A 57,671-nucleotide genomic window follows, 5' to 3' on the forward strand; every position below is an offset into this window, starting at 1 on the left:
ATAAGGCAAGCATCCCCGCGAACGACGCGGGCCGCGCGGGATTTCGCGCTCATTATTTATGACGAACGGAATCCAATTTCGCGCTCAAACATTACGACGAACGTCGATGGCGATATCTGTTGCTTAAAATTCGCTAAGCTACATTTATCGAGTTAAATGTAGCTTAGCTCGCGAGGCAACGCCGGATATCGGCGGTATGATGCGGATTATTCCTATTACGCGTAGACGTGTGTTTTGAAGTGCTGTGGGGAGGGATGATGGCGAAACCGGTTGTGTATACCGACTTTGATGGGGTGCTGAATGCTTTTCCGGATGACAAGGTGTTGCGTCGCGGAGGGCAGGCGCATCTGGATTGGCTGAAGGACGGCGACCCGCGCAAAACGCTGTACGACGTGGGTAATGCGTTCCTTCTGGATCGAACAAGACGAGTGCCGACTCCTATGGGCAAGTTTCGGGTTCGCTGGTCGGATGAGCTGACCGATGCGCTGCACGCAATGGCCTCGGAGGGGAATATCGAGCTGAATTGGCTGTCGACGTGGCAGCCGTTCACGGCTGCACTGAATGAAACCTTGGGTTGGGATCCGGAAATCGTCGACACGGTGACTTGGTATGACCCGGTTTCCGGTCAGGGACGTCTCACTGGCAAACGCGGAACGGTGTTTCGCCGAGTTGAGGCTGAACGCCAGTCCGATGGTCCCGCGCCAATCGTCTGGATCGATGATGAAGAATGCTATGACAGTGTGGCGATGCAGTTGGAATCGTTAAACCCGACGGCACCGGTGTTGATGGTCCGTCCCGATGACCGTATCGGCATCTCACGCAGGCAATGGCGGTTGATTGAGCGCTTTGTCGATGATCCGGCGTCATTCGATCCGGTCACACTCGATGAGGAGCCGACGCTGCACAACCGTTCCGGACACATCGGCTTCTAGAACGTCAGGCGCATTTGGTGCCAGGTTACGTTGCCGTGGGTGGAGTCGGAGACGCCTTCGTCGAGGAAGCCGAATTGGGCGTAGAAGCCGATGAGGGGTTCCTTGCAGGTGAGAACCAGTCCGCGGCGGCCGGCAGCGCTGGCGTCGGCGATGACCTGGCGCATCACGGTGCCGGCGTGGCCCTGATGCTGGTATTGGGGCGCGGTGTCCACGCCGAAGATCATCTGCCATGCGCCATGCGGATCATGCAGCGTCGCATCCTCATACATGTCGTCAGTCAGGTCGGGGCTGTCCGTGGCGAATCCGTTGATGAATGAGATGATGTCTCCGCCCTGCCCATCCTCCGTCAGCAGCCAGAAAAAGTCGGGGTAAACTTCCAGTCGGGCGTGAAGTCCTTCTTTGGTCGCGGCTTCGGCGGCGGGGAAGCAAGCCATCTCCACGGCGGCGATGGCATCAAGGTCGGCAAGCGAGGCATGACGAATCGTAGGCATGGTCCCAATTATGGGACGGGATATCGTCATCCAGCGCTAGATCGCCAGCCATGGCACGGACATGATGATCGTCGCGAAGGTCAGCAGACTGGCGAACAGCTCGATCAGTCCGGGAACAATCGGTTTGAGCGTGCGTTTGTTGGCGATCAGCGGCAGCGCCACAGCGCGGGCCAGCAACACCAGCGCGGTGCCGCCGAGCGCGGGGGATAACACGAAACCGCCGATGACCATCCCCACATGCCATGTGATCGACGCGACGAGATACGGCACACTGCCGCGCTCGCGAATCATCGTTTTGACGAACAGCACCGACCCGAACTGCGTCACGGCGAACAGAAGCGCTGCAAGAACGCCGATGCGCGGGAACGGTGGATACACGTTCGTAAGATACTGCTCCAGCGGCGCTCCCTCGGACATCGGCATCACACCGGCCACGACATCCGCACCGAACGACGCGGTGACCACGGCCATCGCGCACGCGGCGACGATCGCCACCCCATTGCCCCACAAAGTCCGCTCCTGCCTACGCCATGCGGCCAGCATCGACAGCGCGAGCAGTACCACATACAGCGGCGCCCATATCAGCACGTGCGGATGCATCACCACGAATGGCACGCCCAGCACCACCAGCACCGCGCCATACACCAACGCCGGCAGACGGTAGCGTTTGCGGAACCGCGACTTCACCCACCGGGCGGCGGTGAACTGCGTGCAATAGCACAGCAGCCACAAGCCCAAAAGCCACAGATTCGTGGGATTGGCGCCGGTGAGCGCGATTCCCGCGATGGCGGGCAGCAGCGCCATCGCCCAAGCGCCGGGCTGGTCGGGAATCCATAGGCGGACGGATGTGCGGTGGGAAGCGGCAGATTGAGACATGATTGCCATCATAGAGGAGCGGGCGCGCAAAGACCAGAGCTTGGGATGAGATGCCTCGACTACGCTCGGCATGACGATGAGGTGCGCTCGGCATGACGGTGGGCACGGCGGGAGCGCGGCGGCGGGACTACCAGATCGTTGGTCGTACGGCGCCGATTCGTTCCAGGAATTTTGCCACATCGCGCATCTCATCCATGCAGATACCGTGCGCCACACCGGGATAGACGTGCTCGTCCAGCGTGCCGTGCCCGCCCCAGAAGTCGGACATGGCCGCGACCTCGTCGCCTGAGAAAATCGGGTCGAGCGCGCCGCGCCCGTAGAATACCGGCGGTTTCGACTCGGCCAAGGTTTCGTCGCCCGGCAGCGCGCCCGGCGCGAGCCATCCGGAGAAGGCGACCGCGGCCATATAGCGCGACGGATTCAGCCTCAGCATGTGCGCCGCCAGCAGTCCGCCCTGCGAGAAGCCCATCATCACTACCTTGCGGTCGGCGGGGATATGCTCGGCGACCCACCGATCCACCGCCTCGGCCGCCTGCAAGGCCTGACGGTCGAGCGACTCGCCCTCCGGCGCGCCCTCATGCGCCCACTCGCCAAACCACGTGTATCCCATGCCGTACGCGATCGGCGCGCGCAACGACGCATAATCCGCGCCCCGCGCGCAGTAGTTCAGCAGATCGGGCAGATCCCGCTCGTCGGCACCCCACCCGTGCAGCACGACGAACACAGGGGTTTGGACGGAATCATGCAGTGAGGTGATCGCGGTGGTGACTTCCATAATGCCTCTTTCGTTCGGGGAACGGACGTCTCATACTGTGGGCAGTGTTTACCACCAATCTAGCGGTATTTCAGTAGCCTGAGATTACACGGTTGCGTCGCCATACGTGGGGCCGAAACGTCGTGGACCATGTCGTACGGCGTGGTGGTGGAGTCCCGCTCCTCACGTCGCCATACGCGGGGACTGAGGAGCCGTGGGCCAGCCGCATTCGTGCGGCACGCAGTCCGGCATCCGCACGCGGCATGCTGGGGCGCGGCATGCCGGGCGCGACAGGAACGCGGCGCAAACGCGGTTGCACGGTCTATAAGCAACGCCTATAGCCACGCCGCCGCAAACCCTGCGTGCGCCACGTACTATGACTTTCGCGTATGCGGGCATATGCCTGCTTCGCATAGGGCATAACGCGCAGGCGTGTGTCACAATAAAGCGACTTGCCACGGCGGGCGAACACGGGCGGGCGAGCACACACACGCCGGAACGGCCGCCCGTCACACGGGCGGGGCCCCGCGCCAAGCCGGTCGCCGCGCCGATACGCAAGACGGCCGAACGTGACGCCACACGGACCAACGAGAGATAGAGACCAGGAAAGGAGCCAACGCCCATGTTCGATTGGACATTCGTCGAGCGTTACGCGCCCTTCTTCGTCTCCGGCACCCTGATGACGCTGTTCATCTCCGTATTCGGCATCCTGCTCGCCATCGCGGTCGGCCTGGTCTGCGCCGGCATCGACACCGCGCGCATCCCGGTCGCGCGCCAGATCGTGCGCGTCTACATCGAGCTCAGCCGCAACACCCCGCTGCTGGTGCAGCTCTACTTCCTCTACTTCGGCCTGCCGAAACTGGGCATCGTCTGGTCCGCCGAAACCTGCGCCATCGTGGGGCTCGGTTTCCTCGGCGGCTCCTATATGGCCGAAGCCATCCGCGGCGGCCTCGAAGCCGTGCCCGACGTGCAGCGCGAGACCGCGTATGTGCTGGGCCTGAACCCCATGCAGTCGCTCACCCGCGTGGTGCTGCCGCAAGCCGTCTCCACCGCCGTACCGGGCGTGGTCGCCAACGTGATCTTCCTCATCAAGGAATCCTCCGTCGTCTCCGCCATCGCGCTCGCCGATGTGATGTATATGGCCAAAGACCTGATCGGCATGTACTACAGCACCTACGAATCGCTGTTCATGCTCGTCGTGGCCTACCTGGTCATCCTGCTTCCGATTTCGCTGTTCGGCACCTGGCTCGAAAGGAGGTTCGACTATGCAAAGCGCTGAGATCCTCCTGCAGCCGGGTGTGTTCCCGCGACTGCTGCAAGGCCTGTGGGTCACCGTGTGGATCGCGGGCGTCTCCGTGGGCGCGTCCGTTCCCGTCGGCCTGCTGGTCGGCTGGCTGATGACGCTGCGCAATCCGCTCGTGCGCGCCGTCATGCGCGTGTACCTCGATTTCATCCGCATCATGCCGCAGCTCGCCCTGCTGTTCCTCGCCTACTACGGTTTCGCCCGCTGGTTCGACTGGAATCTCGACGCGACCGGCGCCTGCGTGCTCGTGTTCGTGCTGTGGGGCGGCGCCGAGCTGGGCGACCTCGTGCGCGGCGCGCTCACCTCGATTCCCAAGGCGCAGTACGAGTCCGCGTATGTGTTGGGATTGAGCCCGTGGCAGACCTTCGTTCGCGTGATTCTGCCGCAGGCCGTGCGTCGCATGCTGCCCGCGTCGGTGAACCTCGCCACCCGCATCGTCAAAACCACGTCTTTGGCCGTGCTGCTCGGCGTGGTGGAGGTCATCAAGGTGGGTCAGCAGATCATCGACGTGAACCGCTTCCAATACCCCGACGGCACGCTGTGGGTGTATGGCGCGATCTTCTTCATGTATTTCATCGTGTGCTGGCCGCTGTCGATCGTGGCCCGCAGGCTCGAAAAGAGGTGGGCCAATGGCTGACGCAACCAAGACCAACGCGACCGCGATCCAGTCGGACGCCGGTGCCGAGGCTCCGGCCGCGCTGACCCTGACCGGTCTGACCAAGCAGTACGCCAACGCCGACCATCCGGTGCTCGACGGCATCTCGCTCAGCGTGCCGAAAGGACAGGTGCTGGTGGTCGTCGGCCCGTCCGGATCGGGCAAATCGACCCTGCTGCGCACCATCGCCGGGCTCGAGCCGATCCAAGGCGGCACCATCGCGCTGGACGATCAGATCATCGAAACCGGCAAACCCGGCAGCGAGAAATCCGGACGCTCCGACCGCGGCAGCGAACTGCGCACGCGCATCGGCATGGTGTTCCAAAGCTACGACCTGTTCCCGAACAAAACCGTGCTCGGCAACCTCACCCTCGCCCCGACCATCGTGCTCAAACGCGACAAGGCCGAGGTGGAAGCCGAAGCCGTGCGGTTGCTCGAACGCGTCGGACTGGCCGACCGTAAGGACGCATGGCCCCACGAACTGTCCGGCGGACAGCGCCAGCGCGTGGCCATCTGTCGCGCGTTGATCCTGCATCCGGAAGTGCTGCTCTTCGACGAGGTGACCGCCGCGCTCGACCCGGAGATGGTGCGCGAGGTGCTCGACGTGATCCTCGACCTTGCGAAGCAGGGGCAGACCATGCTGATCGTCACGCACGAGATGCGGTTCGCCCGCGCCATCGCCGACCACGTCGTGCTGCTGGAGGACGGAGCGATCGTCGAACAATCCGACGATCCGGAGTGTTTCTTCACCCAGCCGCGAACCGAGCGGGCACGGCAGTTCCTGCGCACCTTCGAATTCGAACGCGCGGAACACTGACCGGCCGCCCGGCCCGGCGGTAACGGGTGCACAACAATCGCGACACAATCGCACGTCATACTTGTCGGAAGAGACGCCCCAAGCGTCGCCTCCGCATACCTACTTACCCCTCAACAACCACACCCAAGAGAAGGAGATGCCATGAACGCATCATTGACCAAACCATTCAAAGCCCTGCTCGCCGCCTCGGCCGCGCTGATCATGGCGGGCTCGCTCGCCGCCTGCGGTCCGTCCGCCGGCACGCCGAGCGACAGCGCCTCCGACGACGCTTCGGCCACGACCTCCGCGACCGCGCGCACGCTTGACGAGATCAAGGAGTCCGGCGTGCTCAAGATCGCCGTGTTCTCCGACAAGGCGCCGTTCGGCTACGTGGATGCCGACGGCAACTACGCCGGATATGACGTGGTGTTCGCCGAACGTCTCGCCGAAGACCTCGGCGTCGAACCCGAATACACCTCCGTGGACGCCGCCGCCCGCGTGGACGTGCTGACCTCCAACAAGGTGGACGTGGTGCTCGCCAACTTCACCGTCACCGACGAGCGCGCCGAGAAGGTCGACTTCGCCGACCCGTACATGAAGGTCTCGCTCGGCATCGTCTCGCCCGAATCCGCCGTGATCTCGGACGTGAGCGAGCTGGACGGCAAAACCCTGATCGTGGTCAAGGGCACCACCGCCGAAACCTACTTCGAGGAGAACTATCCGAACGTGACCCTGCAGAAGTACGACCAGTACGCCGACGCCTACAACGCGCTGCTCGACGGCCGCGGCGACGCCTTCTCCACCGACAACACCGAGGTGCTCGCCTGGGCCAAGTCCAATGAGGGCTTCACCGTGGGCGTGACCAGCCTGGGCGACGTGGACACCATCGCGCCCGCCGTGCAGAAGGGCAACACGGAGCTGCTCGACTTCATCAACGACGAGATCGCCTCGCTCGCCGATGAGAACTTCTTCCACAACGACTATGAGGAGACCCTCCAGCCGGTCTACGGCGACGAGGTGGATCCCGACGACATCGTCGTGGAGGGCGGCCAGGTCTGATTGGCCCCTTCGCACGGGCCTCTTTCTTGAGTGTTTCCGTGCGACCCTAGTTTAGGGTGCGAAACGCACATGAAAAGCATATGAAATGGCGTGATTCCTTGGAATCACGCCATTTTGTTATGTGAGGCCATGTGTGGTTTTCGGGTGGATGGAGTGAGGTTCCGTGCGAAAAGGTCGCACGAAGCGTCGGGTGTCGGTCGTCCGTGCGACCACCGCTTGAACCCTCCATAAGCAACCCATATAGCCACGCCGGCCTGCACGCCGAAATTCGTTGTTATGGTGAAACCACTCTCGCGCGGAAGGGGTCTGCGCGAACAATCACCAACAAAGGGGGTGCCATGGCACGTTTCAACACACAGCTGGTTCATGGACTGCCGGTGAACGACAACACCACCGGAGCCGTCAATCCGCCGATCTACAACTCCACGACCTACGCTTTCGAATCGGTCGACGCCATGCCCCGCTATGATTACGCGCGCAGCGGCAACCCCACACGCGACTTCCTCGAACGCCAGATCGCCCAACTCGAGCACGGCACACGAGGATTCGCCTTCGCCTCCGGCCTGGCCGCCATCCACGCCGTGCTATCCATCTTCGCTCCCGGCGATCGCATCGTCGTGGGGCGCAACATCTACGGCGGCACCTATTCGCTGTTCCACGAGTATTTCACCCGATGGGGGCTGATCGTCGACCAGGTGGACACCCGCGACGCCGAAGCGCTGGAACGCGCGGTCGCCGGAGATCCGACGAACGGAGTCACGCCCGCGAAGGCCGTGTATTTCGAGGTGCTCACCAATCCGCTGCTTGAGATCAACGATGTGCGGCGGATCGCCGACATCGCCCACCATTACGACGCGCTGGCGATCGTCGACAACACATTCGTGACCCCGTACCTGCAGAAGCCGCTCGATTTGGGCGCGGACGTGGTCATCCATTCCGCCACCAAATATCTGGCCGGCCATTCCGACGTGAACGCCGGCTTGGCAGTGGTCAACAACGAAGCGCTCGGCAACCGACTGTACTTCGCGCTCAACCGGCTGGGCGGCGTGCTCGCACCCGCGGAATGCGACGCCGTGCGCCGCGGCATCCAGACCCTCGCGCTGCGTATGGAACGCCAGCAGGAGAATGCGCTCGCCATCGCCGAATATCTGCTGGCCCACCCGCTGGTGAGTGCGGTGCATTACCCGGGACTGCCGTCCGATGATGGGCGAGACCTCGCCGATTACGGGCTCCGCGGCGCGGGTGGGGTGTTGAGCTTCGAAGTTGTAGATGGCGTCGATCCCGGCGACGTGCTCGACAACCTCACCGTATTCCGTCTCGCCGTCAGCCTCGGCGCGGTGGAAAGCCTCGCCGAATACCCCGCGCGCATGACGCATTTCGAACTGCCCCGCGAGGAACGTCTCAAAGTCGGCATCACCGACGAGCTGATCCGTCTGGCCGTGGGCATCGAGGACAAACGCGACCTGATCGAGGATCTGGACCAGGCGTTCGCCATCGCCAACGAGCGACTGGTCGCGCGGCACGAGGGCAAGGGAGCGGAAGTGCCCGTCCCGCTCTACGAGGATATGCTCGTCTGACCGGACGTTCCTGACTGGCCCCTGACCGGACGTTCCTGATCGGACGTTCTTAATCGGACATCTCTAACCGGTCGACCTCGACCCGGCCGGCATGCCATTGGCGTATGCCGAGACAATGACGAGACAACGCCGAGACGAACGGATGCGCCCGAACATCCCCAACCGTGAGCATCCGTTATACCTATAAGCTATCGAAGGCTGTAAAACGTTGAAATTCCAACGTTTTTCTACAAATTTACAGTTTGGTCAACCATAGCCCCACACACTATGGTTGCAATGGACGGCCGTGATGCCGACATGTGAATCACATGCGCTTCGCATCACGGATCTTGGGGAGATTCGCGCATACGCCAGCCGTCGCCACCACAACACAAAGAAGGGAAATCATCGTGACATCTCACGGCATCGTGAAAACCATCATCACACCGCTGGCGGCCACATGCGCCTTGGCTTTGGCTCTGGGCGGCTGCAGCTCGGCCTCCACGGCGGCGAACGCGACGGCGTCCGAATCCAGCGGCGAGGCGCTGAGCAGCCTCACCGTGGCATCCGCCTCGGAAGTGAGCACGCTGAGCGTGAACCAAGAGGCCGGCAGCGCCAACTACCAGCTCGCCGCCCTCTACCAGGAAGGCCTCACCGGCGTGGACGAGAACGGCGAAGTGATTCCCGCGCTCGCCGAAAAGTGGGAATCCGACGACAACACGGTATGGGTGTTCACCCTGCGCCAAGGCGTCAAACTGCACGATGGCAGCACCCTGACCGCCGATGACGTGCTGGATTCCATCAATGTGGCCCGCGACCCGCAGCAGTCTCCGGGACTGTCCGTGTACTGGCCGGATTACGTCAGCAGCGTCGAGAAAACCGCGGACGACCAGATCACCATCACCTTGACCGGTCCGCATGCGGATTTCCCGACGCAGGTGTCCAACGTCGCCGGCCTGTTCGTCACCTCGAAGCAGTTCCATGACGAAGCGGGCGACGATTACGGCTCTGCCAAGAGCCTCATCGTGGGCACCGGCCCGTATCAGGTCACCGAATTCGATCCGTCCAGCCACGTCACGCTGGAGAAGTTCGCGGACTACTGGGGCGAGAACGACGGGCCCGACACCGTGCGGGTCGATTTCATCACCGAGGACTCCACCCGCCAGCTCGCCTTCCAAGACGGACAGGTGGACGCCTCCTTCAACGTTCCCGTGACCAGCGTGGACCAGTGGCAGACCAATGGCGCCACCGTCACCCCGTATCCGGACCGCTCCTATTACGGTCTGACCTTCGACCAGAGCGTCGAGCCGTTCGACGACCCCCATGTGCGCGCGGCCGTGGCCCATGCGTTGGATAAGGAGGGCGTGGTCGAAGGCATCCTCAAAGGGTATGGCGAAGTGGCTACCGGTATCGATTCTCCGGAACAGCTCGCCGGATGGACCGACAACGACGTGGACAAGGCCCGCGCCGCCGTCACGGACCTCGGCACCTCCGACTACGACCTCGACGCCGCGCGTGACGAACTGAGCCAGTCGTCGCATCCGGATGGCTTCGAAACCACACTGACCTATCCGACGGGATACCCCGCGGTGGGGCAGGCGTCGCTGGCGCTCGCCGAAAGCCTTGAGGAGATCGGCGTGACGCTTGAGGTCAAGGAGATTCCGCTCGAGCAGTGGCTGAGCGAGGTCGGCAACGGCGAACAGGGTGTGGCCTGGATGATCTACAATCCCACCACCCCGCAGCCCAACGAAATCACCTCCTGGCTGTTGGCGGCCGGCGGCACCGGCACCAATCCGGCCAATTGGGATGATGCGGATGTGGCGGCGCAAACCGACCAGGTGGGCTCGCTCGACAGCAACGCGGATAAGCTCGAATTGGTGCTTGACGCCACCCGCACCGCACTCGAGCAGAACATCTACGCCCCGGCATGGTGGGGTGAGGCCGCGGTCGCCACCAGGCAGGGCGTGTCGCTTAACGACGTGGGCACCTATTGGCTGGGCACCAATTGGGCCGCCGATTTCGTCACGCAGTGAGGCATCGTGAACTGGTTGACGTTTCTCGCCAAACGACTGGGCAATCTCATCCTGCTGTTGGTCGTGCTGTCCATGGTGACGTTTGGCCTGCTGTACTTGACCGGCAGCGATCCGGCGCGCGCTCTGGCCGGCGCGAAAAACGTGAGCGCGCAACAGCTTGAGGCAATCCGTGCTCAGTACCATCTGGACGAACCGGTATGGCAGCAGTATCTGCGTTGGCTGGGCGACATGCTGCGCGGAGACCTTGGCGTGTCCATCCGCACGCATCTGCCGGTCTCCCAGATGATCGGCCAACGCATCGGCGTGACCCTCGCCCTTGCGGTGATGGCGCTGGCCATTGCGCTGGCCATCGGCCTGCCATTGGGTGTGGTCGCGGCGAAGCGCAGCGGCCGCTGGCCGGACCGGCTGATCACGGTGCTGGCGGTGGTGGGGCTGGCCGCACCCAGCTTCGCGGTGGGGCTGTTGCTGCTGTATGTGCTGTCGGTCAGACTCGGCTGGTTCCCGATCTACGGGTTGGGAGACGGCACCGTGGCGGATACGATACGCCACCTGCTGCTGCCCTCGATCACCCTGTCCGTGGGTCTTGTGGCTTCGGTTGAAAAGATAGCGCGGGCCGCTCTGGTCAAGCAGGTCGATTCCGATTACACGCTGTTCGCCCGTTCGCGCGGGGTCGGCGCCGTCCGCGTGACGTTGGGGCAGCTACGCAACGCGTCGCTGCCGATCGTCACCTCGTCCGGATTGCTGATCGCCACGCTGGTGTCCGGGACGGTGATCGTCGAAACGGTGTTTTCGGTCGGCGGTGTGGGCACGCTGCTGCAGGAATCGGTGACGTTCAAGGATATCCCCACGGTGCAGGCGATCACGCTGATTCTCGCCGCCGTGATCTGCACGATTACGGCGATCGTGGACGCGTGCGCGACTCTTCTGGATCCCAGATTGCGTGGGCGCATGGGCGACCACGCCAGACAGCCAGGACTTCGTTCCCAACTGAAGCGGAAAGCGACGGTGACGACATGACGGTGACGAGCATTCCTACCGGCCTCGATAGGCGAGGGCGTATCGGACGTTGGCTGCGCCGCGGCTACCGGCATGTGAACCCGGGCGATGACGCGACCCGTGCGGTCGTTTCGTGTTCGAGCGACGTGACATCCTATGAGACGAAGCCCAACCGGCGTGTTTCGATCTGGCGTCGGGCGATACGTGAGCTGCCGCTTGTGTTGTCGTTCGCGGTGTTGGCGCTTGTGGCGCTGCTCAGCGTCGTTCCGGCGCTCAGCAGCGGCGCGTTGGACCAGGACATCATGCTCTCCTCCGCCGCGCCGGGTGTCGAAGGGCATGTGTGGGGCACCGACGCTTTGGGCCGGGATGTGTTCAAACTGACTTTGGCCGGTGCCCGCACGGCCATTGCGGGACCTGTGGTCATCGCCTGCGGCGCCATGGCGTTGGGGCTGTTTTTCGGACTGCTTGCGGCATGGTGCGGCGGTTGGGTGGACTGGGTGATCTCCCGTACGGTCGAATTGATGCTGTCCATGCCCACGCTGCTGTTGGCCATTGTGGTCGCCGGCGTGATCGGCGGCGGGTATTGGACGAATGTGATGGTGTTCATCCTGTTGTTCGCTCCGTATGAGATTCGTCTGGTGCGTTCCGGCGCGCTGTCTCATATCCATGACGCATTTCTTGATGCGGCCCGCCTGCTGCAGTTGGGCTCCGCGCGTATCCTGATCCGTCATCTCTTTCCGGTGATTCGTCCGCTGGTCGGCGCCGCGCTGTTTCTGGACATGAGCAACGCTCTGGTTTCGCTTTCGTCGCTGTCGTTCCTCGGCCTCGGCGTCTCGCCGCAATCCAACGACTGGGGTCGCCAGCTGTCGGACGCCCGGAACCTGCTGTTCAACAATCCCGCCGCGGCCATCGCGCCCGGAGTGGCCATCATATTGGTTTCGGTGGCGTTGAATGTGGTGGGCGACTGGATTACCGAACGATTCGGACGAGGGGAGCGCTGAGATGTGCGAAAACGAACGGACGGTCGCACTTGAGGTGCGCAATCTGAACGTGAGCATCGGAGGGGTGCCGGTGGTGCGTGGCGTCGATATGGATGTGCCGCAGGATGCCACGGTGGCCGTGGTCGGCGCGTCCGGCTCTGGCAAATCCATCACCGTCAAGGCGGTATCGGGCCTTCTTCCGGCATCCGCCGTCGTCAGTGGCGAATGCAAGCTGTTCGGCGAGCCGATTGAACTTTCCGGCTCTCAGAAGGCATGGCGCGGCGTGCGTGGACGCACGGTGGTGTGGCTGCCGCAGGATTCCTTCTCCTCGCTCGATCCGTTGAAGCGCTGCGGGCCACAGGTTATGGACGGTTCGCGCTTGCCGAGGAACGAGCGTAGACGGCAGGCCGAACGCTTGCTGGCCGACGTCGGTCTTGGTCGTGAGGTGTTCGACGCGTACCCTCACGAACTATCCGGCGGCATGAGGCAGCGCGTGGCCATCGCGGCGGCTCTGGCCGCCCAGCCGCGGATGATGATCGCCGATGAGCCGACCACCGCGCTTGACGCGCAGACGCAGGGCGAGGTGTTGGATCTGCTGGAATCCTTGCGCGCACGGCATCATATGACCTTGCTGCTGATCACCCATGATCTCGCCCTCGCCGCCGAACACGCGGATCGACTCGTCGTCTTCCACGACGGGCGCGTCGTGGAGGCGGGCGAACGCGACCGGATCCTCCACCATCCGCAATCCGAGTACACCCGCGAGTTGTTGGAGGCTCGCGCCCGACTGCGCAACGACGCCGCCGCGCCCGCGACCGGCGATGCGCTGCGCGTCGACCATGTGAGCAAATGGTACGCGGGGAAAGCCGAACCGGCGGCGCGTGACGTCAGCATCACCGTACGTCGCGGGGAGATCGTCGGACTGGTCGGCGAATCGGGTTCCGGCAAATCCACCATAGCGCGGTGCGTGGTGGGTTTGGAAAGCCCTGATAAGGGCGCGGTGCGGTTCATCGATGGCGACGGCGATGAGCGGGCGTGGTCGAGGGAACGCGCGCAACTGGTGTTCCAGAACCCGTACGAATCGTTGAATCCCACAATGACGGTGCGCGCCACTTTGGCGGAGGCGTTGCGCGTCTCGCACAAAAACGCCGGAGATGACGCCGTGCGCGCGCTGGCGAAACAGGTGGGTGTGGAGGCGCATCTGCTGGATCGCAAGCCGGGCACTCTGTCGGGCGGGCAATGCCAGCGCGTCGCCATCGCGCGGGCCCTGGCACCGGATCCGACGGTGCTGGTCGCCGACGAGGCGGTCACGGCGCTTGACGCCAATATCCAGACGCATGTGTTGGAGACGCTGCTGGAACTGCGGAAACGACTGGGATTATCGATATTGTTCATCTCCCATGATCTGAACACCATCAGACGGGTGTCGGACCGCGTGTATGTGATGCGCGGCGGCGTCGTTCTCGAATCCGGCACCACCGATGAGGTGATGGAATATCCCCAGGCCGACTACACCCGCGCCCTCATCGCCGCCATGCCCCGCGGATTGGACGATGCCTCACGGAGCACAACCGGGCGCGACGAGACGGGAGACGCGCGATGAGCGGCGTGCGATACGCATCGGAATATATACCTCAGGGATGTGATTGCGTTCAGGTGGATGGCATAGCGGTGCCGGAGCCGACGCGGCAGGCCTTGGCCCGCGCCCAGGGCGCATTGCGGCGCACCGTGTACGCGGCGGCGGACGAACAAGGCAGGGTAGCCGCGCTGCTGGAATACCATCGGCCCCATACCGCGTCATGCACGCTGTCGGCGTTGTCTGGGGACGGCGAATTGGCGGCGGGACTATTGGACTTCGCCGAACGCAAGTCGCATGCTTCGGGGAGCGTTGACGTGCGGCACGATGCCAGCGCGGATATCGGCGAGCATCGGCATCGGCAAGCCTACGCGCGGCATTACCGACAGACCACGGAATTCACCTGCGGGCCGGTGGCGGTGCTCAACGCGCTGCATCGCCGAGGCGTCGTTCCCGGCATCGACAGGGAGGCGGAATTGCGTGTATGGCGGGAGGCGACGCTGGTGCTGGCCTGTGATCCCTATGGGCTCGCCGTGGCGGCGTCCAGACGCGGCATAACGCCGGTCGCCGAGGTTTCGACGGACGATCCGGTGCTTGACCCCTCGGACCGCATCGGCATCATCGACCCGTTGCTGGCCGTCGACGCCCAACGCGATTTCCAACGACAGGCGCACGAGGCGGGCATCACGGTGAACGTCCGGCCGTTCAACGCCCAAGACATCGCCCGATATGTGAGGCAGGGCCATATCGTCGTCGTGCTGATCGACGAGCAACCCATGCATGGCGAGCATTGCCCGCACTGGGTGACGGTGACCGGATGGCGTGAGGACGAAGCCGGCGACGTGCTGCTGATCGACGATCCCTGGACCGACGAGGCGTATGGGGAGACCGCCGTGGACGGCTACCAGCTGGCCGTCCGCCTGGCGGATGCCGATACGATGATCCGCTACGGCAAGCAGCCCAAGCAGGCGATGCTGGTGTTCTGAACCACAGCCCATCCGGCTCGCACTCGCGTCGGTGTCGCCATATGTGTACAGCGGCTCTATGAAGTTTGACGGCATGAAGCGCGTTGCTACGATGACGTATCAGGAGGGCCGGCGACGATTGCCGATCCGAATCGCAAAAGAAGGAGTCCTAGTATGAGCGCAGCGGCTGCAGGTGTCGTTATGGGATGGATGGTCGGCATCATCATCGCGGTATTGATTGTGGTGCTGCTGTTCGCGGCGATTTTCATCGTGCCGCAACAGCAGGCGTACATCATCGAACGATTCGGCAAACTGCATAAGGTGCAGTTCGCCGGCATCCATGTCCGCATTCCGTTCGTGGACCGCATCGCCATGAAGACGAATATGCGCGTCAACCAGCTCAACGTGCAGCTGGAGACCAAAACACTCGACAACGTGTTCGTCACCGTCGTGGCGTCCACACAGTTCCGCGTCAACGCGCAGAACGTGGCCACCGCATACTACGAACTGCGCGATCCGGCCGGCCAGCTGCGCTCCTATATGGAAGACGCGCTGCGTTCCGCCATTCCCGCGCTCACCCTCGACGACGCCTTCGCCCGCAAGGACGATGTGGCCTCCGACGTGCAGAAAACCGTAGGACAGGAGATGGCACGCTTCGGCTTCACCGTGGTGAAAACCCTGATCACCACCATCGACCCCAGCCAGCAAGTCAAGAACGCGATGGACTCCATCAACGCCGCCCAGCGCGAGAAGGAGGCCACCCGCCAGCGCGCCGAGGCCCAGCGCATCCAGATCGAAACGCAGGCCGCCGCCGAAGCGGAGAAAACCCGCCTGCAGGGCGAGGGCCAGGCCAACTACCGCCGCGAAATCGCCAACGGTATCGTCGACCAGATCAAGAGTCTGCAAGCCGTGGGCATGAACATCACCGACGTGAACAATGTGGTGCTGTTCAACCAGTATCTCGACGTGATGCGCTCGCTGTCCGAGTCGGAAAATGCCAAAACCGTGGTGCTGCCGGCCTCCACGCCCGGCGGCTACCAGGATCTCTACGAGCAGATCACCAAGGCCATGCTCACCGCGAACCAGAGCGTCGAATAGATAAATAGACAAATAAATAGGTTCGTAGGCTCATAGCCAGACGTTTGTATGCGATCGGCCGGATACATTCACAACGGGTGTATCCGGCCGATCGCATACAAACGCCTAATAGTGTTTCTACAGGCTTTGCAGCGTTCGCGAAGCCAGTTCCGCCAAGAGAACGGCGCCGCTGCCCAACGCATCGAGCCGCGGATGGAATGTGGGTCCATGCATTGGCTTGTCGCCATTGCCGACACCGATGCCGCTATGCGTCGTATGCCCCGTCGATCGTCTGGATCAGGTCGGCGATGAGATCGTCGACGTCTTCCAGTCCGATGGATAGGCGGATGAGATTGTCGGTGACGCCGGCGGCCAGACGGTATCGTTCGGGCACCTCGCGGTGGGTGATGCGGGCCGGGTCGACGATAAGCGAACGCGCGTCACCGATATTGGGAATGTAGGTGAACAGGCGCGTGCCGTCGAGAATGCGCCGCACGTTCTCATCATCGCCGTCCACGGTGAAGGACAGCACGCCGCCCACGCCGTTCGGGTAGTATTTCTCGCGCAGGTCGTCCTGCGGATCGTCCCCGAAGCCGGGATAATTCACCGAAAGCACATGCGGGGTGGAAGCCAGCCGCTTGGCGATGGCCGTGGCGGAGACGACCTGCTGGCTGACGCGCTGGGGGAGCGTTTCCAATCCCACCAAAGACAGATACGCGTTGAACGGGCTGGCGACCGCGCCGAAAGTGCGCAGATATTTGATGCGGACGCGCTTGCTGAACGCCTCCTTGCCGAACGCGCCGGCGAAGCTTGTCCACTCGCCATTGCGTTCGTCGCTGACGACGAGTTCGTCCCGGGTGAACTGCGGGAATCGCCCGTTGCTCCAATCGAAGCGACCTGCGTCGATGACGACGCCTCCGACGGCGTTGCCATGACCGGTGATGCCTTTGGTGGTGGAATGCACCACGATATCCGCGCCGAATTCGATCGGTCGGAACAGGTAGGGCGTGGGCACGGTGTTGTCGACGATCAGGGGAATGCCGTGATCGTGCGCGAGCCGCGCAAGAGCTTCGATATCGGTGATTCGAATGGATGGATTGGAAACGGATTCCGTGAAGATGCATCGTGTGTCGTCGGTGATCGCCGCTTCGACTTCGTCAAGATCGTTGATGTCGTGGACGAAATCCGTTGTGACGCCGAAATTGGGGAAAAAGGTCTCCATCGCGTCGACCGAGGCGCCGTACAGGTCGGTGGGGGGCGATGATGCGTCCGCCTCCCTCGGCCGCGCACAGCAGCGCGAACGACACCGCGGCCATGCCGGACGCCACCGCCACCGCTGAGACGCCGCCTTCCAAAGCGGCCAAACGTCGTTCCAACACGTCGACGGTGGGATTCGCCACACGCGAATAGGAGAATCCTTCGACCGTCCCCGCAGACAAGGCATCGCCGTGCGCCGCGTTGGACATGTCGAAAGCCGCCGTGGCGTAGATGGGCGTGCTCGCCGCATGGAGATGGTCATCCGTGCTGTATCCGCCGTGCACGGCCGTCGTCCGCAATGCCTTTGTCACATCGGTCTCCCTGTGTCGCGCCGCGTGGTGGTGTGATGATGCGGCTCAGCAGGGAATCTACCATCGAACGCGAGGGAACACACAAGCCCCGATATAACGGAAATCTATGGGCGCTTCTTAATCCGTGCGTTCGTCTTGCCGCATCAGGCGCGCAGGAACTCCTCAATCTTCTCGGCCGCGGCGTATCCGGCGCGGTACATGCGCTCCAGCCCTTCGAAGCTTTTGCTCAGGGTGCTCAGGCCGTAGAGGTCTTCGGGTGCCACGATCAGCACACGGCCTTCCTTTTCGTACTCCTTGGCCAACGCCACCTCGTCGTTGTAGATGCGGTAGCGGTCGCGCAGCTTCTCGGCCGCGGCCGGATAGAAGCGTTCCAGAATCTTCGCCGGAGCGAGATCCTTCTTCTGCTCGCGGACCTCATCCCTCAGGCGAGAGAGGATCACCACCACACGCTCATAGCCGTCGTCCAACGCCTTTTGAACGGGAACGGGGTCGGCGATGCCGCCGTCGAAATAGGGCACGCCGTCGATCACATACGGCTCGCAGGCCACCGGCACGGCCGACGAGGCTTTGATCACATCGAAATCGTCGTACCGCACGCGGGACTTGTCGAAATACATGGTCGAACCGTCCTCGGCGTTGCATGCCACCACCGTGAATCGGGTCGGATTCGCCGCGAATGTCTCGTAATCCACGGGATATTCGCCGTCGTGGTTGCTTAACGTGCTGTAGATGTAGTCGAGGTTCGCGAAGTTGTGGTTCTTCACGAAGCTGTTCATGCTCGCGTATTCCTTGCGGAAGGCATACTCCGTGTAGAACTTGTGGTTGCGCCCGGACTGGCGCGCGATATACGAGGTCATATTGGCCGCTCCCGCGGACACCCCATAGCAGTGGTCGAAGTCGATGCCGGCCTCCAGCAGCCGATCCATAACCCCGCATCCGAAAATCGCGCGGAATCCGCCGCCCACATCGATCAGCGCGGTGCCCTTGGCCATGACATCCTCTTTTCCCTCAAAGACTGGTCATCCACGAGATTACGCGCGTATCGCGGACAAATCCGCGCCGTCTCGCCTCAGAGCGCAAAAAATCTTCTCGATCTTCTTTACGGTCGTGCGGCGGTTCAGGCGGCCTCCAGCAGCGACTTCGCCAACGCGGCGACGCGGCTGTCCGGATCGGAGTTGGCGAGGTCGACCGAACCGCTTTGCGACTCGGGCGCGAGATGCCCCAACGATTCCAGCACCACCGACAGATGCCGCACGGTGCCTTCGTTGCCGTCGATGATCGCGGCGGAATCGGGCAGCAATTCGCGGAAATAATCGCGGTAGAACACAAAATGCGTGCATCCCAGCACCACCGCATCGATGGAGGCCAAATCGTATCGGTCGAAGTAGCGGTGCAGCGTATCCATCACCACGTCATGGTCGCCCAATCCGCCGGATTCCACAATCTCGACCAGATCGGGGCAGGGTTCGGGGAAAATCGTATGGTCGGCGGTGAAGCGTTCCATCAGCGCTGCGAATTTGCGTTCTCGCAACGTCAGGGGAGTGGCGGCGACGATCACGCGCTGGCGCCGCCCCCGCCCGCGGTCGCAGGCGACCTTCAACGCGGGCTCCATACCGATGATGGGAATGCTGTAATGCTCGCGCAGCTCGTTAACCGAAGCGGAGGTGGCGGTGTTGCAGGCGATGACCACGGCCTTGGCGCCCTGCCGCACGAAGCGCTCCACGATGGCGAAGCTTAATTCGCGCACCTGATCCGGCGTTTTGGTACCGTACGGGGCGTTGGCGGAATCGCCGAAATAGAGCACGCGCTCGTGGGGCAGCTCGCGGCGCAGCTCGCGCGCCACGGAGATACCGCCCAATCCCGAATCGAATACGCCGATCGGCGCCGTCGAAGCCATCGCAACCTCCTTGCCAAACGCTTCCAGACTACACCGTCGCATGCGGATGCGCCGGCATGATATGCGGGTATGCTGAGGCGTATGACCATTCCTACCCATGTGACCAAAGCCCACGCCACGGGCAATGATTTCGTCGTCTATGCCGATCCCTCCGGCGAATTCGAGCCGGCCGCGGACGAGGTGCGTTTTCTCTGCGACCGCCATCGCGGCATCGGCGGCGATGGATTGATCCGTTTGGCCCACCCCGAATCGGTGTCGGACCTCGACGACGCGCAGCGCGCGGCATGTGAGGCGGCGGGTGCCGTGTGGTTCATGGACTACCGCAACGCGGACGGCTCGCTGGCCGAGATGTGCGGCAATGGCACGCGCGCCATCACCCTGTTCGCCATGGACCGCGGTCTTGCGAACGGCAGTGAGCCCTTCCGTCTGGGTACGCGCGCCGGCGTGAAAACGCTCACCCCCTTGGGTGATGTGGAACCGTATGGGCGTGACGTACTGCGGGTGGATATGGGCGCATGGCGTATCGGCGAACTCGGCGCGTACGAGGTCTCCATCGCGCCGGCGCACGGATCGGCGCGCGGCACCTTCGTGGATATGGGCAACCCCCATGTGGTGGCGGTGACCGGTGTGGATGGGAGTCTGCGTGCCGGCGGCGTACTGACTGATGCGTTGCTGGCGGATGCGTCGGGGGCCGACCTGCTGGGCTCCACGCTGCCGGATGTGGACGATCTGGATCTGACGGTCAAACCGCAGGTCGCGCCGGTGATTGAAAGCGACCAGAACGTGGAATTCGTACGCATCGATGCCGTGAACGCCTCCGCGAACGAAGGCAAGGCCAGCATGCGCGTGCACGAGCGCGGCTGCGGCGAGACGCTGTCCTGCGGCACCGGTCTGTGCGCCACCGCGATCACCCTGCGCGCGCTCACCGGCATCGACCATTGGGATATCACCGTGCGCGGCGGCGTGCTGCGCGTCGACGTGACCGACGCGAATGTGACGCTTACCGGATCGGCGACGCTGGTGGGAGATATCGCGCTGCGCCAGCGCTAGAGGCGGAGCAGACGAACGGACGGGTCAGGCGAACAGCGCCGGACCCTCCACGACGATGATCAGCACGGCCAACGCCACCACCCACAGCACGTCGATCATCAGATCGATGCCCAAACGGTAGTAGGTGCGTAAGCCCGTGGCTTTGGCGGGCAGTTTGCGCACGGCCACGGTGGCGTGGCTGAGCGCCATGAACTGGATGGTGGTGGAGAACATCAGCGTCAGGCACCACGGGCACAGGGCCTGGATCACGAACATCGACTGCGAGAACAGCCAGTAGGCGTAGGCGAGAGCGGCGAGTCCACCGAACCAGGTGCATGCGGCGAACCAGCGCGGCACTGCGATTTTCGCCATGCCGATCACCGCGACGGTGACGAACACCGATTCGGCGGCGATGCCGAAGAAGGCGTTCGGATAGCTCAATCCACCGAATTTGACGATTTCCGCCTGCCAGGATTGCGCGACCGCGGAGCAGGAGACCACGCTGTTGACGTCGCAGCCCAATGTGGATTCGGGATGGCGCGCCAACTGCAGGGTTTCGGCCGCCAACACGAACGAGGCGCCCAACGCCACCGCGGAGGCGACCAACATGACCAGATAGGTCCACCATGCGCTATGCCGCCATCCAATCAGCGGGCGCTCCTCGATGGTGACGTTCTCGGTGCTGGTCATAGACACACTCCTTGGCTGGAAATGGAAACCCACGAATGTCTGAAATCGAAATCACTATAACGCAAGACGACCTCGGAGGGGCGTATACGCTTACAGGCTGAACCGACGCACGTGCGCGAATCACAAGAATCACATACGTACCGTCACGCGCCGCATGCGAAGCCACGTTTTTGCGCCTTCATCGCCGAAACACACCTGTTAAGGGGCGATCAGGCCTTACGATGGAGTGTATGAACCAGCCCGAACCCATGCCCGTTCCGCCGAGCGGCGGATGGGATATCCACTGCCATACCGCGTTCTCCGACGGCACGGAAAGTCCCGCGACGTTGGCGGCCGAATGCGCGCGTCTGGGATTGCACGGCATGGCCATCACCGACCATGACACCACAACAGGCTGGGATGAGGCACAACAGGCGGCGCGCGCGCATGGCCTGCGTCTGCTTCGTGGTACAGAGGTCACCGCGGTCGACGGCAGGGTCTCCGTGCATATGCTCGCCTACCAATACGATCCCGCGAATCGTCGGATCAGCGATCTGTTCGCCGACACCCGAGCCGCGCGTCTTGCGCGCACCAAACGTATGGTGGAGCTGCTTGCCGAGGATTACCCCATCGACTGGGATGCGGTGCTGGCGCAGGTCAAACAGGGGGAGCGCACCACCGTCGGCCGCCCCCATATCGCCGACGCGCTGGTGGCGGCCGGCGTGTATGGCAACCGTTCCGAAGCTTTCGCCGACGCGGTGAGCGCGAGGTCGCGTTATTACATCCCCACGCCGTCGCCGACCACGCGTGAGGTGGTGGCCGCCGTCAAAGCGGCCGGCGGCGTCGTGCTGGTCGCGCATGCGGGAGACACCAGTCGCAACCGTCATCTCCTATCGGACGAGCAGATCCGCATGCTGGCCGACGAAGGGCTGGACGGGCTGGAGGTGTGGCATCGCGGCAACCCGCCCGAACAGCGCGAACGACTGCTCGACCTGTGCCGTCGGTATGGATTGCTGATAACCGGCGGCTCCGACTGGCATGGCGCGGGCAAACCCAACGCGCTGGGGGAGAACCTCACCGACGATGAGACCGTGGAGGCCATCGTCGGCAGAGGTGTGCTGCCGCTGTTCGCGTAAAGAAAAGCGGCGGGCGCTCGCTACAGAGCGTCTGTTACAGAGCGCCGAAACCGACGGCGTGCTTGGTTTCCGAACCGATAAGCGCGTATCCCAACGCGCGTGCCGGCACCACGATGCGGCGGCCCTTGTCGTCCGTCAGGTTGATGGTGCTCTCGTTCGCCACGGCCTGCTCGATGATCTGGCTGACCTCATCGGCTCCGGCGTCGGTGCTGAAGTTCACCGGTCGTGCGACGTTCTGAATGCCCAATTCGATATCCATGGGGTTGCTCCTTTACGTTGGCCGGCAAGCCGGCGGTTTCGCGGTGTCTGTTGCCCATTATGCCGTCCAGGCACCTCAGGCTCGCGAGGTTACGCCTTCGGCGTGGACGACGCGGCCAGGTGGGCGCGGCTATTGGTTGAGTGGCATGCCGTTGTCGTCGAAGCCTTCCAATCCGGCCCGCGCGTCGCGCAACGCGCGCTCCTCGCGCTCCAGCAGAGGAATCAGCGTGGTTTCGGCATCGCGTTCCGGCGTGTCGGTATGGGGACCGGGGGTGACGGCGGCTGCGGAGACGGGCTCGCGTTCGTCGGTGCCGTCGGCCTGTTCCGCGGCGTTGGCGACCATATAGGCGCCGTCGCCGTGGATGGCGTGCTCGGCGCCGGCGATGAGCTCGTTGATGGTGATGGTCACCGACGAGTTCGGCAGGTGCTCCGCCGAAAGCTGGGGACGTGTGTCGCCTGTGGCGGAGCTGACCGCGGGTCGGTCGGCGGTCGAATCGTCGTCGACCGGGGTGACGGGGCGGTTCGCCGTGGAATCGGAGGTGTCGTCGCTTCCCTCAGCGACGGCGACGATCTGCGCGGATCCGGTGCGGTCGGGATCGTTGGTGTCGTCGGAAGGCTCATGCCCTTGGTCGGCGGCTTGTGCGCGGGTGTCCTGCGCCGCGCGGCGTTCGGACTCGTTGAGCAGGGTGCCGACGGTGATGGTGGACGGCGATTGCGCGCCGGCAGGATTCGCGCCGCCGTTCGGCCTCGCCGGGGCCTGCGTCGCATTGCCACTGGGCGTGAGCACGCCAAGCTGATGGGCGAGACGTTCCACCTGCGCCTTGAACTGCAGAATGCGGCCGTTGTCCGCGCGGTTGAGCGCTTGGATGAATTCGCCCACCTGCTCCATCTGCAGCCAGAGGTTGGCGCGCAGCATGATCAAATCGTCGAGACGGGAACCCATCATGCGTCCGTATGCGGCGAGCACGGCGTTGCGATGCTCGTCGTTGAGTTTGAGGAACACCCACGCCAGATCTCGCGCAGGATCGTTCACCTGCATGTCCTGCCAGTTGGTGACCGCGGTGATGGTCGAACCGGAGAACAGCACGTCGCCGTCCGAGAATCCGCCATGTACGGTGCAGGTGGAGAACGACCACAGGCCTTCGGTTTCGATGATGCGCGCCCAGCTGTTCGTGATTTCGGAAGGCACATGGCCGGCGGCGCGCAGGCGCTTGATCCACGCGGTCAGCTGTGAGCGGATCTGGCCGGTGGTGAACACCGGGTATTTCGCCTCAGTGAGGAAATCTGGCCGCAGTCGGTGGATCGCGCCGATGGCGGTGCCCATACTGGCGCAATCATCCAGCGTGAGCAGATCTAAGCTGCGGGCCTGCCCCTCGCAGTGGGGGGTAAGCATCACCGCGGTGGATTCCGTGGGGCCGTTCGGCTCCTCCCCGGAGGCGAAGGCGATCACACGGTCCAGAGCGAATCCCAATCCGCCGGGGTCGCGCGCGTCGGCAAGTGTGCGGGCCGCGCGCACGCGGGAGGCGAGGCGTTTGCGACCCGCCTCGGTGTCGGTGGCGTACACGTCGTACAGTTTGCCCGAAGCGTCCTGCAGCACCGCCTGGTCGATGCCCGCGGCCTCGTCCGTGGCGCTGACGGTCATGTTGTCGCGCACGCCGGAGACGGCGATATTCGGGCAGAGCGCGGAGGTCAGCGCGGCCAACTTAAACTTGCTACGTTTCATCACAGTTCCACACTAATACAAGCGGGCGCGCAAATCTCGCCGTCCGGCATATCTCGAAACGCCGTGTGTCGCTTGAATCGCCGCTGAAGCCCGTCCATGGGGCGGACCGGCATAGGGCAGGTGCCACAATGGAGGCATGGAGGCATCGACGATTCTCGAAGGACTGGATGAGGCGCAGCGGCGTGCGGCGACCACGCTGCAGGGGCCCGTGCGCATCATCGCGGGCGCCGGCGCGGGCAAAACACGCACGGTGACGCGCCGCATCGCCTACGCCTGCGCGACCGGCGCCTGGGACGCCTCCCGCACGTTGGCGGTGACGTTCTCCGTCAAAGCCGCCGCCGAAATGCGCGCCAGGCTGACCACGCTCGGCATCGGCGACCAAGTCACCGCGGCCACCTTCCATTCGGCGGCCTTGCGCCAATTGCGGGCCGTGTGGATGGACATCTGCGAAGCCCCGTTCCCGCATCTGGTCGAAGACCAACGCGATCTGGTATCCCGCGCGTTCACCCGCGCGTCGGGGCGCTCGGGCATGGAACCCACGGCCGCGCGCGACGTGCAGGCCGAAATCAACTGGGCCAAAATCTCGATGGTGGCGGTGGAGGATTACGCCCGCGTGGCCGAACTGACGGGCCGCACGCCTCCGGCCGGGCTCGACGCCAAACATTTCACCGACATCTATGACGCCTACGAGCAGGAGAAGACGGGACGTGGCGAGATCGACTTCGACGATATCCTGCTGCTGACCTGCCATATGCTGGATGATTTTCCCGACGCGGCCGCGCAGATTCGCTCCTCCGTAGGATGGCTGACCGTCGACGAATACCAGGATGTCTCCCCTCTACAGCACCGGTTGATGACGCTCTGGCTGGGCGACGGGGATCGGGGCGCGCTGAACCGCAATATCTGCGTGGTGGGCGACCCGGCCCAGACCATCTACTCCTTCGCGGGCGCGTCCAGCTACGATCTGCTCGCCTTCGCCGACGAATTCGGCCCGCTGAGCGCGGATATCAGCCTCAACACCGACTACCGTTCCACCGCACGGATCGTGTCCTACGCGAACAAGGTGCTCGCCGCCGCTCCAAATCGTCAGGACTATCTCACATTGACCTCGGCGCGCGAGGCGGGTGCGCGCGTTGAGAGAACCGTGTACGGCAGCGATCAGGAGGAGGCGCAGGCGGTGGCGGCCCGCATCGCGCAGATGGTCGCTCGCGACGGCGTCAAAGCCTCGGACTGCGCGATTCTCACGCGTATCAACGCGCAACAGCAATTATGCTGCGCTGCGCTGCGTTCCGCCGGATTGCGCTATCGCGTGCGGCGAGACACCGGCTGGCAGACGTCGGTGGTGGCCAGCGAGGCGGTACAGCGACAGGCGCTGCTTGAGGCGATGGGAATCGTCTCCTCGGAGCGGGGGGCTTCCGTCTCCCCGGGAGCGGCCGCGGCGGCGGATGGAGCGGATATGGGCGCGGGTGCGAAACCTGAGTCCGAAGACCTTGGCGTGACCGTCTCCACCATCCATGCGGCCAAGGGCTTGGAATTCAAACATGTGTTCCTGATCGGTTGTTCGGAGGGTTTGCTGCCGTATGGCGCTGGCGTGACGGGGGAGGCGTTGGAGGAGGAACGGCGCCTGATGTATGTGGCCGTCACGCGAGCCGAGGACTCCCTGCATCTGTCGTACGCGCGCAGCAAGGACGGCTACGGCGCGCAGCAGCGCAGGGCCTCGCGTTTCGTGGTCTGATGCCGCTCTGGTACCACTTGGTGGGTCGTAGCATGGGCGGTTATATGCGAAATCCCCGCCATACGCATACGGCGGGGATTCCATGATTCACGTTATCGGGCTTGACTGTTGATCTTGGCTTTTGGTCTTGGTCATCAGGCCTGGCTATTGGTCCTGATTTGTGCCGTCGGATTCGTCATCGGCATCCGTTTCGTCGGTGCCGGCGCTTTCGTCAAGCAGTTTGGAGAGTTCCGCATCCCAATCGATGACGCCGGGTTTGGCGTCGAAACCGGACGGCGACGACGGGGCTTGCTCCCCGGTTCCGCCGGCGGCTTCCGTCGCGTCGGAGGCATCGGAGGCACCGGTCTGGGTGGGGGAGATGTCCGTGCGTGAGGGATGCGCGGCATCCGGCGTCGCGATGGCCTGGGGGGCGTCGCCCGAAAGCGTGGGCAGCAGATCGGGATGTCCCCACTTGGCGTCGCGGGCCTCGGGACCTTCGGCCATGGTGACCATCTCCCACAAACCGGCGGCCTCGCGCATGCGCTTGGGACGCAGCTCCAGTCCAAGCAGACTTTCGAAGGTGCGTTCGGCGGGGCCTCCCACCGCGCGTTCGCGGCGCATCATCTCACGCAACTGTTCGATATGCGGAATGTGTGCCATGCCGGCGCGCCAAACCACGCAATCGACCCACCCCTCGACCAGCGCCAGCAGCGTTTCCAACGAAGCCATCGCCTCACGCTGCTCCGGTGTGTCCGGAATGCCGACCTTGGTGAGGTTCACCGCGCCGGAGATCGATTCGGGATCCATGGAAGTCACATCGCGCAGCTGCTCCTCCATCGCGTCCAGATCGATGGTGATGCCGCGCGCGTATTTGCCGATCAGCGCCTCGAACCGCGGCATCAGCCACGGCACGGAGGCGAACAGACGGGCATGCGCCACCTCACGAAGGGCCAGGAACGCGGTCACCTCGTCCGAGTCGATCCCCAAGGATTTCGCGTATTCCTCCACATTCTGAGCGATCAGCGCTCCGGCGGGATTCCCCAACAGCATGATGCCCTGATCGAAACTGCCATGCACCTCGTGGCTGAGGTTGCCGGCCGCCTGGCCCAGCTGCATGGCATAGGAGGTGTTGCCCAACAGTTTGAGCAGTTGGGCGGGATTCTTCATGCCGTCGGGAATCGGAATCGGCACGGGGCCTGCGAACATGCCGGCGACCTCGCCTTCGAACGCGTCGCCGAGCCGCTCGCCGATCACGGAGGACATCGCGTTGCTCATCGACTCGGCCACCGGTGCCGCGAACTTGGCCCACTGGTCGATGGTGCCCTCGACCCAACCGGCGCGGGTGAGCACATCGGGTTCGCCCGGCGCTGGATCGAACTGGCAGGCGGTGTCGAGCCACAGATTGGCCTCGCTGATCGCGCGGCGCGCCGCCTCACCCTGCTGGGCGGATACGGTGGTCGCGGCGCCGGCGGCGTTGGCCTGCTGCAAGGCGATCGACTTGGCGAGTTTGACGTTGATCGGCCCCTCTTCGAGCGTGCGCTGCATATCGCCCATGGTGTTGAGCCCGCCGGCCGTGAACGCCGTCATCAGTTGCTGCACCTGCGCGGGATCGGGCAGCCGCGAGGGATCCTGGTCCATCAGCTGCTCGCGGATGTGCTCGGGCAGCTGGCTGATCTGCTGCCAGGCCATTTCGCCTTGAATGGGGCCGAAGCATTTGATCAGCCATTCATGAATCGCGTTGTCGTCCATATCCGTCCCTTGACTGCCGGTGGTATTGCTCACCAGTGTAGAGCGTGCCCGCGCCCGTTTCGCCTCGAGCCGAGCGATTGCGCGGTTCCCGCACATGATGTTCGTGCCTCGGCCGCCCGCCGGGGCGGACGTATCGTCCGTCCGCATTCAGCCATCGCACAGGCGGGTGTTTACACTGGGAAGCCATGTTTGGAAAAATCCGTGGTATCGGCCGGCGCGTGAACCGGTATTTCGCCGCGCGATCCGCGCGGTATCTCGCAGGGGCTGCGGCCGTCGCCCTGTCGGTGGTCGTGCTGATGCTGCCCAGCGCGTATGTCATTGAGTTCCCAGGCCCCACGCAGGACGTGCTGGGCACGGTCGACTCCGGCACGGTGATCGATGTGGAGGGCGTCGAGACCTATGAGGACGACGGCGAACTGCTGTTGGTCACGGTGAGCTCCATGGGTGTGGCCGGATATCCGATCACCAACGCGCAGACATTGTGGGGATGGCTGAACCCGCAGATCACGGTGCTGCCGCGAGAGGCGGTTGTGCCGGTCGGCATGAGCGACGAGGAATACGAGGAGGAGAACGCCGAATCGATGTCCAGCTCGCAGGACGCCGCCGTCGCCGCCGCGAAAACCTACATCGCCGCGCATGCGGATGAGTTGGGCGTGTCGCCCGACGTGTTGGACGACGCGACGGTCACCATGCATGTGGACGACATCGGCGGCCCATCGGCCGGCATGATGTACACATTGGGACTCATCAGCAAGCTCACGGCGGCGGACGAGGCCGGAGGGGAGACCATCGCGGGAACGGGCACCATCGACGAAAATGGCGAGGTCGGCGCCATCGGCGGCATCCGGCTGAAGATGCTGGGTGCCAAACGCGACGGAGCCACGTGGTTCCTCGCGCCCGAATCCAATTGCGACAGCGTGGTGGGGCATGTGCCTGACGGGCTGCGCGATGTGAAGGTCTCCACATTGCAAGAGGCGTATGAGGCGTTGGTGGCCATTGGCAACGGTGAAGGCGATAGTCTGCCGCATTGCACGGCGTGAGCGCGGACGTTCCGGTAGGATTCGGCGGAATCTAGCGGGCTCCGGCGGGCGGGGATTCTCATATGCGCGGGTTGTTAACGTGGTTTTTCGCGAACCCTTGCTAATGTGTCCACTGTGAATCAAACGGCATCACAACACGCTGAAGAATTTGGTTTCGAACTCGGCGACATCGTCCAGGAGTGGCTCTGGGACGATGACGTGGACGATTCGATTCGAGCTCAGATCGAAGAACTGACTGGCGAGGATCTCGTCGATGAGGATTACGACTCCGCCGTTGACGGAGTGATTATCTGGTGGCGCGACGGCGATGATGAGGACGAACTGTCCGACACCATCGTGGACGCCTATACGGTGCTTGGCGACGATGGCCCGCTGTGGGTGCTGACCCCGAAGCCGGGGCGTCGAGGTGCCGCCAGCTCCAGCATGGTGCAGTCCGCGGCGAAGACGGCGGGTATGAATGCCGCCACTCCGCTGACGGTGAGCGCCGACTGGAACGGCATCCGCCTGCGCGCGTTCGGCAAGGGACGCTGACGGCGTTCCGCATTCGTGGGCAATAAGGGATTCGAACCCCTGACATCCACCGTGTAAAGGTGGCGCTCTAACCAACTGAGCTAATTGCCCGCAGTCGACCACCATAGCGTATGGGCGGCACAATCGCGAGGCCGGTGCGCGTCAAAGAGTGCGCGCGTCGCAACAATCGCGTAAGGTGGAGAAGAGTTTACTACCATCAGGAGGTCGAACAGCCAATGGCTCAGGAACTTCAGTCCGGTGGCAGCGCGGCGGGAATCGCGCGGTCGGGAAAGCGTAAGTGGGGGTACGATCCGGGGCAGGTGGACGCCTTCTTGGAGCGCGCCCATGCTCTATACGACAGCGAAGGCGCGCGGCTGACCCAGCGCGACATCCAGAACGTGTCTTTCGACCTCGTCAAAAACGGTTATGTGATCGCCCAGGTGGATGCGGCGCTGGCACGTCTGGAACGTGCCGTGGTCGATAAGCAGACCACGTGGGAGATCTCCCAGCGCGGCCGCATCGCATGGAAGGCCGAGACGGAGGATCTGTACCGTCAGATCATCAACCACGTCGACCGCGACGAGGGCGAACGGTTCAAGCCGGGCGAGCCCAAAACTCCCTCCTACGACAAGAAACAGGTGGACCGCCTCGCCGATCAAATCGTGGACAAAGCCGCCGCTGCGTTGGGCATCGACGGCGTGACCGAGGACGATGTGCGCGCGTTGGCCGATCTCAACGCGGCCAGCGTCTCCAACGTGATTTTCACCCAGCGCACGGGCAAGCGTGGCTATGACGAGCGTCAGGTCGACCACTTCCTCAACTCCTGCGTGCAGCTGCTGAGCCGCATCGAATCCTATGCCCGTGTGGCCGATTACGTGTCCGCGGATTCAGGTGCCGCACAGTCCGCGACGCCCGCGCCCGTGGCCGCCCCCGCGCCGAGAACCGAAGCGGTTTCGCCTCTGTTCTCGTCCGACGCGCGTTACCGCCGCGACGGGGTCTCCCCGGCGGAGAGCCTGCCGTCGTTCGCGCCGTCCATCGCACAGCAGAACGAGTCCTTCGACGCTCTGCATCAGGCGGAGCGCAGCCTGTTCAGCGCGGCGGCTCCCGCGGCTGATCTTCCGTCCTTCGCACCGTCCGGCGCGTCCGCGACGCCCGCCGCAGCCCCGACCCCTGTGGCTCCGGCCCCGGCTTCGGTTGGCGAAACCCCGTCCTTCACTCAGGCCGAGCGTCCCTCCCAGGATTCGTTTGTCGAGCAGTCCCAGCAGAATCCCGACTCGTCGCTGGCCGCTTTGGCGCAGATGGCCGAGACCGTGCAGGAGCATCCCATCGCCGCCACGCCGTCCTTCGAACCGCATATCCCCGATTTGAGCGCGCCCATTGCGCCGAAGGCAAGTGAGGACACGCCCGTCTCCTTCGAGCCCGCCTCCGCCCAGACGCCGTCGTTCGCCGCGCCCGCTCCGCCCCAGTCTCAGGGCAAGTCGGAGGAGGGCCTGTTCCCCGATGTGTTCTCCGCCGGCCGCATCACCGTGGACGACCAGATTCCCGATCTGTCCTTCCCCTCGTTGGATGACGTCGCTCCCTCCGACACGAAGAGGCAGCAGTGATCGCCAACTCCACGGTCGTCGTTCTGGGCTCCACCGGTTCCATCGGCACGCAAGGTCTGGATATCATCGCCCGGCATCCGGAACGCTTCACCGTCACCGGTTTGGCGGCGGGAGGCGCCCGCGTCGATCTGCTTGCCCAGCAGGCGGCCCGTTTCCATGTGCCGCAGGTCGCCGTATTCGACGAGACGAAGGTGCCCGCCTTGCGTGAGGCGCTCGCGCAGGCCGGTGCGCCGAACACCCAAGTGCAGGGCGGCGCGCAGGCCGTGACGGCGTTGGCCGGCTCCGGCGCGAACGTGGTGCTGAACGGCATCACCGGTTCCATCGGTTTGGAACCTTCGATCGCCGCGCTGCACGCCGGATCCCAGCTGGCGTTGGCCAACAAGGAATCCGTGGTGGCGGGCGGCCATCTGCTGTTCAGCGCGCAGACCCGCAGCGGCCAGATCAATCCCGTGGATTCCGAACATTCCGCCATCTGGCAGTCGCTGCGTTCCGGCACCCATCAGGAGGTGTCCAAACTCGTCGTCACCGCATCCGGAGGTCCGTTCCGAGGCTGGAGCCGTGAGCGGATGGCCGACATCACACCGGAACAGGCCCTGAACCATCCCACATGGAATATGGGACCGGTGGTCACCATTAACTCGTCCACGCTGATGAACAAAGGCCTAGAGGTCATCGAGGCCTCCCGTTTGTTCGACGTTCCTCCGGAACGTATCGAAGTGACCGTGCATCCGCAGTCCATCGTGCATTCGATGGTGGAGTTCGTTGACGGCGCCGTCATCGCCCAGGCTTCGCCGCCTGATATGCGGCTGCCGATCGCCTTGGGACTGTCCGCGCCGGATCGTATGACCGACGTGGCCGCGGCCTGCGATTGGACCAAGGCGGCGACATGGACCTTCGAACCGTTGGATGACGTGGCGTTCCCCGCCGTCTCGCTCGCCCGTGAATGCCTCGCCGCTTCGGAGAAGCATACGGCCGTGCTCAATGCCGCCAACGAACAGGCCGTGCAGGCCTTCCTTGACCACAAGCTGCCCTATCTCGGCATCGTCGATACGGTCAAGGCCGTGCTCGACGATATGGATGCCGCCATGCGTGACGCGCCGCTGTTCGCCGACGTGGAGGAAATGGGCCAGATTGAGCTCGAAGCGCGTCGGCGTGCCGATGATTTGATAAACAAGCAAGTGTGAGTCATCCGCACACGCATAACGATCCGAACCAAGCCCTCCAGGGAGGCGAACGCATGCCCAACGAGCCCTTTGCCCCAGCCGAGCAGCCGGTCGACAAGCCGTTCCGTAAAACCGGTGAGGCCGCGATCAGCGAGTCGCCGTTGCATCCGCGTCGCGAATCACGTCGCATCATGGTCGGCCCGGTGGCGGTCGGAGGAGGCGCGCCCGTCTCCGTGCAGTCGATGACCAACACACTGACCGCGAATGTGCCCGCCACACTGCAGCAGATCGCCGAACTCACCGCGGCCGGCTGCGACATCGTGCGCGTGGCCGTGCCCAGCCAGGACGATGCCGACGCATTGCCCGAAATCGTGCGCAAGTCGCCGATTCCGGTGATCGCGGACATCCACTTCCAAAGCAAATACGTCTTCCAAGCCATCGACGCCGGCTGCGCGGCCGTGCGTGTGAATCCGGGCAATATCCGTAAGTTCGACGAAGTGGGCCCTTCCATCTGCCAGGCCGCCACCGACGCGGGCATCTCGCTGCGCATCGGCGTGAACGCCGGCTCGCTCGACAAGGACCTCTACGCGAAGTACGGCGGTCCCACCCCCGAGGCGCTGGTTGCCTCCGCGCTCAAAGAGGCGCGTATGTTCGAGGACGTGGGATTCCATGACTTCAAAATCTCCGTCAAGCACCATGATGTGATCACCATGGTCGAAACCTACCGGCTGCTCGCCTCCAAGGGCGACTGGCCGCTGCATCTGGGCGTCACCGAGGCCGGTCCCGCCTGGCAGGGCACCATCAAATCCTGCCTCGCGTTCGGCGCGCTGCTGGCCGAGGGCATCGGCGACACGATCCGTGTCTCCCTGTCCGCGCCGCCGGTCGAAGAGGTGAAGGTGGGCTGCAAGCTGCTCGAATACATGGGATTGCGCCAGCGTAAATTCGACATCATCTCCTGCCCGAGCTGTGGACGCGCGCAGGTGGACGTCATCCAGCTCGCCGAAGCCGTGACCGCCGGATTGAAGGACGTCACCGCACCCATCCGCGTGGCCGTCATGGGCTGCATCGTCAACGGCCCCGGTGAGGCGCGCGAAGCCGACCTCGGCGTGGCCTCCGGCAACGGCAAGGGGCAGATCTTCATCAAGGGCAAGGTCATCCAGACCGTGCCCGAAGACCAGATCGTCGAAACCCTGCTCGCCAAAGCGCAGGAGATCGCCGCGCAGATGGAGGCGGACGGCCAGGTGCCCGTCAACGCCACCGGACCCGTGGTCGTGCCGATTCAACATCCGGGACACTGAGGTTTCCGCGGTAGTTCGACCTCTCGTGGATGTCAGGCCGCATGCGGTCGGTATGCGCCACCTTATCCATGAGTAGGCTTCCTCTCGTCTGAGGACTTACGGAAGCGAGGGACTTGTCTGAAGGCATATTCCCTTGCGCCGGCCGCCATGCGGCATAATGGTGAGCATGCCGTTGTATCGAGATGAGGGAGTGGTGCTGCGCACCGCCAAACTGGGGGAGGCCGACCGCATCGTCACCCTGCTCACTCGCGGGCACGGCAAGGTGCGGGCGGTCGCCAAAGGCGTACGGCGCACCAAGTCCCGCTTCGGCGGGCGTCTGGAACCCTTTATGCGCGTCGACGTGCTGATCGCCGAAGGCCGTTCCTTGGATGTAATCTCCCAGGCTGAATCGGTCGCAGCGTATGGCGGGGCGATCGCCGCCGATTTCGACGCATACAGCGCGGCCAGCATCGTTGTGGAAACCGTCGACAAGCTCGTCGATGTGCAGATGGAGCAGGTGGGGGAACAGTACCGTCTGCTTGTCGCGGCTCTGGCCGCGCTCGCACGGCATGCGCACGATCCCAAGGCGATCGGCGGGTCGTATGTGATGCGCGCGCTGTCGCTCGCCGGATGGAGCCCGCGATTGGGCGCGTGCGTGGTGTGCGGCAGAACATCCACCGAATATCTGTCGATTCCGGCAGGCGGCGTGATGTGCGCCACCGACCACACCCCAGAATCGCAGCGCGTCGGTGCGACGGCGCTGACCCAGCTGAACGCGCTGGTCCGTGGTGATTGGAGCGTGCTGGACGGCACCGCGCTTGAATCCGCCACCGAGCGACTGGTTGAGGAATGGGGAGAATATTATCTGGAACGTCCGATTCGTTCACTGCGCTTGCTAGATTCGTGAGTATGGCTTTTGAACACGTGGACTATACCTCGCTGAGCGTTCCTGCGGCGCCCTTCTCCGACCCGTCGCGCATTCCCGATTTTCCGAAGAACCAAGTGCCGAAGCATATCGGCGTGATCATGGACGGCAACGGCCGCTGGGCCCAGGAGCGGGGGCTGATTCGCACCAACGGGCACCAGGCCGCCGAACCGGTGGTGTTCGACACCATCGCCGGAGCCATCGAGGCCGGCGTGCGCTACCTGAGCCTGTACACCTTCTCCACGGAGAACTGGAAGCGCAGCCCGCAGGAAGTGCGTTTCCTGATGGGATTCTCCCGCGACATCATCCACCGCCGTGTGGCGCAGATGGACGAGTGGGGCGTGCGGGTGCGTTGGTCGGGCCGCCGACCCAAGCTGTGGAAGTCTGTGATCGACGAGCTTGAGGTGGCGATGGAACGCACCAAGCACAACAAGGTGATCGATGTGGTGTTCTGCATCAACTACGGCGGCCGCGCCGAAATCGCCGACGCCTGCGCCGAAATCGCGCGCGAGGTGCGCGACGGCAAAATCAGCGGCGACCGTGTGACCGAGAAGATGATCGCCGACCACCTGTACAACCCCGACATTCCCGACTGCGATCTGGTGATCCGCACCTCCGGCGAGCAACGCACCAGCAACTTCCTGCCGTGGGAGGCCGCCTACGCCGAACTCGACTTCGTGCCCGAACTGTTCCCCGATTGCGGCCGTGAGGTGCTGTGGCGATCCATCGACCACTACATCCACCGCGACCGTCGCTTCGGCGGCGTCAAAAAGTGATTTCGACTCATCACCCGGCATTCCGAGCGTAGCCGTCGCTTCCGGCTTTCGAGCGCAGCCACGATCCGTCATTCCGAGCGAAGTCGAGGAATCTCCAATGCCCGCCGTCGCCATATGTCGGCGAATACGGAAGCGGCATACACATAGACAGAGCCCCTGTGAGGATCTCATGACGGGATCCTCACAGGGGCTCTTGGAATGGGGGAGTGTTTACTCCAGACCGTTGCTCTTGAGCGTGTGGACGGTCAGGGAGTCGACCTTCAGCTCGCCGGATTCGCTGGTGAGCTTGATGGCGCGCGGGCCGTCGGTCGGGTAGCTGTAGGAGCTCATCGCCTGATGGCCGTCGTTGACGTAGACCTCGACGCAGCCGCGGTCCACGAACACGCGCAGCTTGAGTTTGCCGCTCAGCTCGGCCTCGTCCAGCGGGGCGGCGCGGTAGCCCTTGTCGCCGTTCACCACGGCCTGACGGTCGATGACCACGCGGCCGATCTGATCGTCATAAGCCACGTAGGTGTAGGCGCCGTCTTCGGTGGCGTGCACCTTGAGGCCGGCGCGCTCGGCGGTGGAGGCGTCCAGATCGATGACCATCTCGATCTCCACGGCTTCGGCGTCGTCGCAGATGACCTTCTCCTCATTGAAGCTCAGGGCGATCTCACCGTGCTCGACGGTGTTCTCGCGGTAGCCTTCGACTTCGGCGCAGGGAGCGGTGTGCACGTCGCCGTCCTCGCCCAGCGTGATCTCGCGGGGCAGGGTCAGGTTGCCGCACCAGCCGTCGTTCTCCATCGGGATGGGCTGCGCGAACGGGCTCATCCAGCCGTACATGATCTGACGGCCGTCCTCGGCGGTGAAGGACTGCGGGGCGTAGAAGTTATGGCCGCAATCCCACAGACGGAACTCGGTCTCAGGCTTGAACTCGCCGCCCGGCTCCCAAGTGCCGATCATGTAGCCGGCGTTGTTCACGTTGCGGTTCATGAAGGCGCTCTTCTTGGCACCCATGGCGGAGAAGCCGATAACCCACTTCTCGTTGCCGTCCTTGTCTTTGATGGGGAAGAAGTCGGGGCATTCGAGCATCCACACATCCGGATCCGGATGCTCGAAGAGCACGCGCTTGAAGGTCCATTCGACCATGTCCTCGGAGGTATACAGCCACATCTGGCCGCGGCGCTCGGCGGAGCACACGCCGAAGGTCATATACCAGGTGTCGCCGGTCTTCCACACCTTCGGATCGCGGAAGTGGGAATCGACCTTATCGCGCGGGCAGTCGACGATCATGCCGTGCTTGGTGGCGGAGGTGAGTTCGTCGTTATCCGGCGTGGCGTACATCTGCACCTGCCATTCGCCGCCGGAGCCGTCCACGCCGTTGGCCCAACGGTGGCCGGTGTAGTAGAAACGCAGCTCGCCGTCGTCGCCAATCACGGCGGATCCGGAGAACACGCCGTTCTTCTCCTGCTCGAGGCTGGGGGCGAACATCACCGGCTCGCGCTTCCAAGTGATCATATCGGTGGAGGAGACATGGCCCCAGTGCATCGGACCCCACTGGGTGCCGTAGGGGTGCAGCTGGTAGAAGACGTGCCAGCGTCCCTTATAGAAGCACAGGCCGTTCGGGTCGTTGACCCAGCCGCCGTTGGAGGCGATGTGGAACTTGGGGTACCAGCGGTTGTTGCGCTTGGCGGCGAGCTCGGCCACTCCGGCCTCGGCCTTGGCGAGTTCCTCGGCGTGGTCCTTGATCGGAGTAAGGGTGGGGGAGAAGTCACTCATCGTCGAATACTTCCTTTCTTGAAGGCGATGTCGGCTGTTGCGCCGTATAGGCCTTGCGATGTGTTGTGGTTCGGTTATGGGTTCAATTATTGGATTCAATTATAAAGATTCAGTTATGAGGGGCGGTATCCGGAAAGCGGATGTTTTCCGGATACCGCGAGGTGTGTTGGCTGGCGGAGGATCAGGCCTTGGCGGCTTCCATCGCGCGCAGCTGCTTGTCGGTGTAGAACGGGTCGCCGCCGACTTCCTGGTCGTCCCTCTTGATCACGAAGAAGCCGTAGATCAGAGCGACGAGCACGATGCCCGAGATGGTGAAGAAGGTCGGGCGGTCACCCAGACGATCGTGCAGCAGGCCGAGCGGGGTGGAGAAGATGACCTGGCCGATCTGAGAGGCGATCTGGAAGCCCACCATGTACAGGGTGGCGGAGAGCTTCGTGTCGAAGTGCAGGGTGAAGTAGCGGAACGCCGGCAGGCAGAACAGCGGGACCTCGATGGAGTGGAACATCTTGACGATGGACACGGAGACCGGGTCGTGGAACACGCCGCACAGACCGATACGGGCGAACATCACGAAGGCGCCGAGCAGCAGGGCGTTGCGCACGCCGATCTTCTTCATGATGATCGGCACGACGCCCATCATGGCGGATTCGACGAAGACCTGGATGGAGTTCAGGGTGCCGTAGGTGGCGTCGCCGATATCGGTGGTCGAGAACAGGCTGGAGTAGTAGGTGGGGAACATCTGCTGGTCGAACACGGTGTAGAAGGTGTTGGTCAGCAGCATGAAGACGATGAGGACCCACAGGGTCGGCATCTTGAGGACGGCGATCATTTCCTTGAAGGAAGGATTGGTCGGGGCGGCGTTCGGATCGGCTTCCTTCTTGAGCTCTTCCTTCTGCTCGGCCGGGACCCACAGCAGATAGACGAGCAGCATGGCGACGCCGCAGGCGGAACCGACCCAGAAGTTGAGCATCGGGTTGATGTTGAACAGGAAGCCGGCGCACAGGGCCACGATGGCGTAGCCGAAGGAGCCCCAGGCGCGGGACTGGCCATACTCGAAGTTGAACTTACGGGAGTAGCGTTCGGTGACGGCCTCGATCAGGGAGCAGCCGGCCATGAAGCCCGCGGACAGAACGACGGAACCGATGAGGACGCCGACGTAACGGGTGGCGCCACCGGCCGAGAGCAGCGGCGCGTAGACGAACTGGACGAACGGGCCGACGCAGGCCGCGATCGCGGAGATGACGATGACGAGCTTGCGCTTGATGCCGAGCTGGTCCTGGATGGCGCCGTAGGCGAACATGATGACCAGTGTGGCCAGGGAGTTGATGGAGTAGATGGAGCCCTGCTCCGCCTGGGTCATGCCCAGACCTTTTTCCGGGTCAAGCAACCACCTGGAGAAGAAGGACCACCAAATGCCCCAGGAGCAGAAGAACATGAAAATGCCAAAGGAGCTCTGCAGATAGGAAGGATTCTTCCATGCAGACTTGCTTGCGCTTGCCATGATGTTTTCCTTTTTGTGTTGGTTTCCCGCTGCCTTGCGGATGGTTATCGGCGTGTCCACAGCTGCTGCGCTGTGTGGTGACGCTTACTAGTATAAGACGTCAATCGTTTGACGGCAAACAATTGACGTGTGTTGCGTGCGAGTACAACGTCAAACGATTGACGTTATGCGGGTTTTAAGGTTTCGGGTGAATGGTGGTATCGGCGTGTCGCGCCTACTTCGCTACGGAATCCTTCTCGATCAGCGTGCACCGGATCATCGCCGGAATCGGCGCGTCCAAAGGCGGCAGGGGAGCGGTGGTTCGTGGCATCTCGAGATCGCTCAGATCGCGCTTTTCGATCAGGGAGACGAGTTTGCACACGGACCAGTACCCCATCTCGAAATGGGGAAGCTCCACCGTGGTCAGCTGCGGCTCCAAGGTCTCGGCGAGCACACGATGGTTGTCCACGCCGACCACGGAGATGTCCTTGCCGATGGTGAGCCCGCGTCGCGCGGCGCATTCGTAGACGTACCAGGCGCGCGCGTCGTTGAAGCAGAAAAAGCCGTCGGGGCTCTCCCTGTCGAAAAGCTCGCTGACGGCCTGCAATGCAGGGCCGTTGTTGAACACATTGCATACCAAGCGTTCGTCATAGACCCGGCCGGCGTCTTCCAGCGCGGTGCGGTATCCCTCAAGTCTGCGGTCTTGGGCAAGCATCAGTTCGGAGCAGCCGATGTAGGCGATGCGCTGGCAACCGGCCTTGATCAGCCTGGTGGTCGCGTCGTGCGCGATGCGGACCTCGTCGGGCTCAATGCTGGGAAACCGCCCTTGCCGGTCCGTGGCGTCAATCAACACCAGCGGCATGGAGGTGAGGCTTTCCGGCACATCCGTGTAACGGTTCGACATCTTCGCATAGAGGAACCCGTCCGCGCCGTATCGTTTCAGCGTGGTGATCTCCTCGTCCTCATGCTCCTCGCCGTCGGTGTTGACCGTGATGAGCATATAGCCGAGTTGGCTGGCCGCGGCCTGCGCGCCGAGGATGATGCCGCCGGCGTAGGGGGTGGTGGCGACCTCCTCGCTGATGAACCCCAGAATGCGGGTTTTGCTGGTGCGCAGGGAACGCGCGAGCGGATTGGGCTTATAGCCGAGCTTCTCCGCCATTTTGCGCACCTGATCGGCGATACTGGACTTCACTCGGCCTTCGTCTCTGTCGTTGAGCACCAGAGAGACAGTGGAGACCGACACCCCCGTCTTCTCTGCAATCTCTTTCATCGTCGTCATACGTCAAACGATACACCTCTTGCGCAGGTCCCATCGGACCAACTGTGAAGAGCCTGAAAACAAGACCGCGTGCGGGCGGGGTGGTGGATGGGAACTGCGTCAGTCCTCTTTGGAGAGAATCTCATCGACCAGCGCCTGCTTGGCGGCGATCTGGCCGGAGAATCCGGGGCGGATGTCGAGTTTGAGGACCACGCCGGTGCGGTATCCCTGTTCGGCGAGCCGCTTCGTGGCGTCGACGACCACCCGCACCACCTCATCGAGGTCGCCTTCGATATTGGTGAACATGGCGTTCGTCTCGTTCGGCAGACCGGACTCACGAATCACGGAGACCGCCTGCGAGACGTATTCGCTCAATTCGGCGCCGACTCCGCTGGGGGCGATGGAGACGGCCGCCACCGTATTGAGATACGGCTTGCCGGTTTCCGGATCGACCGGAACCTCCTGCTGCTCGGCGTAACGATCGATGGCCATGGGGCGCTCCTTCATGTTGTGCGATGGGATGGGTTATCGGTCTGTCTGATGCTCCGGGAACTTCTGGGCGTGGGTCGGCTACCGCCAAGCCCACGCGTGATCCATGGGCCCGGATCCATGCCCGAGGTCGAGCATGGCCCGCAGGGCACCGGTCAGATAGTCCTTCGCCGATTGTACGGCTAAGGCAAGCGGCAGACCCTTGGCAAGATTCGAGGCGATGGCCGAACTGAGCGTGCAGCCGGTGCCATGCGTGTTCGGATTGTCGATGCGGACGCCCTCGAACCATGTCACGGTGCCGTCCGGCTCGACCAGCACGTCGCTGGCGTCGTTCGTGCCGTGGCCGCCTTTGACCAGAGCGGCGCATCCATACCTCGTGGCGAGACGCAGGCCCGCGGCCTGCATATCCTCACGGGTTTCGATCAGCGCGTCGGTCAGTGTCTCGGCTTCGGGAATATTCGGCGTGATCACCGTGGCGAGCGGGAACAGCGCCGCGGTCAGCGCGTCGACCGCGTCGTTGCCGATGAGTTTCGCGCCCGAGGTGGCCACCATCACCGGGTCGAGCACCACATTAGAGGCCTGGTGCGCGCGCAGCCGGTCCGCGATGGCTTCGATCAGCGCGGTGCTGGACACCATGCCGATTTTGACGGCCGCAGGGCGGATGTCCTCGAACACGGCATCGATCTGATCGGCGAGGATGTTGGGTTCGGTGTCCTGCACCGAACGCACACCGGTGGTGTTCTGCGCGGTGAGCGCCGTGATCGCGGACATGCCGAACACCCCGTTGGCGAGCATGGTTTTCAGATCGGCTTGGATGCCGGCGCCGCCGGACGAATCCGAGCCGGCGATGGTCAATACGGCGGGAAGCGTGGTCATCGTATGCTCCTTATCTTCAGTGACTATCAGGCCGTATGGGTTTGATCGGTTCCATGTTTGGCATAGCCGTGCTTGGCGTCGCCGCGAAGGGCCTTCCAACAGGCGACCAGTTCGCGGGTGGCGGCCTCGGGATCATCCGCGCCCGCGATGGCGGATACGACGAACCAACCGTCCGCCTTGGTCTCGGCCAGCATGGGGATGTCGTCGGCCTTCACGCCGCCTCCCACCACCACAGGCAGGTCTGAGGCATCGCAGAGCGCGTTGATCAGTGTCGTGTCCAGTGTGCGCTTCGCACCATCGTCATCGACGACCGCGGCATCCGGCTTGGTCGCCGTGTAATGCAGGGGACCGGCGCCGATATAGTCGATGCAGCCATCCGGCAGATCGTTGGCGAGACGAACGTGGCGTTCGGTCTGCGCGGACAGGCCGACGATGGCCTCGTCGCCGAGCAGCGCGCGGGCCTGGTCCGGCTCCATATCCGTCTGTCCGATATGCACGCCGTCCACTTTGATGCCCTTGCGGCGCGCCTGCCACACCACATCCACACGGTCGTCGATCACGAACGCCACCGAATCGGATTGGTTGTTGTCTTCGATGATCCGCGCGATATCGCGCGCCATGCAGGTCAATTCGCTGGCATCCGCGTTCTTGGCGCGCAATTGGACGAATGTCGCGCCGCCGGCAAGCGCCTGGTCGACGACATCGGTCAGCGGCCGTCCCTTGCAATCGTCGGGGCCGAGCACCAGATATGCGGACAGGTCAAAACGGTCTCGCATGGATGCGTAGGGGTATTCGCTGGTCATGGGATTCCTCCACAAGAGGTGATACGAGTCGTGAAATCGATATATGGACCCGACGCAGTCTTTGCGGTCACGCCACCGACATGGCGGATGCGGCGATCTGGTCGGCTGTGGTGTTCCAAAGAGCATCAAGGAATTCGACTTGGAACGATCCCGGTCCATGGGACGCCGCCTCGGCGGATTCGCCGGCGCGGTTGTATAGCAACGATGCGGCGATCGCGGCGGTCAACGGGTCGGTTACCGCAAGATAGGTGGCGGTCACACCGCCCAACGAGCACCCCGCACCGGTGATCTTCGTCATCATCGCGCTGCCTCCAGGCAGACGGTAGATATGTTCGCCGTCGGTCACCAGATCGACCTCGCCGGAGACGGCCACGGCGGCCTCGTCCACATGCTCGCGGAGATGACGGGCCAGACGCATGGCCGCGCCGGCTGCGGAATCCACGTCATCGACGGATTCCACGCCGGCCGGCCTGCTGCTTGGGTAAGCATCCCCCACATTGTCGTTCAATCCCCACATATCGGCCAGTGCGATGATCTCCGACGCGTTGCCGCGCACGATGGTCGGCGGATAGTCACGGAAGGATTGAAGAATCGCGGTGCGTGTTTTGCCGATGCCCGCCGCCACCGGGTCGAGCACCCACGGTTTGCCGAGCTGGGCGAGCCGCTGCGCGATATCCGCCAGCGCGTCCTTGTAGAACGGCAGCAGCGTGCCCACATTGATATAGGTGGCGCCTGCGATCTGGGCCGTGTCCACGATGTCGTCCGGCAGGAAACTCATCGCCGCGGTGCCGCCCGAAGCCAGCTGCGCGTTGGCCACCAGATTGATCGTCACGAAATTCGTGAAGGACTGGGCCAACGGCGTGGTGTTCTTTACGGCCTGTGCGGCCTCGGCGATACGCGCGCGTAGCGGGTCGTCAGGAGAGATTTGGGTTGCTGAATATGCGGCATTGCCGCAACGAGTAGAGTCGTTGCTCATCACTGCTCCCTACGATGGTCTTAACCAACAGGTTCTAAGGGTCAGGCCTTGGGCCACTCTCAACTCCGAACCTCCCGGAGTTCCCCTGCGTTTATTATTTGTCTTCACGGTAGGAGCGTGTGTGGACAGGAACGACCACGCCGGTGACGACGCCATACGCCATGCGGCGGATCGGTTCGCCGGAGCGCCGGTGATTTGGCACGTGCGTTGGCCATAGCGTTGTTTTGAACACCGCCGCCCGATGCCGTAGGGTGGTGGTGTTTTGTGTCACGAGCAAGTGAGGAGCGCATAGCGATGAGCGAGACGAATAACCGTAACGACATGGCCGTGAAAGCTGTGGATGCCGAACGGCTGCGTGAGTATTCCCGCGCGTTCAACGCCGATCGCGCGAATCTGGTGGCCGCGAACGCCGCGGTGTCGTCCGGCGTGCTCAAAGCCGCGACCGATTACCAGGGGCTGCGTTCTTTGCCTCGCGACTTTTCCGTGGAACTCAAGCAGGGAAGCATCACCAACCAGGAGCGCTCCGGCCGTTGCTGGATGTTCGCCTCGCTGAACATGCTGCGCTACGAGCTGATGCACCGCTGGAATCTCGAGGATTTCGAATTCTCGGAAACGTATCTGTTCTTCTGGGACGCGATTGAGAAATCCAACATGTATCTGGAGAACGTGCTCGCCACGCTTGACGAGCCGATTGACTCCCGCGTGTTCGCGGCGATCAACGAAGGCCCCTCCGACGACGGCGGATGGTGGCAGATGTTCGCCGCGTTGGTGAACAAATATGGTCTGGTGCCGAAGTCGGCGTATCCCGAATCCCAGAACTCCCGCGATTCCGACGCGTTCAAGCAGTATCTCAACACCAAGTTGCGCGAGTTCGCTGCCGACCTGCGCGCCCGTCATGCGGCGGGGGAGACGGTCGACGCTCTGCGCGAGATCAAGCACGAGGATATGGCGACCGTGTACCGCATCTGCGCGATCGCGCTCGGTGAGCCGCCCGCGACATTCGATTTCCTCGCCCGGACCAAGGATGACGGCGACGACGCGGGCAAGCCCGGCGAATCCGCGGCCGAGGCGAAGAACGCCGACAATCAGCCGAAAACCGGCAAGGACACTCGCCGGCAGATCCGCGAAACCGGCATCACCCCGCTCGAATTCGCCCGCAAATACGTGCCGGTGGATGTGAACGATTTCGTGACCATCTGCAACGCGCCGATGGAACGCACCCCGTTCTCCACGCGCTACCGCCTCCGTTTCTCCGCGAATGTGGCGGAGGCCGGCGATATGGAATTCATCAACCTGCCGCTCGACGTGTTCAAGAAGGCCGCGGTCGACCAGCTCGTCGCCGGGCATCCGATCTGGTTCGCCTGCGACTGCATGCAGTTCTCATTGCGTAAGGAAGGCGTGTTCGACCGCGACAGCGTGCGCGTCGACCAGCTGTTCGGCACCGAATTCACCTTCGACAAGGCCGCGGGACTTGAATACGGCGACTTCCCGAGCAACCACGCTATGACGTTGACCGGCGTCAATCTTGATGCCGATGGCAAACCGAACCGTTGGAAGGTCGAGAACAGCTGGGGCAAGGACAACGGCAAGGACGGCTACTATGTGGCCTCCGACTCGTGGTTCGACCAGTTCGTCATCGAACTGGTGATCCACAAGGATTATCTCGACGCCGCCACGCGCGAACTGCTGCACGCCGAGCCCGTGGAACTCGACCCCTGGCATCCGCTGACCCGCCCCTGTCGCTGACCCGCCCCTGGCACCGGCGTGTCAGCGCATGCCGGTACCCTTGGAGGGTTGTAAACAAGTCCCCAAACCGTTCAAACCAGAAGGTGCATTGTGGCTCAATCCAAACTCGATGAAGTCGTTTCCCTCGCCAAGCGTCGCGGATTCGTGTTCCCCGCCGGCGAAATCTACGGCGGCACCCGTTCCGCCTGGGACTACGGCCCCCTCGGCGTGGCTCTGAAAGACAATATCAAGCGCGAATGGTGGCGCTTCATGGTCACCACCCGCCCTGACGTCGTCGGCGTCGACACCTCCATCATCCTGCCCCCGGCCGTGTGGGTGGCCTCCGGCCATGTGAGCGTGTTCAACGATCCGCTCGTCGAGTGCCTCAACTGCCACAAGCGCAACCGCGCCGACAAGCTCGAGGAATCCTACGCGGAGAAGCACGGCGACAAGCTGCCCGAGAACGGCATGGCCGACATCGTCTGCCCCGACTGCGGCACCCGCGGCCAGTGGACCGAACCGCGCGACTTCAACATGATGCTGCGCACGCATCTGGGCCCGGTCGAAGACGAGAACAGCCTGCACTACCTGCGCCCCGAAACCGCCCAGGGCATTTTCGTGGACTTCAAGAACGTGATGACCTCCTCGCGTTCCAAGCCGCCGTTCGGCATCGCCAACATGGGCAAGAGCTTCCGCAACGAGATCACGCCCGGCAACTTCATCTTCCGCACCCGCGAGTTCGAGCAGATGGAGATGGAGTTCTTCGTGGAGCCCGGCACCGATGAGGATTGGCATCAGTACTGGATCGACGCGCGCACCCAGTGGTATCTCGACCTCGGCGTGCGCCCCGAGAACCTGCGCCACTACGAGCATCCCAAGGAGAAGCTCAGCCACTATTCGAAGCGCACCGTCGACATCGAATACAAGTTCGGCTTCCAGGGCTCCGACTGGGGCGAGCTCGAAGGCATCGCGAACCGCACCGACTTCGACCTGTCCGCGCACGCGAAGCATTCCGGCGAGGACCTGAGCTACTTCAACCAGGCCACCGGCGAGAAGTACGTGCCGTTCGTGATCGAGCCGGCCGCCGGCCTGACCCGCTCGCTGATGTGCTTCCTGGTGGACGCCTACGATGTGGACGAGGCTCCGAACACCAAGGGCGGCGTCGACAAGCGCACCGTGCTGCGTCTCGACCCGCGTCTGGCCCCGGTCAAGGCCGCCGTGCTGCCGCTGAGCAAGAAGCCCGAACTGCAGTCCGTGGCCCAGAATCTGGCCGCCGAACTGCGCCAGCATGACTGGATGATCGACTACGACGAGGCCGGCGCCATCGGCCGCCGCTACCGCCGCGAGGACGAGATCGGCACGCCGCTGTGCGTGACCGTCGATTTCGACACCCTCGAGGACCAGGCCGTGACCATCCGCGAACGCGACACCATGGCCCAGGAGCGCGTCGCGCTCGACAAGGTGGCCGATTACGTGGCCGAGCGTATCGGCGAGAAGCGCGCCGCCGTGCCGATGAAGCCGGTTTCGATGGGCGGCGAGGCGTGGCCTGATTCCGTGCGCATCAACCAGGCCGGTGGTCTGTACTAAAGATGACTGATTTGGTTGTCGATGTCAGAGGCGACTCGAATGTGGGTGAGGACCCGCGTTCGGTCGCCTCTGGCGCGTTGAAGGATGTGACGATGCCGCCGGTGCGGCTGGGGCCGGTGACAGTGAACACGCCGGTGGTGCTTTCGCCGATGGCCGGCGTGACCAATTGGCCGTTCCGCGTGCTGTGCGAGGAATACGGTCCAGACGGCCTGTACGTGGCCGAGATGATCACCGCCCGCGCGTTGGTGGCCCGCAATCCCAAAGCGCTGCGCCTGTGCCGTTTCGCACCGAGCGAGAAGATCCGCTCGTTGCAGCTGTACGGCGTGAACCCCTCCATCACCGAACAGGCCGCGAAAATCGTGGTGGACGAAGGCATGGCCGACCATGTGGATCTGAACTTCGGATGCCCGGTGCCCAAAGTCACCCGCCGTGGCGGAGGCTCCGCCCTGCCTTGGAAAACCGACATCTTCACCGAGCTGATTCAACGTGTGGTCAAGGTGTGCGAGGGGGCGAATATCCCCGTCACCGCGAAAATCCGCGTCGGAATCGACCATGAGCATGAGACCTTCCTCGAAGCCGGCCGCATCGCGCAGGAGGAGGGCTGCAAGGCAGTCACCCTGCATGCGCGCACCACGGCCGAATACTATGGCGGGCATTCCGATTGGGATCGCATCGGCGAGCTCAAGCAGGCTTTGAGCATCCCTGTGTTCGGCAACGGCGACATCTGGGGCGCGGACGACGCGCTCGCCATGGTGGCTCAGACCGGATGCGACGGCGTGGCCATCGGCCGCGGATGCCAGGGCAGGCCGTGGCTGTTCGCCGACATCAAGCATGCGTTCGAGGGCAGTGGAGAACGGTTCAATCCGACTTTGGGCGAGGTATGCCATGTGATCGAACGGCATGCGCGTCTGCTCACCGAGTTCTACGACGGCGACGAGCGCATGGCCGTGCACGATCTGCGCAAGCACGTCGCGTGGTATCTCAAGGGATTCCCCGTGGGCGGATCCACGCGCAAGGCGTTTATGGAATGCGAAAGCCTGGCCGATGTGGAACGCGAGACGGGACGGCTCGACCCTGAGATGCGGTTCCCCGAACGTGTGGTGGACAAGCCCCGCGGGCGTGTGCGATTCGCCAAAAAAGTGCATCTGCCTTACGGATGGCTTGATTCGCGGACCACCACGCACGAGGAACGTGAGGCGCTCTTCGGAGACGATCCGATGGACGCCAGCTACTGAATCGGCGCGGGCCGATGCCCCCGGCTGATAATCTGCCAGAAAAAATCACGAAACACAGGTGTTTTCGTGCGGTAATATGCCGTACAGAGACCAACCTCTGCGCTAGAGTTAGGCATAACCGTGAGTGACAGGAGTCCAATGTGAGCGAGATCGCCCAGACTGAGTTCAACGACAAGACCAACATCAAGGTCGTCGGCGTAGGTGGAGCCGGCGGCAACGCCGTCAACCGTATGATCGCCGAAGGGCTGCAGAACGTTGAATTCGTGGCGGTGAACACCGATGCGAAGGATCTGCTGCGCTCCGACGCGGATGTGAAGATCTCCCTGTCCGACGCCTCCAGCCGAGGGCTGGGCGCCGGCGCCGACCCGGAGAAGGGCGCGAAGGCTGCGCAGGACCACCAGTCCGACATCGAGGAGGCCCTGAAGGGCGCCGACATGGTGTTCGTCACCTGCGGCGAGGGCGGCGGCACCGGCACCGGCGCCGGACCGATCGTCGCGCGCGCCGCCCACCAGCAGGGCGCGCTGACCATCGCCGTCGTGACCCGTCCGTTCAGCTTCGAAGGCCCGCAGCGCGCCGCCTCCGCCAACTACGGCATCGACAACCTGCGCAAAGAGGTCGACGCGCTGATCGTCATCCCCAACGATCGTCTGCTGGAGCTGTCCGACCGCACCATCGGCATCATCGACGCGTTCAAAACCGCCGATACCGCGCTGCTCGCTGGTGTGCGTGGCATCACCGACCTCATCTCGATGAACTCCTACATCCATGTGGACTTCTCCGATGTGAACTCCATTCTTCGCGGCGCCGGCACCGCGCTGTTCGGCATCGGCTCCGCCCGCGGTGAGGACCGCGCCACGCAGGCCGCCGAAATCGCCATCAGCTCCCCGCTGCTTGAGGAAAGCATCGAGGGCGCGCACGGCGCGCTGATTAACATCGCCGGCCCGACCGACCTCAAGCTGCAGGAAGCCTCCGCCGCCACCAATCTGGTACGCAAGGCCATCCATCCGGAAGCGCAGATCATCTGGGGTCTGGCTCTTGACGACTCCTACGGCGACGAGGTGCGCGTCACCGTCATCGCCGCCGGCTTCGATCCCGTCACCAAAACCGCCGGCACCCATGCCGCGCAGCCTGCCGTCAACGAGCCGGCGGCGCAGCCTGCGGTCGCGCAGCCGGTGACGCCCGTCGCCGAGCCCGCCGTGCGTCCCGAGTTCAGCCCCGCCTCCGCGGATGCGGTGTCGCTGCCGTTCGACGATACGACCTCGGAGCATCCGACCGTCGCGGTGAACAATCCCGGCGACCTCGATATCCCCGACTTCCTGCGCTGATACGGCGTAACGAAAGGAAACAAGCATGGCAGGCTTCATGAAGAACGCGATGTCCTATCTGGGCATGGCCGACGTGGTGGATGACGACGACGATTTCGCTCCGGAGGAAGAACCCGCCACCGCGTCGACCTTCGACTCCGACCATCTCGTCACGCCGATGGCCCAGCCTTCCGCAGCCTCCGCCGCGGGCAAGCGCGACGCGAGTCCGTTCCAGAGCAAGGTCAACCGCATCACCACCATCCACCCCAAGTCGTATGAGGATGCGCAGCTGGTCGGCCGCGCGCTGCGCGACGGCGTGCCGGTGGTGCTGAATCTGACCGGCGTCTCCGAGGCCGTGGCCTACCGCATCGTCGACTTCTCCGCCGGCGTGGTGTTCGGCGTGCGTGGCTCGCTGGAGAGGGTCACCCCGCGCGTGTTCCTGCTCAGCCCCGCCCAGGTGAACATCAAGGTCGAGGAACCCGCCAACGTGTCGTCGGCGCGCGACCTGTTCGTCGACTGATCGGTTCGGAACCCATCTTTTCCGCAAAGCCGCTTGATTGCGCTCCCAGCGAGCGTTCAGGCGGCTTTCGTGTTTCGCTGGTACGTTAGGACATCATGATTCTGTATCTCATCGCCCGCATTCTCGATTGGCTGATCGGCGCGTACATCACCGTGCTGTTCGTCCGCATGATTCTCGATTGGGTCGCCATCCTCGCCCCGCGTTGGTATCCGCGCGGCATCGTCGCGCAGCTGATCAACGTGGTGTATTCGATCACCGAGCCGCCGCTGAGATGGCTGCGTCGTTATATCCGCCCCATTCCCATGGGAGCGGTGTATTTCGATGTGAGCTTCATCGTGCTGTATTTCGCTCTGGTGGTGCTTCAGATCATCATCTGACGGTTTTCTCCCACGACATTCGGCGCGTTTTTGCATCAACATACGCTATTGCGCGGGGGCCGTGCTAGCATCGTGAGTTGATACCAACTCTTAGCGAGGGCAATGCCCCAAAGCGAGGTGCAAGATTTATGGCTCTGTTGACGCCGAAGGATATTAGGGAGCATACCTTCCAGACCGTGCGATTCAAGGAAGGCTATGACGTCGACGAGGTCGACGACTTTCTGGATCAGGTTACGGAAACGGTTGAGGCGCTGGGACGTCAGGCCGTTGCCAACGGCCCGTCCACGCAGTCGCTCGGTCCGGATGTCGCCGGTCTGAACGCGAAGATCTCCGATCTGACCGCGCAGGTGCAGCAACTGCAGAACGAGAACGCCGCGCTGAAGAACGCCGAGCCGGTCGCCGACGATCAGGAGGCCCAGGTCACCGCGGCCAAACTGAGCGAAGCCGAGGAGAGCAACCGCGCCCTGACCTCCCAGAACGAGCAGCTCAAGGGCCAGGTCGACCAGCTCAACGCGCAGATCGACCAGCTCACCGCCCAGGCCGCCCAGGCCGCGGGCAACCAGGAGGTCGCCGATCAGCTGGTCGCCGTGCAGCAGGAACGCGACAAGTTCCGCGCGTCCAGCGAGGATCTGTCCCGCCAGCTCGCCGAAGCCCAGCAGCATGCCGCCGCGGCCCAGCAGCTCAACGAGCAGGTCGCCGACCTGTCTCGCCAGCTGCAGGAGGCGAAGCAGCGTGAGAACCAGCTGCGCGCCCAGGTCGCCAAGGTCGAGCCGAACACCGAAACCGGCTCCCTGCAGAAGATCGCCGGTGCCGCGCAGATGGCGAGCACCGAGCCCGAGCGCGCCACCGCCATGCTGACCCTGGCGATGCAGCTGCACGATCAGTACGTCGACAAGGGCAAGGCCAAGGCTCGTGAGATCACCGATGCCAGCCAGGCCAAGTACAACGAGCTGATCGAGAAGGCCAACGACTACTCCAACCGCACCCGTAGCGAGGCCGACGAGTACAACGCCCGCACCCACACCGAGGCCGACGAGTACAACGCCCGCATTCACTCCGAATCCGACGAATACTCCGCCCGCGTGCGTTCCGAGGCCGACGAGTACAGCACCCGCGTGCATGCCGAGGCCGACGAATACTCGGCGAACACCCGTTCCGACGCGGACAACTACGAGAACGAGGTGCACCAGCGCGCCGGCGTCCACGAGAACGAGGTGCACCAGCGTGCCGACGAGTACGACCAGAACACCCGTTCCGCCGCCGACACCTACGCCCAGCAGGTGCGCGACACCCTCGCCGCGCAGTCGAAGGTCGTCGAAGGCAACATCCAGAGCCTCAAGCAGTTCGAAACCGAATACCGCGCCCGCCTCACCGAGTTCCTCGGCCAGCTCGCCGCGCAGGTGTCGGATACGAACAACTACGACAACCAGACTTCGTCCACCAACGCGTGACGATAAGGGACTGACGATTTATGAATAGTCAACAGGGACGGCTGCGCATCCGCGTGGCCGTCTTTGCATGTGTGGTGGCGGTCGCTCTGATCGCCGACCAGTTCACCAAAGCCTGGGCGCAAACCGCTCTGGTCGACGGCCGTGACGTGCAGGTCATACCCGGTCTGCTCTCGCTGACCTTGGTGCATAATCCGGGTGCCTCGCTGGGAATGGGCTCCAACGCCACGTGGCTGATTTCGCTGCTGGCGATTGTGGCCTGTGTGGCGCTGGTGGTGCTTGCCGTGCGCACAATCTCCATGCGCTGGACAGTGGCTCTGGCCTTGGCGTTCGCCGGCGCGTTCGGCAATCTGATCGACCGCGTGGCCTACGCCGAGCATTTCCTCGACGGCAAGGTCGTGGACTTCCTCAACTACGGTTGGTCCGTGGGCAATGTCGCGGATGTGTTCCTCGTGGTCGCCGGCGTGATGATCGTGGGGATGATCCTGCTGGGCGTGCCCTACAGCCAGAAGGATTTGGACGAACGCGCGCAGCAGTCAGGCGCTTCGTCTTCCGATGCCGTGACGGCCGATGAGACGGGCGGAGCCTCTGCGGCTCGAATCTGGGATGGAGGCGAGGCGAAGCCGGAAAGCGAGGCGCGATGAGCCGTCTTGTTCCCGCTCCCGACGCGTTGATCGGCAAGCGTTTCGACGTCGCCATCGCCAAAATGTTGGGAATCTCGCGGTCCAAGGCCGCGGAGCTGATCGACTCTGGCCAGGTTCGTGTGCTGGGCCGCGACATCGCGCGTTCGAGCACGCTTCAGGCGGGGGAGACCGTCGACATCGACCTGATTGAGGAACAGCGCGAGCCTGAACCCATCGCCAACGATATGGCCGTCGTCTACGAGGACGACGACGTGGTGGTGGTCGACAAGCCGGTGGGCGTCGCCGCGCACGCCTCCATCGGCTGGACCGGACCCACCGTGCTGGGCAGTCTGCGTGACCGCGGCGTGCATATCACCTCCTATGGTGCGGCCGGACGCGAAGGCATCGTCTCCAGACTCGACGTGGGCACGTCGGGACTGATGCTCGTATGCAAGTCGGAACAGGCGTATGTGGAGATGCGTCGGCAGTTCGCCGAACATGAGGTGGTGAAAACCTACCATGCGCTGGTGCAGGGGGACCTGAAGCAGGACCGCGCCACCATCGACGCGCCCATCGGACGCGCGAAGGTCTCCGACTTCCGCTTCTGCGTCACGCCGGCCGGCAAACCCGCCATCACCCATTGGGATGTGATGGAGCGCTTCGGTGAGACGACGCTGGTTTCGGTGAATCTGGAAACCGGACGCACCCACCAGATCCGCGTGCATTTCTCCTCGATCGGGCACCCTTTGGTGGGCGACCCCATGTACGGCGCCAACCCGGTGTTGTCCGAGGAATTGGGGCTGATCCGCCAGTGGCTGCACGCCAAACAATTGGAATTCCGCCATCCGCGAACCCATGTGTGGACGACGGTCACCAGCGGATATCCGGCCGATTTGGCGCAGGCGCTGGAGCGGATGCGCGGGCGTCACCGCGAACACTGACGGTCGCCCGGCTCACCGGACGCGTCGCCTCGGGCAGGTATCGTGGAGGGCATGGCTGAATCGGGAAACTTCGTACATCTGCACAACCACACGCATTACTCGCTGCTGGACGGCGCGTCGAAAATCCCGGAATTGGCGAAACGCGCGGCGGAACTGGGCATGCCCGCGGTGGGCATCTCCGACCATGGCAATATGCACGGCGCGTATGAGATGTTCACCGAATGCGTCAAAGCCAACGTCAAACCGATCCTCGGCATCGAAGCGTATGTGACGCCGGAAACCGCACGTCAGGATCCCACCCGCGTGAGCTGGGACACCAAATGGGACAAAAGCCTGCACGGCGGCAAACGCAACCCCGACGACGTCTCCGGCGGCGGTCTGATCACCCACCTCACCCTGTGGGCGGAGAACGACGAAGGCCTGGTCAACCTGCTCAAGGCGTCCTCGGTGGCCAACCTCGAAGGCCGTGTGCAGCGCTACCCGCGTATGGACAAGGAAGTGCTCTCCACCTACTCCAAAGGCGTGATCTGCGGCTCCGGCTGCCCTTCGGGCATCATCCAGACCCGCTTGGCGCTCGGCCAATTCGACGAGGCGTTGCGCGCCGCCGGCGAGATGCAGGACATCTTCGGACGCGACAACTTCTTCATCGAAATCATGGACCACAACCTCACGATCGAAAGCCGCAACGTCCCCGGCCTGCTGGAGATCGCGAAAAAACTCAACGCGCCGCTGCTCGCCACGAACGACGCGCACTACGTGCTGGAATCGGGCGCCGAAGCGCAGGACGCCATGCTGTGCATCAACTCCGGCTCCAGACTCGACGAGCCGGGACGATTCAAATTCGACGGTTCCGGCTATTACATCAAGTCGGCCCAGGAGATGCGCGAGCTGTTCAAGGAATTCCCCGGCGCATGCGACAACACGCTGGCCATCGCCGAACGCTGCAACGTGATCTTCGACGACAACGAGGACGGCGCGTTCATGCCGCAGTTCCCCTGCCCCGAAGGCTGGGACGAGACCAGCCTGTTCTTGAAGCAGGTGGAGGAAGGTCTGGAACGGCGTTACGACGGCAACGTGCCGCTTGACGTGCTTCAGCAGGCGGATTACGAATGCGGCGTGATCTGCCAGATGCAGTTCTGCGGATACTTCCTCGTGGTGGCCGACTACATCCAGTGGGCCAAAGACCACGGCATCATGGTGGGGCCCGGCCGAGGATCCGCGGCAGGGTCGATGGTCGCCTATGCGATGGGCATCACCGAACTCGACCCGCTGCAGCACGGCCTGATTTTCGAGAGGTTCCTCAACCCCGAGCGAGTCTCCCTGCCCGATATCGACGTGGACTTCGACCCCGAAGGCCGCATGCGCGTCATCGAATACTGCGGCGAGAAGTACGGCCACGACAAGGTGGCCCAATGCGTGATCTACGGCACTATCAAAACCAAGCAGGCGCTCAAGGACTCCGCCCGCATCATGGGATACGAGTATTCCATGGGCGAGCAGATCACCAAAGCGCTGCCGCCGAGCAAAAACGGCAAGGACGCAAGCCTGGGCGAGATCTTCGACCCGACCTCCAAACGATATGCGGAGGCGCGCGAGTTCCGTGAGTTCTACGAAGCCAATCCGGACGCCAAGAAGATCACCGAAAAGGCGAAGGGCATCGAAGGACTGATCCGCCAGACCGGTGTGCACGCCTGCGCCACCATCATGGGTTCGGCGCCCATCACCGACACCTCGCCGCTGCTGGAACGCGTTGACGGCACCGTCACCACCACCTTCGAATACCACACCTGCGAAACGCTGGGTCTGGTGAAGATGGACTTCCTTGGGCTTTCCAACTTGACGGTGATCCACGACACCCTGAAGAACATCGAGGCGAACGGCAAACCGGCGATTGACTACACGAAGATCCCACTGGACGACAAAGAGACCTACCAGCTGCTGTCGCGCGGCGACACCCTGGGCGTGTTCCAGCTCGATTCCGACGGCATGCGCGCGCTGCTGCGCACCTTGCGCCCCGACAACTTCAACGACATCTCCGCTCTGATCGCGCTCTACCGACCGGGCCCCATGGATATGGACTCGCATAACAACTATGCGAAGCGCAAGAACGGCTTGCAGAAGATCGAGCCGATCCATCCCGAACTCGAGGAGCCGTTGAAGGAGATCCTCGATGAGACTTACGGTCTGATCGTCTATCAGGAGCAGGTGCAGGCCGCCGCGCGAAAGCTCGCCGGCTATTCGCTGGGCAAGGCCGACGTGTTGCGCCGAGCCATGGGTAAGAAGAAGCCCGAAGTGCTGGCCAAGGAGAAGATCCCGTTCTTCGAAGGCATGAAGGAGCACGGCTATTCGGAGGAGTCCGCGCAGGCCGTGTGGGATGTGCTCGTGCCGTTCTCTGGATACGCGTTCAACAAGGCGCACTCCGCCGCGTATGGTCTGATCTCCTATTGGACCGCCTACTTGAAAACCCACTATCCGGTGGAGTTCATGGCCGCCCTGTTGCAAGGCACCAAAGACAATAAGGACAAAACGGCCCTGTATCTGGGCGAGGCCCGTCGTATGGGCATCCAGGTGCTTTCTCCGGACGTGAACGAATCCGTGTACGAGTACTCCGCAGTCGGCGACGTGGTGCGCTTCGGCATGGGCGCCATCCGCAACGTGGGCGACAAGGCCGTGGCCGATATCATCGCCGAACGCAACGGCGAGCGGGGCAAGTTCGTGAACTTCATGGACTACATCCGCCGCGTGCCGCTCACCGCGCTCAACCGACGATTGGTGGAATCGCTGATTAAGGCGGGTGCCTTCGACTCGATCGACCCCAACCGCCGCGCCTTGTTCACCGTGCACGAGGCCGCCATCGAATCGGTGGTGGGATTGAAGCGCAAGCAGGCCGAAGGGCAGTTCGACCTGTTCTCCGACGTGGACGACGGCGGTGGAGAGGATATGGGCGATGCGTCGGTGAGCGTGCCCGACTTGGAGGAGTGGGATAAGAGCACCAAGCTCAACTTCGAACGCGAGATGTTGGGCTTGTACGTCTCCGACCATCCGCTCTCCGGCATGCAATCCGTGCTGGCGAGCCTGCGTGAGGTGTCCATCGCGCAGCTGGTCGACCGCGCCAAAACCATGGGGGACGGCCAGCAGGTCATGATTGCGGGACTGGTCACGGGTGTGGACCGGCGCGTCTCCAAAAAGGGCAATGCGTGGGCCATCGTCACCATCGAGGATTTGGAAAGCTCCATCCAGTGCATGTTCTTCGGCAAAGTGTACGAGGCGAACGCCGCGGATCTGGTGCTTGACAAGGTGGTGCAGATCCGCGGGCAGGTGGAGCTGCGCGACGAGACGGTGAGCATGCGCGCCACCGAAATGCAGGTGCCCGCGCTGGAGGCCGAGGATGAGCGTCCGCTGGTGCTCACCTTGCCGGTGGGCGCGCTCGACCGCAACCACATGATGCAGTTGGGGCAGGTGCTCACCAGCCATCCCGGCTACTGCGAGGTGAAACTCGCGGTGTTGGACGACAAGGGCAACGCCCAGGTGCTCACCTTCGGCGACCGCTTCCGCGTCAAACGAGACACCTCGCTGTTCGCCGAAATCAAAATCCTGTTCGGAGCCGGCTGTCTGCCAGCCGCATAGCGGTCTGTGCCGCGCGGCGTGCTCGACATGCGCGACCGAAGTCGAAGGAGGGGCTGTGGAAGAGCAGTCTGAACGTGTGATCGTCAACTGTCTGCCGCTTACCTCGTCCGAGCGTGAGCGTTTCGTCGAGGCCGCGGGTGGCGTGCGTCAGGAATTCGTCGGGGATATCGCGCAGCGCGGCGATATGGGATGGCGGGCGTGCGTTCCGGAACCGCTGAGGGCGCAGGCCACGGCGGTGATCGGCAATATCGCTCCGGGGGATTGCCGATGCTATCCGCATCTGGAATGGTTGCAGACATGGAGCGCCGGCGTCGACCAATACCTGGCCGAGGGCGTGCTGGGCGCGGCCACCCGCGTTTCGAACGCGACGGGCGCCTACGGGCAGACGGTCGGCGAGCATATGTTCGCCATGATGTGGTCCATAATGAAGAACCTGCCCGACTACGCACGCAATCAATCCGCATGCCGATGGCATGACGAGGGGCGTGCGCTTTCCCCAGACGGCGCGACCGCGGTGGTGGTCGGCACCGGCGATATCGGCTCCCGTTTTGCTGGCCTCGCCAAAGCCGTGGGCATGCGGACCATAGGCGTGCGGCGAGATCCCGCCCGCAGCGCCTCCCATATCGACCATATGGTCGGATTCGATGATTTAGATACGGTACTGCCTCAAGCCGATGTGGTCGCCATGAGTGTGCCGTCCACACCCCAGACCCATCATCTGCTGGACGCGCGCCGGCTGGCGATGCTCAAACCCACCGCCATCGTGCTCAACGCGGGCCGCGGCGACGCCATCGACCCGGATGCGCTGCTCGACGCGTTGCGTGCCTCGAGGCTGCGTGGAGCGGGACTGGACGTCACCGAACCCGAACCTTTGCCGGCCGACAGTCCGCTGTGGCGCGAGCCGCGCTGCCTGATCACGCCGCATGTGGCGGGCGGCAACCATCTCGCCGTCACCGAGGAGCGCATCATCGCCATCGCCTTGGAGAACGTGCGCCGATACGTCTCTGGCAAGCCGCTGCGCAATCAGGTGCGCCGCGTTTCCTAACTTCACGTCTCGCAAAACAGGCTCGCCCGCCAGCTCCATCGCGTTCGTGAAATGTGATGGAACCGGCGGGCGAGCCGTTATTCGTTTGGCTTTTCTGTTCCGTTATTTCGCCGGCGCGTTTCCGGCGCGATTCGTCCGCTGCGCGGCGGCCTGTTTCGACTGCGTCCAACCTTGCGGCTTGGGGCGTGCGGCTCGACGCAACGGCTTGAGTTCGAACACCGCGTCGGACTGGTCAGCGACGGCAGGGCTGTGCGTGACGATGATCACGCATTTGCCTTCCTCGTGTGCTAGGTCGCGGAAAATCGCCATGATGTCGTCCTGCGTGGCCATGTCGAGATTGCCGGTCGGCTCATCGGCGAGGATGATCTGCGGCTCGTAGCTCAAGGCCCTGGCGATGGCCACGCGCTGCTGTTCGCCGCCCGACAGATGCAGGATGCGCTCGTTCGCGTACTCCTCGGGCAGACGCACCTTGTCGAGCAGTTCGACCACCAGCTCGTGCTTTGGACGGTCGA

General features: G+C 63.4%; 49 protein-coding genes, 1 tRNA gene, 2 pseudogenes and 1 riboswitch (1 of these 53 running past the window's edge). Of the genes and pseudogenes, 33 read left to right on the forward strand and 19 right to left on the reverse strand.

The annotated features are described in order from the left end of the window. Window positions 1-257 precede the first annotated feature (257 nt). Complete coding sequence (locus AC1AV0_RS07340; RefSeq protein WP_072726867.1) at window positions 258-932, forward strand: hypothetical protein; 675 nt, start codon at window positions 258-260, stop codon at window positions 930-932. On the opposite strand, the gene AC1AV0_RS07345 is transcribed toward AC1AV0_RS07340, so the two are convergent. The 3 genes from AC1AV0_RS07345 to AC1AV0_RS07355 all read right to left on the reverse strand — a co-directional run bounded on the left by AC1AV0_RS07345 (window position 929) and on the right by AC1AV0_RS07355 (window position 3,074). Then, complete coding sequence (locus AC1AV0_RS07345) at window positions 929-1,423, reverse strand: GNAT family N-acetyltransferase (protein ID WP_094725420.1); 495 nt, start codon at window positions 1,421-1,423, stop codon at window positions 929-931. The two genes, AC1AV0_RS07340 and AC1AV0_RS07345, sit on opposite strands and share 4 nt — an antisense overlap. A 36-nt stretch (window positions 1,424-1,459) precedes the next feature. Beyond that, on the reverse strand, window positions 1,460-2,299 hold the full coding sequence (locus AC1AV0_RS07350; RefSeq protein WP_476572603.1) for a YwiC-like family protein: 840 nt from the start codon (window positions 2,297-2,299) through the stop codon (window positions 1,460-1,462). 127 nt (window positions 2,300-2,426) lie between these two features. Beyond that, window positions 2,427-3,074: an alpha/beta hydrolase gene (locus AC1AV0_RS07355; protein WP_476572606.1), complete on the reverse strand. Its 648-nt coding sequence runs from the start codon at window positions 3,072-3,074 to the stop codon at window positions 2,427-2,429. 601 nt (window positions 3,075-3,675) lie between these two features. Between AC1AV0_RS07355 and AC1AV0_RS07360 the strand changes: the two genes are divergently transcribed. The 11 genes from AC1AV0_RS07360 (at window position 3,676) to AC1AV0_RS07410 (ending at window position 16,070) form a co-directional block, all read left to right on the forward strand. Further along, window positions 3,676-4,332: an amino acid ABC transporter permease gene (locus AC1AV0_RS07360; RefSeq protein ID WP_476572608.1), complete on the forward strand. Its 657-nt coding sequence runs from the start codon at window positions 3,676-3,678 to the stop codon at window positions 4,330-4,332. Then, entirely contained in the window at window positions 4,319-4,993 is a 675-nt protein-coding gene (locus tag AC1AV0_RS07365) for an amino acid ABC transporter permease (RefSeq protein WP_476572610.1), read from the forward strand. The genes AC1AV0_RS07360 and AC1AV0_RS07365 overlap by 14 nt, the downstream gene beginning before the upstream one ends. Then, window positions 4,986-5,828, forward strand: coding sequence for an amino acid ABC transporter ATP-binding protein (locus AC1AV0_RS07370; protein ID WP_476572613.1), 843 nt, complete (start codon window positions 4,986-4,988; stop codon window positions 5,826-5,828). Before AC1AV0_RS07365 ends, AC1AV0_RS07370 begins: the two co-directional genes overlap by 8 nt. A gap of 141 nt (window positions 5,829-5,969) precedes the next feature. Beyond that, window positions 5,970-6,866: a cysteine ABC transporter substrate-binding protein gene (locus AC1AV0_RS07375; RefSeq protein WP_476572615.1), complete on the forward strand. Its 897-nt coding sequence runs from the start codon at window positions 5,970-5,972 to the stop codon at window positions 6,864-6,866. A 338-nt stretch (window positions 6,867-7,204) separates the two neighbouring features. Further along, window positions 7,205-8,443 (forward strand): trans-sulfuration enzyme family protein, encoded by a 1,239-nt coding sequence (locus AC1AV0_RS07380; protein ID WP_476572617.1) that lies wholly within the window; start codon window positions 7,205-7,207, stop codon window positions 8,441-8,443. Window positions 8,444-8,832: 389 nt separating this feature from the next. After that, window positions 8,833-10,455 carry an ABC transporter substrate-binding protein gene (locus AC1AV0_RS07385; protein ID WP_476572619.1) on the forward strand — a complete coding sequence of 541 codons (1,623 nt, stop codon included), beginning with the start codon at window positions 8,833-8,835 and terminating at the stop codon, window positions 10,453-10,455. A 6-nt stretch (window positions 10,456-10,461) separates the two neighbouring features. Then, window positions 10,462-11,472, forward strand: a complete 1,011-nt coding sequence (locus tag AC1AV0_RS07390; RefSeq protein ID WP_476572621.1) for an ABC transporter permease — start codon at window positions 10,462-10,464, stop codon at window positions 11,470-11,472. Further along, entirely contained in the window at window positions 11,469-12,452 is a 984-nt protein-coding gene (locus AC1AV0_RS07395; RefSeq protein ID WP_476572623.1) for an ABC transporter permease, read from the forward strand. The genes AC1AV0_RS07390 and AC1AV0_RS07395 overlap by 4 nt, the downstream gene beginning before the upstream one ends. Before the next feature lies 1 nt (window position 12,453). Then, entirely contained in the window at window positions 12,454-14,034 is a 1,581-nt protein-coding gene (locus AC1AV0_RS07400) for an ABC transporter ATP-binding protein (protein WP_476572625.1), read from the forward strand. A 68-nt stretch (window positions 14,035-14,102) separates the two neighbouring features. After that, window positions 14,103-14,993, forward strand: a complete 891-nt coding sequence (locus AC1AV0_RS07405; protein ID WP_476572627.1) for a peptidase C39 family protein — start codon at window positions 14,103-14,105, stop codon at window positions 14,991-14,993. A gap of 180 nt (window positions 14,994-15,173) precedes the next feature. Beyond that, window positions 15,174-16,070 carry an SPFH domain-containing protein gene (locus AC1AV0_RS07410; RefSeq protein WP_476572964.1) on the forward strand — a complete coding sequence of 299 codons (897 nt, stop codon included), beginning with the start codon at window positions 15,174-15,176 and terminating at the stop codon, window positions 16,068-16,070. 244 nt (window positions 16,071-16,314) lie between these two features. Here the strand turns inward: AC1AV0_RS07410 and AC1AV0_RS07415 are convergent. The 3 genes and pseudogenes from AC1AV0_RS07415 to murI form a co-directional block, all read right to left on the reverse strand. After that, window positions 16,315-17,617, reverse strand: a pseudogene (locus tag AC1AV0_RS07415) (O-acetylhomoserine aminocarboxypropyltransferase/cysteine synthase family protein). A 143-nt stretch (window positions 17,618-17,760) separates the two neighbouring features. Then, window positions 17,761-18,609 carry a patatin-like phospholipase family protein gene (locus tag AC1AV0_RS07420; RefSeq protein ID WP_476572629.1) on the reverse strand — a complete coding sequence of 283 codons (849 nt, stop codon included), beginning with the start codon at window positions 18,607-18,609 and terminating at the stop codon, window positions 17,761-17,763. Window positions 18,610-18,734: 125 nt separating this feature from the next. After that, the gene (gene murI / locus AC1AV0_RS07425; RefSeq protein WP_476572631.1) at window positions 18,735-19,514 is read right to left on the reverse strand and encodes a glutamate racemase; all 780 of its coding nucleotides are present in this window, start codon (window positions 19,512-19,514) and stop codon (window positions 18,735-18,737) included. An 81-nt stretch (window positions 19,515-19,595) separates the two neighbouring features. On the opposite strand from murI, the gene AC1AV0_RS07430 reads away from it, so the two are divergent. Continuing rightward, window positions 19,596-20,564, forward strand: coding sequence for a diaminopimelate epimerase (locus AC1AV0_RS07430; RefSeq protein WP_476572633.1), 969 nt, complete (start codon window positions 19,596-19,598; stop codon window positions 20,562-20,564). A gap of 24 nt (window positions 20,565-20,588) precedes the next feature. Here AC1AV0_RS07430 and AC1AV0_RS07435 read toward each other — a convergent pair whose 3' ends face one another. Further along, a complete protein-coding gene (locus AC1AV0_RS07435) occupies window positions 20,589-21,233 on the reverse strand; it encodes a vitamin K epoxide reductase family protein (RefSeq protein ID WP_476572636.1) in 645 nt (214 codons plus the stop codon). A gap of 230 nt (window positions 21,234-21,463) precedes the next feature. On the opposite strand from AC1AV0_RS07435, the gene AC1AV0_RS07440 reads away from it, so the two are divergent. Next, complete coding sequence (locus tag AC1AV0_RS07440) at window positions 21,464-22,348, forward strand: PHP domain-containing protein (RefSeq protein ID WP_476572638.1); 885 nt, start codon at window positions 21,464-21,466, stop codon at window positions 22,346-22,348. A gap of 34 nt (window positions 22,349-22,382) precedes the next feature. On the opposite strand, the gene AC1AV0_RS07445 is transcribed toward AC1AV0_RS07440, so the two are convergent. Together AC1AV0_RS07445 and AC1AV0_RS07450 are read right to left on the reverse strand one after the other, a co-directional pair. After that, window positions 22,383-22,607: a DUF3107 domain-containing protein gene (locus tag AC1AV0_RS07445; RefSeq protein ID WP_476572640.1), complete on the reverse strand. Its 225-nt coding sequence runs from the start codon at window positions 22,605-22,607 to the stop codon at window positions 22,383-22,385. A 129-nt stretch (window positions 22,608-22,736) separates the two neighbouring features. Beyond that, window positions 22,737-24,329: a phosphotransferase gene (locus AC1AV0_RS07450; protein ID WP_476572642.1), complete on the reverse strand. Its 1,593-nt coding sequence runs from the start codon at window positions 24,327-24,329 to the stop codon at window positions 22,737-22,739. Window positions 24,330-24,465: 136 nt separating this feature from the next. Between AC1AV0_RS07450 and AC1AV0_RS07455 the strand changes: the two genes are divergently transcribed. After that, window positions 24,466-26,064, forward strand: coding sequence for an ATP-dependent helicase (locus tag AC1AV0_RS07455; protein ID WP_476572644.1), 1,599 nt, complete (start codon window positions 24,466-24,468; stop codon window positions 26,062-26,064). Window positions 26,065-26,208: 144 nt separating this feature from the next. Here AC1AV0_RS07455 and AC1AV0_RS07460 read toward each other — a convergent pair whose 3' ends face one another. Beyond that, window positions 26,209-27,792, reverse strand: coding sequence for a zinc-dependent metalloprotease (locus tag AC1AV0_RS07460; RefSeq protein WP_476572646.1), 1,584 nt, complete (start codon window positions 27,790-27,792; stop codon window positions 26,209-26,211). A 185-nt stretch (window positions 27,793-27,977) separates the two neighbouring features. On the opposite strand from AC1AV0_RS07460, the gene AC1AV0_RS07465 reads away from it, so the two are divergent. Both AC1AV0_RS07465 and AC1AV0_RS07470 read left to right on the forward strand, forming a co-directional pair. Then, on the forward strand, window positions 27,978-28,832 hold the full coding sequence (locus tag AC1AV0_RS07465) for a S16 family serine protease (protein ID WP_476572648.1): 855 nt from the start codon (window positions 27,978-27,980) through the stop codon (window positions 28,830-28,832). A gap of 114 nt (window positions 28,833-28,946) precedes the next feature. Next, a complete protein-coding gene (locus AC1AV0_RS07470) occupies window positions 28,947-29,363 on the forward strand; it encodes a DUF3052 domain-containing protein (RefSeq protein ID WP_476572650.1) in 417 nt (138 codons plus the stop codon). 16 nt (window positions 29,364-29,379) lie between these two features. Here AC1AV0_RS07470 and AC1AV0_RS07475 read toward each other — a convergent pair. Next, a tRNA-Val gene (locus AC1AV0_RS07475) sits at window positions 29,380-29,453 on the reverse strand. 125 nt (window positions 29,454-29,578) lie between these two features. Between AC1AV0_RS07475 and AC1AV0_RS07480 the strand changes: the two genes are divergently transcribed. The 5 genes from AC1AV0_RS07480 to AC1AV0_RS07500 all read left to right on the forward strand — a co-directional run bounded on the left by AC1AV0_RS07480 (window position 29,579) and on the right by AC1AV0_RS07500 (window position 35,087). Further along, the gene (locus AC1AV0_RS07480; RefSeq protein ID WP_476572652.1) at window positions 29,579-30,946 is read left to right on the forward strand and encodes a DivIVA domain-containing protein; all 1,368 of its coding nucleotides are present in this window, start codon (window positions 29,579-29,581) and stop codon (window positions 30,944-30,946) included. Next, window positions 30,946-32,130, forward strand: coding sequence for a 1-deoxy-D-xylulose-5-phosphate reductoisomerase (dxr, locus tag AC1AV0_RS07485; protein WP_476572966.1), 1,185 nt, complete (start codon window positions 30,946-30,948; stop codon window positions 32,128-32,130). Before AC1AV0_RS07480 ends, dxr begins: the two co-directional genes overlap by 1 nt. Window positions 32,131-32,183: 53 nt before the next feature. Further along, window positions 32,184-33,407 (forward strand): flavodoxin-dependent (E)-4-hydroxy-3-methylbut-2-enyl-diphosphate synthase, encoded by a 1,224-nt coding sequence (gene ispG, locus AC1AV0_RS07490; protein ID WP_476572656.1) that lies wholly within the window; start codon window positions 32,184-32,186, stop codon window positions 33,405-33,407. Between the two features lie 166 nt (window positions 33,408-33,573). Beyond that, a complete protein-coding gene (recO, locus tag AC1AV0_RS07495) occupies window positions 33,574-34,293 on the forward strand; it encodes a DNA repair protein RecO (protein WP_476572658.1) in 720 nt (239 codons plus the stop codon). A 2-nt stretch (window positions 34,294-34,295) separates the two neighbouring features. Then, window positions 34,296-35,087 (forward strand): isoprenyl transferase, encoded by a 792-nt coding sequence (locus tag AC1AV0_RS07500; RefSeq protein ID WP_476572660.1) that lies wholly within the window; start codon window positions 34,296-34,298, stop codon window positions 35,085-35,087. A 210-nt stretch (window positions 35,088-35,297) separates the two neighbouring features. Here the strand turns inward: AC1AV0_RS07500 and AC1AV0_RS07505 are convergent, their stop codons facing one another. From AC1AV0_RS07505 to thiM, 7 genes and pseudogenes are all read right to left on the reverse strand, one after another. After that, window positions 35,298-36,845 (reverse strand): glycoside hydrolase family 32 protein, encoded by a 1,548-nt coding sequence (locus AC1AV0_RS07505; RefSeq protein ID WP_476572662.1) that lies wholly within the window; start codon window positions 36,843-36,845, stop codon window positions 35,298-35,300. A gap of 181 nt (window positions 36,846-37,026) precedes the next feature. After that, window positions 37,027-38,346: an oligosaccharide MFS transporter gene (locus AC1AV0_RS07510; protein ID WP_476572664.1), complete on the reverse strand. Its 1,320-nt coding sequence runs from the start codon at window positions 38,344-38,346 to the stop codon at window positions 37,027-37,029. 214 nt (window positions 38,347-38,560) lie between these two features. Further along, the gene (locus AC1AV0_RS07515; protein ID WP_476572666.1) at window positions 38,561-39,604 is read right to left on the reverse strand and encodes a LacI family DNA-binding transcriptional regulator; all 1,044 of its coding nucleotides are present in this window, start codon (window positions 39,602-39,604) and stop codon (window positions 38,561-38,563) included. A 99-nt stretch (window positions 39,605-39,703) separates the two neighbouring features. Next, window positions 39,704-40,075, reverse strand: a complete 372-nt coding sequence (locus tag AC1AV0_RS07520; protein WP_476572668.1) for a thiamine-binding protein — start codon at window positions 40,073-40,075, stop codon at window positions 39,704-39,706. Between the two features lie 78 nt (window positions 40,076-40,153). Further along, complete coding sequence (thiD, locus tag AC1AV0_RS07525) at window positions 40,154-40,948, reverse strand: bifunctional hydroxymethylpyrimidine kinase/phosphomethylpyrimidine kinase (protein ID WP_476572670.1); 795 nt, start codon at window positions 40,946-40,948, stop codon at window positions 40,154-40,156. 32 nt (window positions 40,949-40,980) lie between these two features. After that, window positions 40,981-41,751: pseudogene (locus AC1AV0_RS07530) on the reverse strand (thiamine phosphate synthase); the annotation flags it as partial. Between the two features lie 67 nt (window positions 41,752-41,818). Next, entirely contained in the window at window positions 41,819-42,727 is a 909-nt protein-coding gene (gene thiM, locus AC1AV0_RS07535; protein ID WP_476572672.1) for a hydroxyethylthiazole kinase, read from the reverse strand. Beyond that, a riboswitch (TPP riboswitch) is annotated at window positions 42,717-42,824 on the reverse strand. It overlaps the preceding gene by 11 nt. Window positions 42,825-43,021: 197 nt before the next feature. Between thiM and AC1AV0_RS07540 the strand changes: the two genes are divergently transcribed. The 11 genes from AC1AV0_RS07540 (at window position 43,022) to AC1AV0_RS07590 (ending at window position 57,159) form a co-directional block, all read left to right on the forward strand. Further along, window positions 43,022-44,473: a C1 family peptidase gene (locus AC1AV0_RS07540; RefSeq protein ID WP_476572674.1), complete on the forward strand. Its 1,452-nt coding sequence runs from the start codon at window positions 43,022-43,024 to the stop codon at window positions 44,471-44,473. Window positions 44,474-44,563: 90 nt separating this feature from the next. Next, on the forward strand, window positions 44,564-46,039 hold the full coding sequence (locus AC1AV0_RS07545; RefSeq protein ID WP_476572676.1) for a glycine--tRNA ligase: 1,476 nt from the start codon (window positions 44,564-44,566) through the stop codon (window positions 46,037-46,039). A gap of 92 nt (window positions 46,040-46,131) precedes the next feature. Further along, a complete protein-coding gene (dusB, locus tag AC1AV0_RS07550) occupies window positions 46,132-47,274 on the forward strand; it encodes a tRNA dihydrouridine synthase DusB (RefSeq protein WP_476572968.1) in 1,143 nt (380 codons plus the stop codon). A 140-nt stretch (window positions 47,275-47,414) separates the two neighbouring features. Then, on the forward strand, window positions 47,415-48,599 hold the full coding sequence (gene ftsZ, locus AC1AV0_RS07555) for a cell division protein FtsZ (RefSeq protein WP_476572678.1): 1,185 nt from the start codon (window positions 47,415-47,417) through the stop codon (window positions 48,597-48,599). Between the two features lie 25 nt (window positions 48,600-48,624). Beyond that, window positions 48,625-49,098 (forward strand): cell division protein SepF, encoded by a 474-nt coding sequence (locus tag AC1AV0_RS07560; protein ID WP_476572680.1) that lies wholly within the window; start codon window positions 48,625-48,627, stop codon window positions 49,096-49,098. A 95-nt stretch (window positions 49,099-49,193) separates the two neighbouring features. After that, entirely contained in the window at window positions 49,194-49,475 is a 282-nt protein-coding gene (locus tag AC1AV0_RS07565) for a YggT family protein (RefSeq protein WP_094637006.1), read from the forward strand. A 128-nt stretch (window positions 49,476-49,603) separates the two neighbouring features. Next, window positions 49,604-50,926, forward strand: coding sequence for a DivIVA domain-containing protein (locus AC1AV0_RS07570; RefSeq protein ID WP_476572683.1), 1,323 nt, complete (start codon window positions 49,604-49,606; stop codon window positions 50,924-50,926). A 20-nt stretch (window positions 50,927-50,946) separates the two neighbouring features. Beyond that, window positions 50,947-51,567 carry a signal peptidase II gene (locus AC1AV0_RS07575; protein ID WP_476572685.1) on the forward strand — a complete coding sequence of 207 codons (621 nt, stop codon included), beginning with the start codon at window positions 50,947-50,949 and terminating at the stop codon, window positions 51,565-51,567. After that, the gene (locus AC1AV0_RS07580; protein ID WP_476572687.1) at window positions 51,564-52,487 is read left to right on the forward strand and encodes an RluA family pseudouridine synthase; all 924 of its coding nucleotides are present in this window, start codon (window positions 51,564-51,566) and stop codon (window positions 52,485-52,487) included. Before AC1AV0_RS07575 ends, AC1AV0_RS07580 begins: the two co-directional genes overlap by 4 nt. Window positions 52,488-52,538: 51 nt before the next feature. After that, a complete protein-coding gene (gene dnaE, locus AC1AV0_RS07585) occupies window positions 52,539-56,114 on the forward strand; it encodes a DNA polymerase III subunit alpha (RefSeq protein ID WP_476572689.1) in 3,576 nt (1,191 codons plus the stop codon). A gap of 55 nt (window positions 56,115-56,169) precedes the next feature. Further along, on the forward strand, window positions 56,170-57,159 hold the full coding sequence (locus AC1AV0_RS07590; RefSeq protein WP_476572691.1) for a D-2-hydroxyacid dehydrogenase: 990 nt from the start codon (window positions 56,170-56,172) through the stop codon (window positions 57,157-57,159). A gap of 102 nt (window positions 57,160-57,261) precedes the next feature. On the opposite strand, the gene AC1AV0_RS07595 is transcribed toward AC1AV0_RS07590, so the two are convergent. Further along, window positions 57,262-57,671: the final stretch of an ABC transporter ATP-binding protein gene (locus AC1AV0_RS07595; RefSeq protein ID WP_476572970.1), read on the reverse strand. Its footprint extends 454 nt past the window's final position; 410 of the gene's 864 nt are visible here — the last part of the coding sequence; its start codon lies beyond the right edge, outside the window — the gene reads right to left on this strand; the stop codon is at window positions 57,262-57,264.

This window comes from Bifidobacterium sp. LH_558 (assembly GCF_056356295.1).

What these genes read in the sequence shown, in the direction of transcription:
- recO (WP_476572658.1), top strand. Translation starts at nt 33,574, where the DNA reads ATGCCGTTGTATCGAGATGAGGGAGTGGTGCTGCGCACCGCCAAACTG.
- AC1AV0_RS07520 (WP_476572668.1), bottom strand. Translation starts at nt 40,075, where the DNA reads ATGGCCATCGATCGTTACGCCGAGCAGCAGGAGGTTCCGGTCGATCCG.
- AC1AV0_RS07540 (WP_476572674.1), top strand. Translation starts at nt 43,022, where the DNA reads ATGAGCGAGACGAATAACCGTAACGACATGGCCGTGAAAGCTGTGGAT.
- AC1AV0_RS07400 (WP_476572625.1), top strand. Translation starts at nt 12,454, where the DNA reads ATGTGCGAAAACGAACGGACGGTCGCACTTGAGGTGCGCAATCTGAAC.
- AC1AV0_RS07465 (WP_476572648.1), top strand. Translation starts at nt 27,978, where the DNA reads ATGTTTGGAAAAATCCGTGGTATCGGCCGGCGCGTGAACCGGTATTTC.
- AC1AV0_RS07435 (WP_476572636.1), bottom strand. Translation starts at nt 21,233, where the DNA reads ATGACCAGCACCGAGAACGTCACCATCGAGGAGCGCCCGCTGATTGGA.
- AC1AV0_RS07515 (WP_476572666.1), bottom strand. Translation starts at nt 39,604, where the DNA reads ATGACGACGATGAAAGAGATTGCAGAGAAGACGGGGGTGTCGGTCTCC.
- AC1AV0_RS07565 (WP_094637006.1), top strand. Translation starts at nt 49,194, where the DNA reads ATGATTCTGTATCTCATCGCCCGCATTCTCGATTGGCTGATCGGCGCG.
- dusB (WP_476572968.1), top strand. Translation starts at nt 46,132, where the DNA reads ATGCCGCCGGTGCGGCTGGGGCCGGTGACAGTGAACACGCCGGTGGTG.
- AC1AV0_RS07570 (WP_476572683.1), top strand. Translation starts at nt 49,604, where the DNA reads ATGGCTCTGTTGACGCCGAAGGATATTAGGGAGCATACCTTCCAGACC.
- dnaE (WP_476572689.1), top strand. Translation starts at nt 52,539, where the DNA reads ATGGCTGAATCGGGAAACTTCGTACATCTGCACAACCACACGCATTAC.
- AC1AV0_RS07430 (WP_476572633.1), top strand. Translation starts at nt 19,596, where the DNA reads ATGACCATTCCTACCCATGTGACCAAAGCCCACGCCACGGGCAATGAT.
- AC1AV0_RS07450 (WP_476572642.1), bottom strand. Translation starts at nt 24,329, where the DNA reads ATGAAACGTAGCAAGTTTAAGTTGGCCGCGCTGACCTCCGCGCTCTGC.
- AC1AV0_RS07375 (WP_476572615.1), top strand. Translation starts at nt 5,970, where the DNA reads ATGAACGCATCATTGACCAAACCATTCAAAGCCCTGCTCGCCGCCTCG.
- AC1AV0_RS07340 (WP_072726867.1), top strand. Translation starts at nt 258, where the DNA reads ATGGCGAAACCGGTTGTGTATACCGACTTTGATGGGGTGCTGAATGCT.
- AC1AV0_RS07420 (WP_476572629.1), bottom strand. Translation starts at nt 18,609, where the DNA reads ATGGCCAAGGGCACCGCGCTGATCGATGTGGGCGGCGGATTCCGCGCG.
- AC1AV0_RS07460 (WP_476572646.1), bottom strand. Translation starts at nt 27,792, where the DNA reads ATGGACGACAACGCGATTCATGAATGGCTGATCAAATGCTTCGGCCCC.
- murI (WP_476572631.1), bottom strand. Translation starts at nt 19,514, where the DNA reads ATGGCTTCGACGGCGCCGATCGGCGTATTCGATTCGGGATTGGGCGGT.
- AC1AV0_RS07505 (WP_476572662.1), bottom strand. Translation starts at nt 36,845, where the DNA reads ATGAGTGACTTCTCCCCCACCCTTACTCCGATCAAGGACCACGCCGAG.
- AC1AV0_RS07395 (WP_476572623.1), top strand. Translation starts at nt 11,469, where the DNA reads ATGACGGTGACGAGCATTCCTACCGGCCTCGATAGGCGAGGGCGTATC.
- thiM (WP_476572672.1), bottom strand. Translation starts at nt 42,727, where the DNA reads ATGAGCAACGACTCTACTCGTTGCGGCAATGCCGCATATTCAGCAACC.
- AC1AV0_RS07440 (WP_476572638.1), top strand. Translation starts at nt 21,464, where the DNA reads ATGAACCAGCCCGAACCCATGCCCGTTCCGCCGAGCGGCGGATGGGAT.
- AC1AV0_RS07350 (WP_476572603.1), bottom strand. Translation starts at nt 2,299, where the DNA reads ATGTCTCAATCTGCCGCTTCCCACCGCACATCCGTCCGCCTATGGATT.
- AC1AV0_RS07410 (WP_476572964.1), top strand. Translation starts at nt 15,174, where the DNA reads ATGGGATGGATGGTCGGCATCATCATCGCGGTATTGATTGTGGTGCTG.
- AC1AV0_RS07365 (WP_476572610.1), top strand. Translation starts at nt 4,319, where the DNA reads ATGCAAAGCGCTGAGATCCTCCTGCAGCCGGGTGTGTTCCCGCGACTG.
- AC1AV0_RS07580 (WP_476572687.1), top strand. Translation starts at nt 51,564, where the DNA reads ATGAGCCGTCTTGTTCCCGCTCCCGACGCGTTGATCGGCAAGCGTTTC.
- AC1AV0_RS07500 (WP_476572660.1), top strand. Translation starts at nt 34,296, where the DNA reads ATGGCTTTTGAACACGTGGACTATACCTCGCTGAGCGTTCCTGCGGCG.
- AC1AV0_RS07445 (WP_476572640.1), bottom strand. Translation starts at nt 22,607, where the DNA reads ATGGATATCGAATTGGGCATTCAGAACGTCGCACGACCGGTGAACTTC.
- ispG (WP_476572656.1), top strand. Translation starts at nt 32,184, where the DNA reads ATGCCCAACGAGCCCTTTGCCCCAGCCGAGCAGCCGGTCGACAAGCCG.
- thiD (WP_476572670.1), bottom strand. Translation starts at nt 40,948, where the DNA reads ATGACCACGCTTCCCGCCGTATTGACCATCGCCGGCTCGGATTCGTCC.
- AC1AV0_RS07560 (WP_476572680.1), top strand. Translation starts at nt 48,625, where the DNA reads ATGGCAGGCTTCATGAAGAACGCGATGTCCTATCTGGGCATGGCCGAC.
- AC1AV0_RS07480 (WP_476572652.1), top strand. Translation starts at nt 29,579, where the DNA reads ATGGCTCAGGAACTTCAGTCCGGTGGCAGCGCGGCGGGAATCGCGCGG.
- AC1AV0_RS07370 (WP_476572613.1), top strand. Translation starts at nt 4,986, where the DNA reads ATGGCTGACGCAACCAAGACCAACGCGACCGCGATCCAGTCGGACGCC.
- AC1AV0_RS07345 (WP_094725420.1), bottom strand. Translation starts at nt 1,423, where the DNA reads ATGCCTACGATTCGTCATGCCTCGCTTGCCGACCTTGATGCCATCGCC.
- AC1AV0_RS07380 (WP_476572617.1), top strand. Translation starts at nt 7,205, where the DNA reads ATGGCACGTTTCAACACACAGCTGGTTCATGGACTGCCGGTGAACGAC.
- AC1AV0_RS07575 (WP_476572685.1), top strand. Translation starts at nt 50,947, where the DNA reads ATGAATAGTCAACAGGGACGGCTGCGCATCCGCGTGGCCGTCTTTGCA.
- AC1AV0_RS07455 (WP_476572644.1), top strand. Translation starts at nt 24,466, where the DNA reads ATGGAGGCATCGACGATTCTCGAAGGACTGGATGAGGCGCAGCGGCGT.
- AC1AV0_RS07355 (WP_476572606.1), bottom strand. Translation starts at nt 3,074, where the DNA reads ATGGAAGTCACCACCGCGATCACCTCACTGCATGATTCCGTCCAAACC.
- AC1AV0_RS07510 (WP_476572664.1), bottom strand. Translation starts at nt 38,346, where the DNA reads ATGGCAAGCGCAAGCAAGTCTGCATGGAAGAATCCTTCCTATCTGCAG.
- AC1AV0_RS07360 (WP_476572608.1), top strand. Translation starts at nt 3,676, where the DNA reads ATGTTCGATTGGACATTCGTCGAGCGTTACGCGCCCTTCTTCGTCTCC.